The sequence below is a fragment of the Croceicoccus sediminis genome, assembly GCF_007570835.1.
In the GTDB taxonomy this organism is placed as follows: domain Bacteria; phylum Pseudomonadota; class Alphaproteobacteria; order Sphingomonadales; family Sphingomonadaceae; genus Croceicoccus; species Croceicoccus sediminis.
The window spans coordinates 57,672-115,342 of sequence record NZ_SUNC01000003.1 but is presented as its reverse complement, the minus strand read 5'-3'; the positions used below and the strand labels follow the sequence as shown (position 1 = coordinate 115,342).

The window sequence follows — 57,671 nt, the reverse complement described above, 5'->3', positions numbered from 1 at the left end:
CGTTCGGTTAATCATCGCGGCGTCATGCGCGCACCCGCATCGAGATCGAGTGTGGTTGCGTTGAGATACGAATTTTCGGCGATATGACGCACCAGCCCGGCAAATTCGGACGGTTTTCCCATGCGGCTGGGATAGAGGATCATCCGGTCGATGATCGACTGCGACACATTGTCCGGCATACCCGCCACCATCGAGGTATTGAACAGTCCCGGCGAGATCGACACGACGCGGATGCCCAGCGACGCAAGATCGCGGGCCACGGGAAGGGTCAGGCCCATGACGCCCGCCTTGCTGGCCGCATATGCCGCCTGGCCGACCTGTCCCTGGGTCGCCGCACCCGAGGCGGTGTTGATAATGACGCCGCGTTCGCCGCTGTCGCCCTGGGGCTCGTTTCCGCTCATCGCCAGCGCGGCGAAACGGATCACGTTGAACGTGCCGGTCAGGTTGATCGAGATGACCTTGTTCCAGATGGCGAGCGGAAACGGTTCGCCGCGCGACACGGTCTTGGCGACATCGGCAACGCCGGCGCAGTTTACTGCGACATCGACGCTTCCGAACGCGGCGACGGCGGCCGCGATGCCGTCTTTCACGCTGGTCTCGTCCACGACATCGACATTGCGCGTCAGACAAGCCTCGCCCAGTTCATCCTTGAGCGCCTGCAGGCGATCTTCGTCGCGGTCGAATCCGACAATCCGCGCCCCAGCCCCCGCCAGTTCCTTGCACGTCGCGTATCCCAGCCCCGATGCGGCGCCGGTGACGACGGAGACTTTGCCTTGAAGGTCCATGTACGTTCCCCTTGATCCCTATTTTGCGAGGATGGTGACGCAGGCGACCGCTTCCTCGATGCCGACAAGGCCGCCACCGTTTTCCGCGATGGCGACTCGCGCGCCTTCAACCTGGCGCGGCCCGGCCTCGCCGCGCAGCTGCATCGTCAGCTCATAGACCTGTGCAAGGCCCGTCGCGCCGACCGGGTGACCCTTGGATTCGAGCCCGCCCGACGGGTTCACGGGCACGCGGCCGCCGATCGTGGTTTCGCCCCGCTCGCTCACCGGTCCGCCATCGCCGAGTGCGCAAAGGCCGAGGTTTTCGATCTGGATGATCTCTCCCATGGCGGTCGCATCGTGCACTTCGGCGACCGAGACATCTTCCGGGCCGACGCCCGCCATCTCGTAGGCGCGTCTTGCCGCCCGCGCGGTGCAGTGGTTGCCGAAGTCGGTGGGGTCGCGGTCACTGCCGGTCTGGACGACCGAGGCGAGGAGCCGGACCGCGCGCGAAGGATCGATGCCGTGCCGTTTAAGTCCCGCCGCAGTTGCCAGCACGACAGCTGCGCCCCCGTCCGAAACGGGTGAGCACATCGGCAGCGTCAGGGGATAAGTGATCGGCGGCGCTGTCAGCACTTCGTCGATCGAATAGGGCACCCGGTATTGCGCAAGCGGGTTTTCGACCGAGTGCTGGTGGTTCTTGGCCGCGACCGCCGCGATCTGGCGCTGCGTCGTCCCGAACGTCCGCATGTGAAGGCGGGAAAAGGCCGCATAGACGTCCATGAAGACGCTGTAAGGCTTGTCCGAAGTGGTGCCCGGCGGCGGTTCGACACCTTCGCCCAGTTCCATCAGCCGCCGGCTGATCGCTTCGGTGTCGCTGACATCCCATGCGCTGTCGAACGCGCCGAACATCAGCGCGCGGTCCTTGGAAAACATTTTTTCCGCCCCGACGGCAAGAGCGATATCGCCATCCCCCGCCTTCAGGAAATTGACGGCAAGGTTCAGCGCGGAGCTGCCGCTGGCACAGGCGTTTTCGACGTTGACGACCGGGATTTGCCCGATGCCCATGGCGCGCAAGGCGATCTGGCCGCGCACCATGTGCTGCCCTTCCATGTGCCCTTGCGAGGCATTGGCGAAGTAGGCCGCCTCCAGCGCGGATGCCGCGATCCCCGCATCGGCAAGCGCTGCGGAAACCGCTTCGCGGGTCAGCGTCTTCATGTCCTTGTCGAGCATGCGCCCGAAGGGGGTCATGCCAACCCCTGCGACGAAGATTTCCTGCATTGCCTCTCGCTCCAGATCTCGTGTTTTGGGTTGCGCGCGTTGTCGCACCCTTGCCGCTGATTCAGCTCACGGGTCGGCTCAGCAGCCTTTGAACGATGGCTTGCGCTTCTCGGCGAAGGCGGCAAGCCCTTCCTGCAGGTCATGGCTGTGCGTATGGACTTCGGAGACGAGCACCTCGGCCCGCTGAGCCACGTCCTTGGGTTGTTCGAGCCCGTCGTCGACCAGCGCCTTCATCCGGCGCAGGACCAGCGAGCTTTTCGACGCCAGCTTGGCGACAAGCATATCGGCCGCCTCAGCCAGTTTGTCGTCATCGACGACCTCGTTGACGAGACCGCATGCGACAAGCTCTTCAGCCGGTACGAACTCGCCGGTGTACATCAGGTATTTCGCGCGCGTCGGGCCGATCTTTCGCGGCAGGCGCACCGATCCGCCGCCACCCGGCAGCAGTCCGAAATTCGCGTGGGCATCGCCCAGTTTCGCCGATCGCGCGGCGATGACCAGATCGCAGCACAGCACGATTTCCAGCCCGCCCGCCAGCGCCAGCCCGTTGACCGCGGCGATCACCGGGCGCGGACAGCTTTCCAGCCGGTTCATCATGTCGAGAAGGGCATCGAGGAATTTCGCCGTCGCGGCGGAATCGCCCTGCGCGTTTTCGCTGACGTACTTCAGATCGGCCCCGGCGCAGAACGCGCGGCCCGTTCCCGTCAGTACCACGGCCTTGATGTCGGGATCTTCGGCCAGGTCCAGTGCGGCATTCACGCCCGTCACGACATCGGGCGTGATCGCGTTCATCGCATCGGGGCGGTTGATCGTAATCCAAACCGCACCGCCGCGCACCTCTGTCAGAACAGGTTCGTGGGACATGTTTTCTTCCTCTTCCACCGCGGCGTCATTCTTGGCCTAAACGGCCCTGCTAGTTATTTCCCTTGCGGCCCATGGTGCAACAGAATAATTGTCACATCTCAAAATAAATTTCGATCCTTGGGATCGTGTTTCAGGAGAAGATATGCTTGGCAACACGGCCATCGCGCCCGCGCTGCGCGCGAAACTCGCCCTTCCGGTGCTGGCCGGGCCGATGTTCCTGGTTTCGGGGCCGGAGCTTGTCATCGCGTCTTGCAAGGCCGGTATCGGCGGGTCTTTTCCGACACTCAATGCCCGCACGCCGCAGATTCTCGACGAATGGCTGACGCGCATCTCGGCGGAACTGGATGCCGATGCCGCTCCTTATGCGGCAAACCTGATCGTCCACCACACCAATCCCAGGGTCGAGGACGACCTTGCCTTGATCGTGAAGCACGAAGTGCCGCTTGTCATCGCCAGTGTCGGCAATCCGGCGCGGGTCGTCGATGACGTGAAAGGCTATGGCGGACTGGTCTTTGCCGACGTGGCATCGGTCAAACATGCCCGGCGCGCGGCCGAAGCCGGTTTGGACGGACTCATCCTGCTTTGCGCGGGTTCGGGCGGTCACACCGGCTGGCTCAATCCGTTCGCTTTCGTGAACGAAGTGCGCAAGTTCTTTGCCGGTCCCCTGGTTCTCGCCGGGGCGCTGTCGAACGGCCGCGCCATCCATGCGGCCGAAGAAATGGGCGCGGATTTCGCCTATGTCGGGACCCCGCTCATCGCGGCGAGCGAGAGCATGGCCGAAGACGACTATCGCCAGATGCTGATCGAAAGCTGCGCCGACGATATCGAGTTGACCGCCGCGCTCACCGGCATGCCCGCCAACATGCTGCGCAAGAGCATCGAGCGCAGCGGTTTCACGCCAGAGTCGAGCCACAGCGGCGCCTTTCATGCCGAGAAGGGGACCGAGAACCTGCGGGCATGGCGCGATATTTGGAGCGCGGGGCAGGGCGTTGGTGAAATCCAGCGGATCGAGGCGACCCAGGATATCGTCTCGCGCATGGCGCAGGAATATCGCGATGCCCGCAAGGCGAGCCTGGAGCGGCTCTCGCAAGGTTGACGTTGGCGGTCTGATAAAGCCGGCCACGGCGCGCTGAGAATGTCCGAAAGGACGTCCCGGCGGGGTAGGCTGCCCCTGGTATCGCGCCGCCGGTGGCGGCGAGGACCTTACAGGTTTCGGGCGATGATGTGCTTCTGGATGTGGCTCGTGCCTTCATAGATCTTGCAGACACGGGCATCGCGGTAATAGCGCTCTACCGGGAAGTCGGAGAGATAGCCGTAGCCGCCGTGGATCTGGATCGCTTGGGAACATACTTTTTCCGCGATCTCGCTGGCGAACAGCTTGGCGATCGACGCTTCCTTGGCGCAAGGCTGACCAGCTTCGAGCAGGCGCGCGGCGTGGATATAGTATTGGCGGGCCACGTCGACCTGCATCGCCATTTCGGCCAGTTCGAAGGCAACACCCTGTAGTTCGATGATCGGCTTGCCGCCGACTTCCCGTTCACGCGCGAACCTGACTGCGGCGTCGAGCGCTGCCTGCGCGATGCCGACCGATTGGGCCGCGATGGAAATGCGTCCGTCCGACAGGCCGGACATGCCAATGGCATAGCCGCCGTCGACCGAACCGAGTACGTTGGCCGCCGGTACGCGCAGATCGTCAAGCTGGATCTGGGCGACGTGCGCCGTGCGCTGCCCCATCTTTTCCTCGACACGGGCGACGACATAACCGTCTGCGGGAGGTTCGACGAGGAAGGTGGTGAATCCCCGCTTGCCCGCATTGGGATTGGTGCGGGCCAGGACGATAGCCACGCCCGCCTCGTTGCCGTTCGAAATAAACTGCTTGGTGCCGTTGATGATGAAATCGTCGCCGTCGCGCCGCGCCGTCGTGCGAAGCGCCGAGGTATCCGAACCCGCCTGCGGCTCGGTCATCAGGAACGCTCCGATCTTTTCGCCCGCCGCCATGGCCGGCAGCAGCCGCGCCTTTTGTTCGGCGTTGCCGTGCGTCGCGATGATATGGGTCGCGCCCAGCGAGTGGACATGGACGATCGTACCGATGCCGCCATCTGCCGCGGAGATTTCCTCGATCGCGAGGCAATAGGCGAGGAAACCCGTTTCCGATCCGCCGAATTCCTCGGGCACCGTCATGCCCATGAAGCCCTGGGCGGCAAGCACCTTCAGTTCCTCGGTCGGCCATGATGAGGTCCGGTCGCGCTCCGCCGCGGTGGGGGCCAGAACGTCGTTGCCGATCTTCCGCGCCATGTCGCGGATCATGGTTTCCTGGTCGGACAACATCATCATCTATTCCATCGAATTGGGGATGTGCGCGTGCCGTCCGAAACCGGGGCAGGCGGCTTTAAACGGATCGGCGCCGGGCAGCGAAATCGAACGGTAGAGACGTCCGATTTCCGCCACCCGGCGCCGGTCGTGCCTTATGCAGGCTGCTGGGTCAGATTGACCGACAGTTCGCGATGCAGGCCGTCAAAGCGGGTGTTGTAGGCATGCGAACGTGCGGTCGAAAGGTCGCGATAGATACGCTGCATGCGCTGTCCGTCCATCGCGGCGCCGGTGCCTGCCACGCGGTAGAGCAACTGCATCGCTTCCCAGGCCATCTCGATCACTTCGCCGCAGATCACGTTCGAGAGCAGCTCCCGCGGATCGTTGGGATCACGCAGGCCGAGCATCTGGAGACGGGCGTCTTCGGTCCACTTCTCGCAGGCATCGTGATAGGCCGATTCGGCCGTCGTGAGCTTTGCCGCAGCCGCGCCGTACCAACGCTGATAGTCGGTGTTCTCGCCGCGAAGCGTGATCGGCGGGATCACGGTGGTCTTGGTCTGCATGAGCTTGGTGCACTCTTCCAGCGCACCCTTGACCATGCCGATGCAAAGCGCCGCAGGTTCAAGCAGCCAGAGGCTCATCGTGCCGCCGAAATAGAGCGGGTTGTCGAGATCGGTGTCGATCTCGCTCTTGGGCGGCAGGCGGTGGTCGATGATCGACCTGCCCTTGAGGCCCCAGGATGCCGGGATGCGGGCATTTTCCAGCTTGATGCTGTGCGAGCCGCTGCCCTTGAGGCCGAGCGCTGCGCCCCAGTCGTCAAGGCGCGTCCACTGATCGCGCGGGACGATGAAGGTCATCAATTCAGGGTCGCTGCCATCTTCATTGGTGGCGATGGTGTGGCTGAGGAAGTGCGACGAATAGGGAATGCCGGAGCAGTAGTTCCACTCGCCATCAAGCTGCCAGCCGCCATCGGGAAGGCGGATCGCCTTGCCCTGCGGACGCGTCGTGGTCGCGGCAATGAAGGGCTCGTCGATGTCGAACACTTCGCGCTGCGCTTCTTCGCTGTACATGCCGCAAAGCGTTACGGCGTGGGCCGAGCCGAGGCAGAACTGCCAGGCGGTCGACGGACAGCCGGTCGCCAGTTCCATGACGACCCGGTAATAGGTCTTCACGTCGAGATCGAGGCCGCCGAACTTTTCAGGCACCAGGATTCCGTAGAGTCCCGCCTTTTCGAAGGCCCTGTGCGTTTCTTCGGAATAATAGGTGCGCGCCTCGGTCTCCGCCTGGCGGGCTACGAGGTCGGGGATCATATCGTGGGCACGCTGAACCAGCGTGTCCCGAATGTCCTGATCATCCACGGTTTCCGGATGCTGCATAACCGCAATCTGGCTCGACATATTTTTTCGCCTTATCTGAATTGAACCACGGTAAAGTCAGCGGATTTTGACTGGGTCAGAATCGCAGATGACCTTCCATCCTCTCTCTCATTTAATAGGGGTAACAAATTATCGGTCTGGCGTCAAGCTTGTGCGCGCATCCTGGCGACACGCTCTCCGCCTGAAACCGGGCCAGGGGCGAGGACCGCGCGACGCTGCGACGGACCGTTTCCGATCCATTTCCGCTGCGCGATGCCGAAGTCCTCGCCATGGCCATGATCATCCGTTCGGGAAGCGCTTGACGTAGCCGGTCCAGCCCGCGTTGACGTCGCGCACGCGCTCTTTCAAATCCATCGCCGCCTGGGTCAGTTCCATCGGGTAACGCGTCTCGACCATGACCGAGATGAAATCGGTGTACTCGGGATCGAGATTGGCTTGCGCGCGGGCCGCCTCGAAGGGCTTGGCTTCTGGGCCGTGCGCCCCCCAGTTGTTGGTGATGCGGATGCCGCCGTTCGGATCGAAATCGTCCTTCACCGGCCCGCCCGTGACGAGGCTGCTGATTTCGCAGACGGCGTTGCGGTGGAAGCCGGGCAGATGCAGCGTGTTGTCACCCACGACCCAGCGCGGCGGGATGATCATGACGTCGGCATTGCAGCCGCTGACATCGTGCGACGGCGACGCAAGCGCGCAGAAAATCGACGGGTCCGGGTGGTCGACGGTCGACGTACCCATGGAGACGAACTTGCGCATGTCGTATTTATAGGGTGTCAGGCTGCCGCGCCATGCCACGACGTCGAAGGGCGAGTGGTCGATCACGCTTGACCAGAAGCGGCCGGCGAGCTTCTGAATCACCTGCGTCTCGACGTCCAGGTCTTCGAAACTTGCAACCGGCGCCTCGAAATCGATGGCATTGGCGTTCCCGTTCGAACCGATCAGGCCCAGCTCGGGCAGCACCCAGGGATGGCCATAGTTTTCGTAAACAAGGCCGCGAGCGAACGCGCCCTTCAGTTCGACGCGGAATTTCACACCGCGCGGGATCAGGACCATCTCGCACGGCTCGGCCTCGATCACGCCAAATTCGGTCATGATGCGAAGATCGCCCTGTTGCGGCACGATGAGCAGTTCACCGTCGGAGTTGTGGAAGGCGCGGTTTTCCATCGACTTCGTGGCGCGGAAGAAATGGACCGCCACGCCCTCATGCATCATGGGCGAACCGCACGCGCCAAGCGTCAGCAGGCCTTCGAGGAAATCGGCGTCGACACCTTCGTCCTTGCGCTGGGTCCAGTAGACACGGTTGGGCAGCGGCGGCACGTCGAGGGGAGGGGTGCGGAAATCGCCGCCGTCCCAGGGCTCTGCCTCTCCGCCAAAGACGGACGGACGGATGCGGAAGACGTAGCTGCGCCGATTGAGATGCCGCGGGGCATAGAACGAAGCACCGGTTACCAGCTCGCTGTAAAGACCAAGCGGAACTTTCTGCGGGCTGTTCTGACCTTTCGGGAGAGCGCCGGGGACGGCCTCTGTCTCGAACTCGTTCCCGAAGCCGACCTGGTATCGCAGCGCGCCTGACGCCTCGTTCGCAGTCTTGAATTGCTTGGCATCCGCGACGTCGTTCATTGTTCGATCCTCTCGCTTTGGCGTGCCGATCCGGTTTCGCACAGAAGCACAGGATCAGCCGTTTTGGTTTAGCGGGACGCTATCATCAATTTATAGGGCTAGCAAATCATTTGAGATCATGTAAGTGAAGGACGGCATAGGGACGCCAGCGGCACAATCGGTCGTGGCTGGTCCCGGCAGGCGTCGGTCTGCATGACGAAGATATAAATATTCAGGAGGAGCAGGATGGTGGTGGAAAAGGGCAAGTTCGAGATCGAGCGTTCGCTGGTGAGCATCGTGTATAACGACACCCTGGCGACCCGCGATGTCTATGGCTTCAGAAGCGCGGCCGGTAACGTCCAGCTCGACGGTTTCCTGATGCGGCCCAAGGGCAAGCCTTCGAAGACTCTGATCATGTACATGCATCCGGCGTCGATGGTGAACCACCTTCCGCTTCCGTCCGAACTTGTCGGCATGGGCTTTCACGTGCTGACTGCGGGAAGCCGCTACAACCGCAACGAAGCCGCGCTGATTATGGAAAACGTCGTGCGCGACTACGGCGCCTATGTCCGCCACATGAAGGAGGAGATGGGCTACGAAAAGGTCGTCGTGGCCGGATGGTCGGGCGGCGGCTCGCTGACCGCGTTCTACCAGGCAATGGCCGAAAACCCGACGGTCACGCAGACGCCTGCGGGTGACCCGGTCGACCTGTCGGGGCTGATCCCGGGCGATGCGATGATCTTCCACGCCGCGCATCTTTCCCGTGCCGAAATCCTGCGCGATTTCATCGATCCCTCGGTCATTGACGAGCACAATCCCGCGATCCGCGATCACGAGCTCGATCTCTACAGTCCGCGCAATCCCAATCAGCCGCCCTATAGCGCCGATTACCTTGAGTATTTCCGCAAGTCGCAGCTGGCCCGCATGCGCCGCAGGACTGCGCTTGCCAAGGAGACGCTGGACCTGATTCGTACGGGCACGACCGACGAGATCGAGCGGTGCATGGTGACTCACCGGACGCTGGCGAACCCGCTGTTCCTCGATGCGACGATCGATCCCAACGACCGCCGTATCAACTGGTGTTTCATGGGCGATCCCAAGACCGCGAACAGCAGCCCGGCCGGGGTCGGGCGGTTTTCGAACACGCGTGCATGGCTGTCGCAGTGGTCGATCGACGACACCAACGCCCATGCCGAAAAGCATGCTCCCAACATCTCGATCCCGATGCTGGCGATCGAGAATTCGGCCGACGACGCCATCCCCGGCACCCACACGACGCGGTTCTTCAATGCCTATGGCGGCAAGGACAAGACCTACAAGCTGATGAAGGGTGCCAACCACTACTACGTGGGCCAGCCGCAGGAACTGGCCGATGCGCTCGACCTGATCCACGGCTGGCTTGACGAACGCGGCCTCGTAGACTGAGGCTCAGACGCCCTCGGTGATGAAGGCGCGGTAGTCGGCACCCAGGTGCCGGTGCTTGCGGGCCTCGGTGTATTCCGGCGAATTGTACCAGTCCCTGGCAGCTTCCATCGTCGGGAAGGACAGGATCACCGCGCCTTCGATCGGCGGACCTTCCAGCGTTTCGCATTCGCCATAGGCGGCCAGCCGGCCCATTTCGCGTCCCGCGAAGCTGGCCTTGGCGCCAGGCGAGTAGGCCGCCATTTCGGCAGCGTCTCTGGTGCGGTCACGCGTGAAAACAACATAGGCAGTCATCGGGTATCGGATCCTTTCTTGCGCCGCGGGACAGCAGGATTTGCCATCTCGGTGTGGGGCCGGACAAAGCCGGGCGCCGGCATGCGGGCCGGATTCAATTCCGGGCCCCAACGGTAACGATCGCCTATCATTATCTTGACAGGGGGCACAATTGATATGAGTTTCTTTGCAAACAAGATCGACAACGACAATTTCGGGACAGGTGCCAGCATGAACGCACAGATCAAGACCTCCGATCGGGACAGCGCGCATGCTTAGGCCCGGCCAGAACGTTCCGGATATCGCGTTTCCGTCGCTGTCAGGCGGCACCTGGCCGCTGCGTGCCGAGGGCGGGGCGAACCTTCGCCTCGTTTCGTTCTATCGCGGTGCCTTTTGCGGCTACTGCACCCGCTTCATGCAGCAGTTGAGCGGCATGCGCGCCGACTTTGCAGAACTCGGCATCGACCTTGCCGGGATCAGCGTCGATCCGAAGGACGTGGCCGAAAAGTGGGCGCGGGACAACGCGATCGAGGGGATTACCGTCGGCTACGACCTGAGCCGGGAGCAGATCGAGGCTTGCGGCATCTTCGCATCGCACTTCACGCGCGATGGCAAGGAGCTCTACTTTGCCGAACCCGCCCTCTGGCTGGTCCGGCCAAGCGGCGAACTCTACCTCACGATCCAGAGCTCGGTTTCGTGCGGACGCCCCGACCTTGAATCCCTGATGGCCGGGCTCAGGACGCTCTCCGAGCATGGCTTTCCGATGCGTGGCGACGCCTGAGAGACGCAGCCTGCCGTTGACGCCGTGACGACCAGGACACGTCAGGACCAGCAAGGATATCACGCATGAATATCGCCGTGCTTTTGCAGAATTCCGCCCGATCGTTTCCGCATCGACCGGCCATTTCCTCGGGCGAGGATCTCTATGCGACTTACGCGCAGTTCGGTGACCGCGCGGCCCGGTTGGCAGCGGCGATTCGCGGCAGCGGTCTTGTCCGCGGCGACCGGGTCGGCATCGCGATGGGTAATGCGCCCGAATATCTCGAGATCCTGTTCGCCATCTGGCATGCCGGTCTTTGCGCGGTTCCGATGAACGCCAAGCTGCACCCGCGCGAAATCTCCTATGCGCTCGGCAATTCGGGGGCGCGGTGGTTTTTCACTTCGGATCAGCTGGCGGCAAAGCTGTCCTCGCTGATGGATGAAGTGGACACGCTGGAAAGCGTGATGATCGTGGGAAGCGATGACTATCGTGCGCTGCTCGATACGCCGCCGATGGCGATGGTCGATGTCGACGATCCTGATCCGGCTTGGATTTTCTACACCAGCGGCACCACGGGCCGCCCCAAGGGTGCGACCCTGACGCATCGGTCGCTGCGGGGAATGGCGCTTCGCTACCTGTCCGACGTCGATTCGCTGACCGAGCGGGACTGCATGCTGCACGTCGCGCCGCTGTCGCATGCCTCGGGCCTTGAATCATTGCCGCATGTGGGCAGGGCATCGCATCACGTCATTCCCAAGAGCGGCGGCTTCGACGCGGCCGAGATCGCCGAGCTAACCCACCATTACGAGAACATGATGTTCTTTGCGGTGCCGACGATCGTCGGACGGCTGGTCAATGACCCCGCGTTCGCCAGCGCCAGGCTCGATTCGATCAAGACGATTTTCTATGGCGGCGCGCCGATGTATTTTGAGGATCTGAAGGCTGCGCTGGCCAAGTTCGGGCCGAAGCTGGTTGGCGGCTATGGGCAGGGGGAATGCCCCTGTGCGATTACCGTGTTGTCGAAACACCTGCACGCCAATGTCGACGATCCTCGCTATCAGGAGCATCTCACCTCGGTCGGCATCGCCTTTACCGGGACCGAGTTCCGGATCGTCGATGAAGACGGCAACGACCTTCCGAGCGGGGAGATCGGCGAGATCATCGTGCGCAGTGACGTGTGCATGTCCGGATACTGGGAAAATCCCGAGGCGACCGCCAATGCCCTGCGTGACGGCTGGCTCTATACCGGCGACATGGGCTGCATGAGCGATGACGGATATCTCTCGCTCAAGGATCGTTCCAAAGACCTCGTCATTTCCGGCGGCATGAATATCTACCCGCGCGAAATCGAGGAAGTGCTGCTGCAGCATCCGGGTGTGATGGAAGTCTCCGTCGTCGGGCGTCCGCATCCAGAATGGGGCGAAGACGTCGTGGCATTCATCGTCGCAAAGGCCGGGCAGTCACCGACCGAAGCGGAGCTGGATGCCATCTGTCTCGACAATATCGCGCGGTTCAAAAGGCCGAAGAGCTACTTCTTCATCGATGAGCTTCCCAAGAGCGACTACGGGAAGATTCTGAAGAGAGAACTGCGCAAGCGCTTCGAACCCGCGGAATAGGGCCGGCGGCGCATGCCGGTCGCCCGGGGCGGTGAGCCGAAAGGTCAGGTAACGACCGCTTCACAGCGGTCCAGCACCGGGGCATCGCCTTCGTTTACCGCGACCGCGCGAAACCGGATCGTGCCCGGTGCCTTGCCCCAGAATTCGAAACGCAGGACATCGCCCGGCATGACTGGTCGGGTAAAGCGCACGGCCATCGATTTCAGCCGCGCGGCATCGAGATCGCAGAATTCGCGCAGAATGGCGTAACCGGCCATGCCCTTGGTCGCGAGGCCATGGAGCAGCGGGCGCCGCAGGCCAGCGGCATCCGATACGGCCGGGTCGATGTGAATGGGATGCCGGTCGCCCGACAGACGGTAAAGCAGCGGCTGAATTTCGCTGGTCGCCAGTTCAAGCGTTGCATCGGGCGTACTTGTCGGCACCCGCTCCAGCGCGGGCGGCGCTTCTCCCCAATCGCCGCAGCCCCCTTCCTTGCGCGCGATCAGCGAGGTGATGAGCGTGGCCAGAGGTGCCCCGTCTTCGGCCATGGCAATGTCGGTCTGGTAATGCACCATTGCACCGCGCGGCCCCATGTCTCGTATGCCGGTGATCCGGTTGTCGCCAGTGATCCGGGCAGCGGGGGGCAGGGGGCGGTGAAGGGTCATCCTGTGCTCTGCATGAAGCATGTGGACCCAGTCGATCTCGACGCGCGGGTCCTGCATCCATATGCCGGGAAAGCCCAGTACGTTGGCAAAAGTCGGCGCGGTGATCAGCCATTCTTCGTAGAGATAGCGAAGATGCTGCCGGTCGAGCGGCTGGGTCGCGTAGCCGGTTGCCAAGGCATAGATGATGGCATCGCGCTGCGAATAGGACTGCTCGATCCGGTCGAACGTGTAGTGGATCACCTCGTCGACGTTCATGGCGGCCTCCGCGATTTCTGCCGCGGGTACGACAGGTCGATTTCTGGACGGATGACCGGCAAGTTGCGCGCACATCCCGGAAACGACCCATACAGATAGCTTACAGGGGCATCAATTCATCTTCGCGGGCCGTACTGTCCGCGATGCGGTGATGTCCTGGATCGGTCAGGCCGAGTGAGCAGCCGCAACCGGGACGAGCGTTTCGCCCGGTACCGGCTGATCCTGCCCAGTTGGCTTGCCGAACTTCAGCGACATGATGATGGCGCTCAACGCCGAGAGGGTCAGGACGAACAGTTCAAACCAGAGCAAGGTCACGCACGTCGGATCGAAGCTGACCAGGTAGCCCGCGATCGCAGGCCCCGCGACCAGACCGATCCCGCCAAAGATCGTGATCTCGGCAATGACGCCGCCGTCCCTGTCCAGTCGTCCGATCAGCGAAAAGGCGAAGGGGATCACGAAGGACCAGGCAAACTTGATGACGATCAGTCCGCTGAAAAATGCGATTTCGGTATGGAGCAGTAGCGCGGCGGTGCCGGCCAGCAGCAAGATGAAGCCCGGAATGATCGGCACCCGCAAATCGGTCATCCTGCCCATGACGACCGCGAGCAGGGCCCCGGCCACGCCCACGGCTGCCGAAATCGACAGAATCCACGCGACCATGTCGGGCCCGACCATGCTGCCCTGCGCGATCGAACTGGCGAACGTCCAGATCCCGCCCAGACCGACGTAGAACAGCAGGATGGTGGGAATGCGCAGCAACGCCGTGGCGCGGCCCACGCTGACAGGCTGACGCGGGTTTTCCAGGTCCTTGGCGCGCGACTGGCTGGCGATCCAGAAAATGCCGGGTGCCGCGATGGTCAGCAATATGGCGAGCGCGAAGAAGTAGGCCTGAAGCCCATATTGGCTGAACAGCGGCGGCAGCAGCGCCAATCCCACGACGCCCACGGCCAGCTGTCCCATGATGTTGGTGCCGATCGCACGACTGGGATGATGGCTCTCGTTCGCGGTGGCCATGATGACCGTGGCCAGAACGACGCTGCACGATGCCGTCAGGGCGCGCACTACGATCAGCGCCATGAATTCGTCGAGCACGGTATAGGCAACGAGATTGCCGATGACCGTTCCGGCAAGTGTGAGCGCGGCCAGCTTACGCCAGTTCATCCGCGGCAGGATCAGACGGGCCGCGAGTCCGGCCACGATGTAACCGATATATTCGGCGGCGAAGAACCATCCGACCTGTTCGGGGGAATAGGCGAACTCCACCCCGAGCTGCGATGCGATGACCGGGCTGCACAGCAGGCTGGCGTTGGACAGCCCGCCCAGCAGGAAGATGGCAATGAGGCGGATCGCCTCGCCGTTGCCGTTACGAGCGGAAGTTTCAGGTTTCGCGATCATCGCGTATTCGTCCGTCAAACCGGGCAAGATGGCAAGTTAAAAATGTATACAGTGGGCAATATTTGCTGATCTAGGAGGGCGCAGGAAGGGGTGATCGGCAAGACGGCGGTTTCCTTGCCTCGTCCCAGAATCGTTGCGGGGCGACGCAGGGGAAGATTGCCTCCCCCCTGCGCCGCCCCGCTGATTTTCTCTTATCGGAACTTAGCGTGCCGATTTCAGGAATTCGATCGACACTTCGTTGAACCGGTCGGCATGTTCATGCTGGGGCCAGTGGCCGCATTCGTTGAAGATTTCGAGCTGCGAGCCGGGAATATTCTCATGCATCGCCGTCGCTTCGGCAACGCCGCCGAACGGGTTGTTCGTGCCCCAGACGACCAGCGCGGGTGCCTTGATCTTGTTCAGGTCTTCGGGCCGCAGCAGGTTGCGCTGGCGCCGGTCCATTTCCTGAAGCGACAGAAGGTTGGCGATGTTGGCGACGAAATCGGGCTCGTGGTAGATGCGGTGGCGGATTTCGACCAGTTCGTCGCTGACGTTCTTTGCCGGGTCGAACATCAGAAGGTGAAGACGCTGACGGGTCAGGTCGATGTCGTCGGTGGTGACGGCGCGGGTCGTGCTTTCCTTGATCCGCTGCATGATTTCCGGGTTGGCCTTGGTGCCACCTGCCGCGACCAGCTGAACGCTGCGCACGCGATCGGGGTGATTGATGGCGAGCCAGCCGCTCGTCCAACCGCCCAGCGATTCGCCCATCAGGTGCGCCTTTTCGATGCCCTGCGCATCCATGTAGCGCAGGACGTGCTCGCCATACTTGTATATCTCGTAAGGCTCGTCAGGCTTGTCGGTATAGCCGTGGCCAAGTGCGTCGATCGCGTGCATTTTATAGCCCGCGTTCACGTGCGGAACGATATTGCGGGAAAAGGCTTCCAGGTGGCCGCTCGTTCCGTGCATGGCGATGACGTCTTCGCCATCGCCGGCAATAAGCGCGCGGGTCCGCGTGCCGCCGGCATCTACGAAATCGAGCCGGAAGCTGACGCCGATCAGGTCGGTCCAGATAGTCACATTTCTTCTCCTAGTTTGGGTCTGGTTCGATCGATGCGACCGCCATCCCGGTCAGCCATTCGGGCATGTCGGCATGGGCGATCGTTTTTCCGGGAAGGTCGTTCATGGCCGCGGCCATCATCAGCCAGGCGCGGATTTCGTTGCCGCCATTGCCCGCGGCCGCAACCAGGTCGTCCTGGTCGATCTCGGTTGCGAGGCTGGTCAACGTGCCTTCTTCCAGCCGTGCCAGAAACGCCTTGTCGAAATCCGGATTGGTTCTGGGCGGGGCGTTCACGATGATGTCGCGGCGGCGCTTTTCGAACTGTTCCCAGTCGTTGCGGCCGTCTTTCCAGGACTGGGCCAGGAACCGGTCGTCATCGCTTGCCGGGCTGCGCCAGTCGGGAAACGGCAGTTGATGCGACAGGCCGCCCGTGGCGATGATCGCAACGCGTTTGTCCTCGCCGATCCTTGCAACGATATCGCCGATCAGGCGGCCCACCTGGACCGAACGTGACAGGCTGGGAAGGGGCGGCGCGAAGCAGTTGATGACGATCGGCACGATGGGCAGGGCCATCTCCTCGCCCATCACCCATTGGACGGCATGACTGATGCCGTGATCGACGGTCAGTCGGTCGGAAAAGGCCATGTCGACATCCGCTTCGACGAGCGACTGGCAAAGCGCGTGGGCGAAAACCGGATCGGTGGGGAGCGGCCCGGCAGGAGTGCCGTGTTCACCGCTTGAGATGACGTCGCCGACGCCGATGGTGAAGGCGGGCATGAGATCCAGCCAGAAACCACGGAAGTGGTTGGAGCCGATGACGATCGCGACGTCCGGCCGTGCCGCCTTCAGCAGTTCGCGGGCCTGCAGAAGTCCGTCGCGATAGTCGTGCGCGCGTTGCAGGTGGTCCACCTTCGCCCACTGCGTATTCATCAAGGTCGTGTGCGATGCGCCGATGCCAATCACCAAGTCAGACACGTGCGTCCCAATCCCATTCTGGTCGCCCCGCGCTGCGGAACGATTGCAATTAATGTATTCTGTATACATATTGGTGAGGGCGATGTCCATCCCGCGCAAACCGACAGGGACGGGGATGGAAAGCGATACGCGCTTGAGTGGTTTTCCATACCGTATACAAATATAGGCGACAGGTTGGGAGTGATTGTGGACCAGGATCTTGAGAGCGGTACGATAACGGACGGGGGCATTCGCTACATGCTGATGCGCCCCGACGTCCTGATGGGTATCGGGCGAGTCTCGGGTTCGACCACGCAATTCGTGGCCGCGCTTGAAGAGTCCGTCTTCCAGAACGCGCAGGCCTCGTTCGAGGAATATCGCAAGCTTGGCCTTATGGACGGGGACTTTCTCTCCGCCACGGCGACCGCGGCGGCACGGCTCGGCTGGGGCCGTTGGACTGCACGGCAGAGCGATGGCGACGGGGAAGGGTTCATCGTTGAGGTGCAGGACAGCCCCTTCGCCTTCGGGATGGGGGCATGCGATCACGCGGTCTGCGGGCCGATCGTCGGGATTTTGCGTGCGGTGCATCGCGTTGCACGCGGGCAGGGCGTTGCTGTCGTCGAAACGGCCTGCGCCGCCCAGGGCGCACCGTGCTGCACCTTTACGATTGCACCGGAGACCGCGCCGGAACGCTAGGCGCTTCGGCACGGTCGGCGGGCAGGGCTCAACGCCCCCTTCAGGTCAGGTTGATGACGTTCGCCTTGACCTGGCAGTTCTGCAGGACGGCCTCTTCGCCCAGATCATGCCCGATGCCCGAGCTTTTCACCCCGCCGAACGGCATCGCCATGTCGAGGATATTGTGGGTGTTGACCCACACGGTGCCGGCGCGGAACGCTTCGGCAAAGCGGTGCACCTTGTTGACGTCCTGCGTCCAGATGCTGGCGCCAAGGCCATAGACGCTGTCGTTCGCCAGTTCGATGACCTTGTCCTCATCATCGAAACGCATCACCGACAGGACGGGGCCGAAAATCTCGTCGCGGACGACTTCCATGCCGTGATCGACATCGGCAAGGATCGTCGGCCTGACATAGGCCCCTTCGTGGTCGAGCGAGGTTCCGCCGGTGACGAGTTCAGCCCCCGAGGCAACGCCGCGTTCCACGAAGCCCAGAACGCGATCCTGCTGACCCTTTGATGCCAGCGGGCCCATCTGGCTATCGGGGTCGAGCCCGCTGCCCAGAACCATCGATGCCGCAACGTCCGCAATCCCCGCGACGACCTTGTCGTAAATCGAGGAATGGACATAGAGCCGCGAACCGGCACAGCAATTCTGGCCGTGGTTGGCGTAGATTCCCATCGCCGCACCGGGGATCACCTTTGCAAGGTCGGCATCGCCCAGCACGACCATCGGCGATTTTCCGCCCAGTTCCAGCGTCACCTTCTTCATTCCCTCGGCCCCGATCCGCGCGATCTCGCGCCCGACGGCGGTCGAGCCCGTAAAAGAGATCTTGTCGACCATGGGATGCGAGACGAGCGCGGCGCCGGCCGTGCGGCCATTGCCGCTGACCACGTTGACGACGCCCGCCGGAATGCCCGCTTCCAGAGCAAGCTTCGCGAACTGCAAGGCGCCGAGCGGGGTCATTTCGGAGGGCTTGAGCACGACCGTGCAGCCTGCCGCCAGCGCCGGTGCGATTTTCCACGCGGCTTGGCAGAGCGGAACGTTCCACGGCGTGATCGCGGCAACCACGCCGACAGGGGCCAGTTGGGTATAGGCGAAGAACTTCATGCCGGGCGCATAGGGCGCGGTCAGGTCCATGGTCTTGCCCGTCAGCTTCGTCGCCCAGCCCGCCATATAGCGTAGGCATGAGGCCGACAGGTCGCTGTCGAACGCCGCCACCGCGCCCAGGACGCGGCCGCTTTCGACTGATTCGATTTCGGCCAGTAGCATCCGGTCGCGTTCGACCAGGTCGGCGAACTTTAGCATGATCCGTTCGCGCTCTCCCGGCGACATGCGTGGCCAGGGGCCATGGTCGAAAGCCTTCCGCGCGGCGCGGACCGCACGGTCGATTTCGGCATCACCTGCGGCTGGCGCGCTGCCCACAGTCTTGCCGTTGCTGGGATCGAGAACCGCGATCGTTTCACCATTGTCGGCGGCGACTTCTTGCCCGTCGATGACCATCTGGTGGTCGCGGAAGAGGAAATCGTGCGCCGCCGACGACAGGCGCGAATAGTCATTGTTCAATTGCGGCATGGGACATCCTTCTCGACTGATCTCGAATTCCATTATTGTATTCTGTATGCAGTATACGTCAATCCGGTTATGCGAATTGACGCTTTGGAACCGCGCTGCCCGGTTGGCGTTTGGCCACGGGCATAGTGCCAGAGCCTTCGTGGCGGCTTACCGGCTGCCATCGGCTGGCTTTTGATCGCAGCCGAAGCTAGGACGATCCGACGAGCAGGGATTGAGAGAGATATGTCAGCCTACGTGATCAAGAAATCGGCCAGCCTGCGAGAGCAGGTCGTCGGTGCCGTGCTGCATGAACTGCAGGCCGGGGCCATCGCGCCCGGCGAACGGGTGACGGAAGAAGGCCTGGCAAAACGGCTCAACGTATCGCGCACGCCCATCCGCGAGGCGCTGGCACAGCTTAGTCAGCTTGGCGCGATCGCGGTTCGCGAAGGTGGCGGCTATATCGTGCCGTTCCCCTCTGCCGATGAGGTTCGCGACGTCGTTGCCGTCCGCAAGCTGCTCGAACCGGTTGCGATTCGCATGGCCGCCGAAGAGTTCGGCCCGGAACAGGTCGCGGCGATCACTGCCGCGATCGAGCGCGAGGCCGCCGCCGTCAACGTCAAGAGTTCTGCGCGTTTTTCCAAGGCGAACGAAGACTTTCGCGCCGCTATTTTCGATGCGATTGCGAACAAGATGCTGAGCAGTGCGATCAGCCAGTTCGGCACGCACCTGCACTTGCTGCGATCCTCCACCTTGTCCGACATCGGCCTGCGCCGGCAGATCGTGGAGCGGCAGGAGAAGATTCGTGACGCGATCGCGGCGCACGATGCCGCGCTTGGTGAGCGTTTGTGGATCGACTACCTGAACCTTTCCGAAGAGACGCTGATCGCGACGCTGACCGGCTGGGAACGTGATCGCGCGGAAGCCAAGCCCAAGAGAAAAGTCCGCAAGACGCCTTCCTGACGGAGGGACGATTCTCCCATCATTGTCCGCTTCACAGCTGGCGACTTCGCCGGCCGCATCGTCGTGCGCTTGACAGCTTAATGTGCACTGTATACAAAAAATGCACACGAGGAACGGGAGCTGAGGCAGCGTTATGACCGACATGACCGATAAGATTCGGGCGCGGAAATATGATCAGGGCCGCAATTGGGACGCCTGGCCCAATTACGAATCGGCCAAGTCGGGCTTGCTGGATTACTGGTATCCGGTCGCCTGGGCGGCCGAGATCGGCAAGGAGCCCGTGTCGATCCGGGTCTGCGCGATCAACATCATGCTGATGCGAGACGAGAACGGCCATGTCCGCGCGCTGCGCGACCGCTGCCCGCACCGCGGCGTCAAGTTGTCGCAGGGTATTCAGGAATTCCCGAACACCATCAGCTGCCCCTATCACGGGTGGACCTACAACCTGGAAGACGGCGAACTCGTGGCGGTCATCACTGACGGTCCCGACAGCCGGATGTGCGGCGCCGTCGCCGTCCAGACCTTCGCTTGTGAAGAGCGGATCGGCCTGGTCTGGGTCTTTGTCGGTAACGGAGAGGCCTATCCCCTCGACGAGCAATTGCCCGCCGAACTGGTCGATCCGCCGGAATTCGCTGTTGGCGGGCGCATCGAGGAGCGGACCGGCAACTGGCGCTTCTATGCCGAGAACGGCTTTGACGAAGGCCACGCCAAGTATCTGCACCGCACTGCGATCTGGCGCACGTTCAAGATGATGCCGACGTGGAACAAGATCCACATCGAGAAGGAGGGCCGCTGGCTCTACCGTGTCGAGGACGAGCGTTATTGGGAGGCTGAATTTCCCGGCGTCGGCAAATGGACCAACGACCGTTGGTGGAAGATCAAGCCGAAGCAGCAGCAGGGCAAGTTCCTTGGCAACACCGGCGGTTCGGGGCGGAACGACCCCTATATCGAAAGCCAGAACTTCCCCGGCTTTGCCTCCCTGTCGCTTCCGGGCGTGCTGCGCATCGCCTATCCGCAGTTCATTCACTACGAATTCTACGTGCCGATCGACGCGGAAAACACGCGTTACGTGGGCGTCATGGTCCAGTTCAAGACCGGCCTCAAGAAGCTGGCCTTCTACTTCCATTACCTGTCGCGGATCCGCTGGCTTTTCCATGGCCAGTTCTCGGGACAGGACCACTGGATGGTTGCCGAAACCGACGCACCGCCCGAACGGTTGTACCGCCCGGACATTTCGCTGATCGAATGGCGCAAGCTGTTCAACGGATCGCATCCGATCAGCGATGATGCGGCCCGGAAAATGGACGACTGTGCGCAGGCGCCGGCAACCGACAAGACTTCTGAACAGGAAAGCACGGTCAATGACTGATCTTGATCCGGGCCCGGCGCCCGAAGGACGTATGGTAGCCGTCGGCGACCGCGAATTTCACCTTATCGAACTTGGCGAGAACGGGTCGCCCCTGTTCTTCCTGCACGGCGGCGGGCCGGGTTGTACCGCGTGGTCCGACTTCGCCGTCGTATCGCGCATGTTCGCGCGCGACCATCGCTGCATCATGCCCGATCTGCTGCAATATGGCCGCTCTGACAAGAAGGTCATCGAAGGGCCGATGTGGGATCTTCACGCCCGCACGATGGTCGGCCTGATGGATGTCCTCGGCATCGATAGAGCCGATTTTATCTGCAACAGCTGGGGCGGCACGATCGCGCTGTGCCTTGCGGCGAATTACCCCGAACGCGTGCGGTCGCTTACTATCACGGGTTCTATGCCGGTCTTCTATGGCCCGCTTGCGCCCTTGCCTGAAAACGGTTTCCGCGGGCGTGCGGCGCGCGATGTCTATTATGGCGGGGAAGGGCCGACGCTCGACAAGATGCGCCAGCTTATCGGCCGCCTCGAATGGCACGACAAGTCGCTGATCCCCGAAGCGACGGTCCGGATGCGCTATGAACAGAGCCTCGACAAGGACGAGATGGCGCTGGCCGCGCGCACCGACGGGCCGCGCGGGGAATGGCAGGACCTGACGGCCGAACTGCCGAAGGTTGCCGCGCCGACGTTGTTCATGTGGGGGCTGCAGGATGCCTTTCTGACGCCGGACTATCCGATGATGCTTACCCGGATGGTTCAGCGCGGGCAGCTCCACATCCTCGATGCAGCCTCGCATCACCTTCAGGAAGAGCGACCGGATCATTACTACCTGACCGTCAAGGCCTTCATCGACCAGCCGGAGCCGACATCATGAAAGCGATAAAGCGTTTCCTCGTCCATCTTCTGACCAGGACGACCGGGACATGGATCGGATCGCCGGACAAGAACCGCTGATGCTGACCGAAATCCAGCGCGGGCATTACGAAAAGGCCATCGCGCTGGCGACCCCGGACGCGCTGGCCGAGGCGGCGGCGTTCCTCGTCGACATCCCATCGCCAACCGGCGACGAAGCGCCCCTGGCCGAGGCCGTGGCGGCGCGTCTTCGCAATGCCGGGATCGACGGCCAGACGCAGTATCTGGACGAGAGGCAGGCCAACGCCTTTGCCGTTATGCACGGCAGCGGCGGCCGACCCTCGCTCATGCTCTATGCGCCGACCGATACCGTCACGTCGAACAGCGAGGAAGAGGATCTGCCCTGGGCAGGGGCGGAGCTATATCCGGAAATGCGGGCCAAGGCGCATATCGACGGAGACGTCGTTTCGGGCCTTGGTGCGCAGAACCCGAAGGGGCATGGAGCCTGTGCGATGGTCGCTGTCGAGGCGATCCGCCGGGCCGGAGTGCCGCTTGCCGGCGACCTGATGCTCGGCCTTGGCGCGGGCGGCATGCCGACCAACGCCCGGTCCGGCGCGCGCGCCGACAGCGGCCATGGCGTGGGCTGCGATCACATGATGAAGCTTGGCCCGCGGCCCGATTGCGCGATCATCGCGAAATCGGGCTGGGCGGTGTCGTGGGAAGAGGTCGGCCTTGCCTGGTACGAAGTGGAGATCGAGGGCGGCCACACCTACGTCGGCAGTCGTCACCTCATCTCTCCCTTCTCGAACGCCATCGCTAATGCGGCGAAAGTCGTGCTCGACCTCGAAGAGTGGTTTCCCCAGTGGGCGGAGCAGCATCGCTCTGGCCTGGTCGCGCCGCAGGGCGTGGTATCCTTCATAGAGGGCGGATGGGAGCGTATGCCCGCCTTCACGCCGGCTGTCTGCCGTCTGCGTTTCGACCTGCGGCTAAGCCCCCGGACAAGCGCCGCCGAGGCCGATGCCGCGGTCGATGCCATCCTGACGGAGATCGGCGCACGCCACGGCGTGACGACCCGGTGGAAACGGATCGTCACCATCCCCGGCACGACGACCGATCCGGAAGAGCCCATCATCCAGCGTTGTATCGAGGCGTGGGAGTTTCTGGAGGGCCGCGAGCATGTTCCGATGTACGGGATGTCCGGTGCCACCGATGCGAACATCCTGCGCGGCCACGGGGTGCCCACGGCGCGGATCGGCCTGCCCAAGCTGAAGCGCGAGGGTATCGATTTTCAGCAGGGCATGAATATGGTGTCGATCGCGGACATGGTCCGACTGACGCGCCACCTGATCCTTGTCGCGGTGGCGACCTGCTGCGATTGACGCGGCAGGGGTGCCGAAAAGCGCACGCGAGACTTACGAAAACGTGAGGCATGGGGCGGCATTGCGCCGCCCCGTCTATCGCGACCGGCGCCGTTGCGGGCCGGTCCGTACCTCAGCCTTGCGCTTCGGGAACGTGCACCGTCATGCCGTCGAAAGCGTCGGACACGGTGATCTGGCACGCCAGGCGGCTGTTGGGGCGCGGATCGTCTGCGGATTCCAGCATCGCGGCCTCCATTTCAGAGGCTTCGCCAGTCAGCCCCTGCCATTCGGCCGGGACATATACGTGGCAGGTCGCGCAAACGCATGCGCCGCCGCATTCAGCCTCGATACCGGCAATGCCGCCGCGAACGGCGCCTTCCATCAGGCTCAGGCCTGCCTCGATAGCGACCGTGGTGGCCGTGCCGTCATGTTCGATGAAAGTGATATTGCTCATGTCTGGTCCCGTGATGTTGGGCAGGGGGCCTGATCGAAGGCCTGCATGTTGATGATAAAGTATACTGTATACAATAATACCAAAGAATCAAGACTAGCCTGCGATCCGGTTGGAAGCGTGGGATTTCACGATGGAGCAGCAGCGCTTTTGCGCGTTGCGCGTCAGAAGCGGTCGAACCGGTAGGGGGCGGGATCGACGAGAGGCGTCGATCCGGTGGCCAGATCGGCGGCCAGTTGTCCGGCGGCGGGGCCCGTGCCGAAGCCATGCCCGGAAAATCCGGACGCAAGGGTCAATCCCGGAGCCTGCTCCACGTTACAGATCACCGGAAGTGAATCCGGCGTGACATCGATCATTCCGGCCCAGGTCCGCTCTATGCGGGCGGTTTCGAATACCGGCCATGCGCGGCTGGCATTGCGAAGCGCCTCGGCAATCAGGCCGCGGTCGACGCGCGGATCGATGGTGCGGCGGCGTTCGAACGGCGTTTGGTCACCGGCCTGCCAGCGCCGGGCCAGCGGCATGTCGTCAAGCGCCTCGCGCGACAGGGAAATGCGGATGTTCTTCCACTGCGATTTCAAAAGCGGAAGATAGCGGTGCCCGACCAGCATGCTATCCGCGATGAGAGGGACGGAAAGCGCCGCCCGCTGGATGATCGTGTAGCCTCCGGTCACGCCCTTGCGGAACGAGAAGTCGGGGCCGCCCACGGCAATGTCGGTCGGGCCGTCCATCGGCGCGGTGCGGATAACCGATGCAACGACGGGCAAAGTCGGAAAGGAAAGCCCTGCGTTACCGAGGAAACGCCGGGTCATGACCCCGCCGGCCAGGATGACCTGGTCGCATTGCAGTTCGCCGGCTTCGGTCATCACGCCGCTGACCCGGCCGCCCGATTTGACGAGGCTGCGCGCGGCACAATTTTCGACGATCACTGCCCCTTTGGCCATGGCGGCACGGGCAATCGCGCTCGGCGCAAGCGTCGGCTCGGCGCGGCCATCGGAAGGCGTGTAGATGCCCCCAATCCAGGATCCGTTGCCACCGGGGGCCAGTCGGTCGATCTCTTCGGGCGTCAGGAGCCGCGTGTCGAAACCGAAATCGGACACCGAAGAAAACCATTCTTCGTATGAGTCCATCTCCGCCCTGGTGCGTGCGACATACATGATGCCCGACGCGGTATAGCCGACATCGCTGCCGACCCTTTCGGGCATGCCGTGCCAAAGCTGTTCTGCCGCGATGGCGAGCGGCAGGTCGACGGCGTGGCGTATCGTCTTGCGGACCCAGCCCAGGTTGCGCGAAGATTGCTCGCCCGCGATCCGGCCCTTTTCCAGAACGGTAACGGCGATCCCGCGCTCGGCAAGGGTCAGCGCCGCGGAAAGCCCCACGATGCCGCCCCCGATGATGGCCACGCCCGTCCGGCGCGGCATCCGGGCAGAAGTCTTTACCGGCGAGATGGCGATGGCCACGGCGTTTGTCCTTTCGATCGCCCGACCGGATCGTGGGCGGATAATTCCGGTTCAGGCGGGGGCGACGGTCTTCGTGATCGACCCTGACGAAGCACCGCGCCATGCCGTGACCTCGATCTCCACCTTGTATTCGGGCGAGCCCAGCGTGGGGCTGGTCAGGGTCAGCGCCGGATCGATGCCGCGCATGCGAACGGCATAGGCGGCCATGACGGGATCGATATCCTCGGCAAACTGCACGAAGACCCGCGATGCCACCACGTCAGCCAATGTGGCGTCGACCGCGGCAAGAGCGGTCTCGATATTGTCGAGCACCTGGTGGGTTTGCTCGGCCAGGTCGGCGGGAATCAGCTTCGTTGCCGGATTTCGGCCTGCGGTCAGCGATACGAAAATCAGGTCGTTGACCGCGACCAGCCTTGAATAGCTGCCGATATCTTCGAACTTCGATCCGGTTTTGACTTTGACGACGGATGGCATGGCGTTTGTCCAATCATGCAGGGACGGGCGGGAAGGGTGATGACCGGCCTTGCGGGTCAGCGCAGTGCGGGTTCGTCCCAAAGGTTGAGCTTCACGCCGATGCCGTTCTTGATGGCGTTGCGATAAACCATCGTTCCCCAGGCGACGTCCTCGACCGGCATGCCGCCGACGGACAGGATGATTATCTCGTCGTCGCTCTGGCGGCCGGGGGCTGCACCGGCGGTCATCGCGGACAGATCCTCCAGCTGGTCCATGTGCATCGCGCCTTCGGCGATGAGGTCCATGTACTGAATGCCGACCAGCGGCACGAGGTTGTGCACCGGACCGGGCATTTCCTCCATCCACGCCTCGTAAAGCGGGGTGTAGTCCAGCACCTTGCGAACGTCGTCACCCTGCATGCCTTTATCGACGCTGGTTACCGCCGGCATGGAAAGGAACGTGCCGGGATCGACCCATTCACGCTCGATCATCGGATACTGGCTGGGATCGCCGGTCGCGCCCGAATTGCAGAAGGTGACGATATCGCTGCCCCGGACCACTGCCTCGACCGTATCGACCGCTTCGATGTTGGTGATCTGCGGGTAAGTTGAACGCACCCATTCGATGAACAGGTCGACGTTCTTCCGGCCCCGACCCTTGATCTTGACCGTATCGATCTGGGGGCAAACCGCCATAAAGGCAGACAGGGAGGTCCGGGCCATAACGCCGGGGCCCAGGATGCCCACGACCTTCGAATCCTTGCGCGCCAGGTGACGGGCGCCGACGCCCGGAACCGCGCCCGTGCGATAGGCCGAAAGCAGATTTGCCGACATGAATGCCAGCGGGGCACCGGTATCGACATCGTTCAGGATGAAAGTCAGGATCGAGCGCGGCAAACCGAGTTCGCGGTTTGCGATGTTCGATCCGTACCATTTCATTCCCGCAGTCCGAAACCGGCCGCCAAGATAAGCCGGCATGGCCATGTACCGGCGGTCGGGCGTCGGCTTGGGCATGTCGGGAAACGGCGAGTCTTCGGGGAAGAAGATGATCGTGCCGTGCGAACTGTTGCTGCCGCCGCCCATCCGGTAGTCGCCGTGATGAAGCAGGACGAACATCTCCTCCATCGTGTCGACGCATGCGGCCATGTCGGTCACGCCTGCACGGATCATGTCGGGTTCGGAAAGGTAGATGAAGTCGATCTTGGTCGAAGCGGCAGCGCTGTCGGTCATGTGTCTCTCCGGGTCTTGCCCTGCATAATGGGTCGCGCGCGGGCGACGGGTCTGATGGGTACGGGTGACGCACGTCTGCCGCCGGGCGGATCGCGCGCCTGAATTTCGCTGTTGGGGTTCCGGGTGCCGGAAGGTCACCCGGTCATGGGGAGAATGGGATCGACCCGATGACCGGTGACGTCCGGGTGCCCACGGGATGAATTCCATGAGCACCCGGCATTTTCATCAGTACTTGTAGCTGAACGAGACCCCGTAGGTCACAGGGCGACCCGTCCAGTTGACGAATGCGTCCGAGATCCTGGTCTTCGTGACGAAGTAGTACTTGTTGAAGACATTCTCGCCCCAGATGGATGCGCGCCACTGGCCATTGTCGCCTTCGATCCCGGCGCGCAGATCCACGATCGCCCGCGGTGCGATGCGGAACACGTCGAGTTCGCCGAAGCTGCCGTTCGCGCTGGAGCGGTAGTTGACGTTGCCGCCGACGAAGCCCGTCAGATCGTCGCTGATCGGCGTGCGGTAATCGATGGTGGTGTTACCCGACCACTTCGGCGTGTAGGGGAAGGGCTCCCCACCGAAATTGCCCGCGATGCCGTTGCTGGTCCGATCGAAGAAATCGCCGCGGATCTTCGACGAGATCATCGTGATCGACGGCGCGATGGTCAGCCCCTCGAACGGTTCCAGCGTCGCCTCGGCTTCGAAGCCCAGGACGCGCGACTTGGGAATGTTTACCAGCAGTTCGAGGTTGCCGAAGATCGGGAAGACATCGTTACCGCGCGTCTGCTTGTCGGTATAATCGTAGTAGAAACCGGCGACGTTGAAGCTGAACGCGCGGCTGAAACGCAGCTTTGCGCCGACTTCGTAGGCCAGGACGCTTTCCTGCGTAACCGGGGTTGCCTGCGGTTCGAAGGCAAGGCCCAGCAAGGGGAAGCTGCCCGACTTGTAGCCGCGGCTGACGTTCGCATAGAGCAGCTGCTGCGGCGCGAGCTTGTAGTTGAGGCCGACGCGCCAAGACACGTTGTCCTCTTTCAGTTCCTTGAACACTTCGCCGAAGACACCTGCTTCGAGGAAAGTGAGGCAACCGCCGGGCACCGTGCCGGGGAAGATGCCCGAATTGGCGGCCTTGCCGTCGCCGATGTCGCGGGTACAGCTGCGGAACGTGCGTTCGTCATCGGTGTAACGGGCGCCGGCCTGGATGTTGAGCGAGTCGGTGATGTCGAGGTCGAAGTTGCCGTAGACCGCCTTGGTCTTGATCTTCTGACGCCCGTCGTTCTGCGACGTGCCGCCCAGGAAGCTCTGGGTCGATTCACCGTTGTACAGCGTGCTCGTGTCGAACACGTCGTCGTTCTGGTAGTTCGCGCCGACAATCCAGTTGCCGCTGGAACCGATGGTTCCGCTAAGCCGCAGTTCCTGGAAGAAGGATTCGACGTCGCCGCCCAGATAGTTGCGGAAATTCTCGAACGGCGTGCCGTCCTGGTCGACCGGCATATAACGATCGTACTTGTGATACGACGAGATCGACGTGACCGTCAGGCTGTCGCTGATTTCGTAATCGGCGCGGCCCGTGATCTGGTACAGCTTGCTGTCCTGGGCAAAGGAAAGGCCCGGGTCCCAATCGGCGGCGCGAGCGTTCTCGGGCGCGAAGGGGAAGTCGTAGAAAGGCTCGAACTGGAAGTCGGGCAGGCCGCCGATGAACTTGCCGACATGCTGCGGAACCTGCGTATCGGAACGATCGCGCCAGCCGTTGACGTTGAGCGAGATCTTGAGGCTGGGATCGGGCTCCCAATCGACCAGCAGGCGACCGACGAGCTGGTCCGTCTCGCCGATCTTGTCATCGCGCGAATAGCTCTTCTGCCACGGGCCGGAACGGCTGAGGCGAACGGCGGCGCGCGCCCTGAGGGTATCGGACAGCGGGCCGCTGACAAAACCGTTCAGATCGATCGCGTTGAACCGGCCGTACCGGACGTCGCCGCCGAAGGTGAAGTAATCGGTCGGCTTGGCGGCGATGTAGTTGATCGCGCCGCCGGTCGCGTTCTGACCGTAAAGCGTTCCCTGCGGGCCCTTCAGCACTTCGACCCGTTCGAGGTCGAGCGTCGAGCCGAGCGTTTCGATGGAGAAAGGAAGTCCGACTTCATCAACATAGACGCTGACGGTCGGGCTGGCGCCAAGGCTGTTTTCCTGAAAGCCGACGCCGCGAATGGTGTAGACCGGCGTGCCGTAGCTGGTCGTGTTGAAGTTGAAGCCGGGGACGACCTGGGTCAGCTGCTCGACATCGGTGACGCCGCGCGCGGTAAGGTCATCGGACGAGATCGCGGTGATCGACATCCCGACATCCTGGATCGACTGCGACCGCTTTTGCGCCGTGACGATGATCGGGTCGGAATAGGAACCTGCGTCCGCTTCTGCCTCCTGGGCCAGAGCAGACGTCGAACTCATGAGAATAATAGAAGAAGTCCCCAGAAGGGTCGCCTTCAAAGTCTGTGATAAGCCACTGCCACCATTGATAGTCATGATCTTCCCCTAAGTGATAAATATACCGTTTCACATTCAATTTTCTGAATGTGTTGTCCTCAAAGTATATTCATTGATTTTTCTGTATTTATCTGAAATCATTGAATTTTAGCCAGGTCGTCAACGGCCTGGAGCTGAAATTCCTGTGTCTTCTTCGTCGGCTGCTGAAGCAGAAGAATGTCGAGGAACGGGTCCTCTACCGGGCTGGTCACGCCGGCGAGTTCGGCGATGATCGCATGGCCGCAGAACGGCACGTACGCCTCGGAGTATCCGCCCTCGTGGACGATGACCAAGCGATCGTCGCAAAGCTGTGCAGCGGCCGATTTCAGGCGTTTTGTCATCGCGGAGTAAGTGCCCGAATGCAGCATCATGCGGGCCAGCGGATCGACGGCACTGGCATCGAGGCCGCTGGCGACCACGATCAGGTCGGGCTGGTACTTGGCGAGCGCGGGCAGGATGATCTTGTCGAACGCCGCAAGGTAGGTGTCGTGGCCGCTTCCGGGGGGCAGCGGGATGTTGATATTGTATCCCGCGCCGGCGCCGGCACCGCGATCATCTTCGCCGGTGTAACCCGGCGGGAAGCAGTTTTCCTGATGCAGAGAAATGGTCAGCACGTCGTCGCGTTCGTAATAGATGTCCTGCGCGCCGTTGCCGTGATGAACGTCCCAGTCGATGATCGCCACGCGCGGCAAGTCATGCTTTGCACGGGCCGCCGCAATGGCGATGGGAATGTTGGCCAGCAGGCAAAAGCCCATCGACTGATCGGGCAGGCAATGGTGACCGGCCGGGCGGCATAGCGCGTAGGCGTTCTTCGCCTTGCCCGACACGACATCCGACACCGCCTCGATGGCGAGGCCCGCCGAGGCCGCGGCGATTTCGAAACCGCCGACGATGAAAGGGGCATGATCGCCGACATCGCCGCCGCCGCTGTCGCTGACGGCCTTGAAACGATCGATGTAACCGGGCGTGTGAATGCGCAGCATGTCTTCACGCGTCGCGGGGGTGGCTCCTACGATGGGCACGTCATTCGACAGGCCGCTCATCTGCACAAGGTTGAGCAGGCGGCGCTTCGAAGCCGGGGTGTCGGCGCCGTATGTCCCCGCCGGGGGTTCGACCCAGCCACCTGCGGGCACGAACAGGGATTCCAGCCCGGTTGCATGCCAGAAAGTGCATTCGGTCGAATACAGGAAGGTTTTGTGCGCCATATGTCCTCAGATCCCTTGATTGGCGCACATCTTGCCAAGCAGGTGGCGAGCGTGTCATGCATGCCCCTGCCAAAGTTTTGTCTGTCTGAGCGGGCTCGCCGTGGCATCCCACGGGCCGATGCGATGCGATGGGGATTCCCGGGTTAAGGTAATTTCGCCATATGAAACGGACGCTTGACGCCTTCGAGAAGGACCTCAACTCGCTTTACGCGAGCTATTCGCTCGAGCCCAATGGACGCGCGAGTGGCAATTTTGGCACGATTGTATGCAAAAGCCATTATCAGTTCGAGATCGCCGAAATCGAATCCGTCGGCCTTAAAGCGCACCGCTCGCCCCTGCCGGACGAGTTTCAGGACCGTGTTCATCTCGTCCTTTGTCGCAAGGGGCGGATCGGTTTCGGGCAATATGGCCGCAGTGCCGTGCTTCGGCCGGGCGATGCACTGGTGATCGATTCAAAGGCCGAATGCCAGGTAGAGGTTTTTGAGCCCAGCTCGAACTATACGATCGAAATGCGGCGGCAACACCTGATCGGCTGGCGGGTGCCGGTCGCTTCGGCTGCGGGCCGTTGTCTTGGTGCCAACACCGGGCTCGTCAACCAGATGAACGGTTTCGTTTCCAGCATCGCGCACGAAGACCAGAAGATGACGGGGCGCTATGCCGCAGAGCTGCAGGACGTGCTGGCGCACATGCTGTCCCACTGCCTGCCCGATCACGATACGTGGCGCGCGATAGAGCTGCATGAGCGCATTACCAAGTGGGCGCGCAAACAGGTCGGGAAGCGCGAAATCCTGCCGGAGGAAATCGCGCAGCATTTCGGATTGTCGCGGCGCAACCTCTATCGCCACTTCGAACGCATGGGCACGACGCCCGTTCGTTTCCTGCTGGCGCTGAAGGCCGAAAAGGCGCGCGACCTTCTTAGCAGCCCCGAATCCAGCCGCCAGTCGATCAGCACGATTGCCTATATCTGCGGTTTCAGCGACGCGGCCCATTTTTCGCGCGTTTTCAAGAGCCAGTTCGGCCTGTCACCCAAGGAGTGGCGACAGAAAGCGCTTTGAACCGGGCCGGTCCAGCCGCGCCTGATCCTATGGGAATTCCTTGCCGATGGCCTGCGAGACGAGCGTCGTCATCTCGCGGCGCAAGCTGGCCAGCTTTTCAGCGCCGGGCACTCCGCCGATAAAGCTTGCGGACAATCCGCCGATCGTCCGGCCCGCAGGATCGGCGACGGGCACCGCCATGCAGAAGATGTCGTCGCGGATTTCGAAGCGGTCGAACGCGACGCCCTGGGCTCGTACCTCGGCCAGTTCCTTTTCGATCTGGTCCGGTTCGGTCAGCGTATGATCGGTCAGGGCGACGAACGGCCCGCCCGCAAGATAGGCCTCTAGCTCCTTCTTCGGCAGTGCTGACAGCAGGACTTTCCCGATGCCCGAACAATAAGCCTCCAACTGCCTGCGTTCTTCGGTGAACAGTTCGTGTTCGCCGCCGTTCTCTTTCACGAGATAAGTCACCATGGCATCGTCGAGCACGCCGAAGTGCATCAGGACGCGGTGTTTCGCGGCCAGGTTCTTCATCGGGCGACGAAGCCGCACGGCGATGCGATCCTCTGGCCGGGGGATCAGCGGCATGATGCGCGAAAGTTCCAGACCCGGCAGATAGCACCCCTTGCCGTGCCGCTCGATATAGCCTTCGCCCTCCAGCGTCAGGGCCAGCCGATGCGCCGTGGGCAGGGGAATGCCCTGTTCTTTCGCCACCTCGCTCAGGGTCGATCGTCCGCCGTCGACGACGATCGCCTGCAAGAGCCGCAGTCCTTTGGCCAGGGTGGAGGATTGCTTGGTCGCCATGCCGCCTTCTCACCCAGCAACTCTCACTATGCAAGAGATATGGCTGAACCCGATTGGCGCGCCGCGAAAGGACGGAGTAGCTCGCAGGCTCAAGAGGAGCGATGCATGACCACCAATTATGACGAACCCGCGCGCCTGCTGCGTGAGGCCTATAGCGGCGCCGCCGTAGCCCCGCTGCGCGACTGGCTTGATCCGACCGACGCCGCCGGTGCCTATGCCGTGCAGGAAGTGAACACCCGTTTCTGGGAAGCACAGGGCCGCCGCATCGTCGGCCGCAAGGCGGGGCTTACCGCCGAAGCCGTTCAGAAGCAGCTGGGCGTGGACCAGCCCGATTTCGGCGTCCTGTTCGAGGATATGCGCATTGCCGATGGCGGCAATCTCGATCCTGCCAAGTGCCTGCAACCCAAGGCCGAGGCCGAAATCGCCTTCATCCTGGGCGCGGACCTGCCCTCTGCCGATACGAGCGCGGACGACGTGGCCGCCGCCGTCGCCAGCGTGCATGCCGCGATAGAGATCGTGGACAGCCGCATTGCCGACTGGAAGATCACGTTTGCCGACACCGTGGCGGACAACGGCTCTTCCGCCTTTTTCGTGCTGGCCGGCGCTGGCCTGCCGCTCGACGGGCTCGACCTCGAAGGTGCGCCGATGGACATGACCGTCAATGGCGAAGTCGTCTCCACCGGTATCGGCAAGGCCGCGCTCGGCAACCCGCTCAACGCCGCGGCATGGCTTGCCCGGACGCTTGCCGACCGCGGCGAACCGCTGAAGGCGGGCGATATCCTGCTGGCCGGGGCGCTTGGCCCGATGGTCGCGCTGAACCCCGGCGACCGGGTTCAGGCCAATGTCGGCGGCATCGGCGCTTGCGGATTTACCTATGGAGACGCGCAATGAGCGGCAAGAAGACGAAAGTCGCCATCATCGGTTCGGGCAATATCGGTACCGACCTGATGATCAAGATCAAGCGCCTGTCCGACGTGCTGGAAATGGGCGTCATGGTGGGGATCGATCCCGAATCCGACGGCCTTGCCCGCGCAGAACGCATGGGCGCGGCCACTACCCATGAAGGCATCGACGGACTGGTCGCCATGCCCGAATGGGACGATGTCGAGATCGTGTTCGACGCCACCAGCGCAGGCGCGCACAAGCGCCACAGCGAAGTGGTGCTGGGCGCGGGCAAGCGCATGGTCGACCTGACGCCTGCCGCGATCGGCCCCTATGTCATTCCGCCGGTGAACGGTGCGGACGCGCTGGGCGCGCCGAATGTCAACATGGTTACTTGCGGCGGGCAGGCGACGATCCCGATCGTCGCTGCCGTCAACCGCGTGGCGAAGGTCCACTATGGCGAGATCGTCGCCTCCATCGCCTCGAAAAGCGCAGGGCCCGGCACGCGCGCCAATATCGACGAGTTTACCGAAACGACAAGCCAGGCGATCATGGACGTCGGCGGCGCAACGCGCGGCAAGGCGATCATCGTGCTGAACCCCGCAGAACCGCCGCTCATCATGCGCGATACGGTCTATTGCCTGTGCGAGGATGCCGATCAGGACGCGATCCGGCAAAGCATCGAGGACATGGTCGCCGAAGTGCAGAGCTATGTGCCCGGTTACCGCCTGAAGCAGGCCGTGCAGTTCGAACGTATCGGTTCCAACCGCCCGCTTCGCATTCCGGAAATGGACGGCGAATATACCGGCCTGAAAGTCAGCGTGTTCCTCGAGGTCGAGGGTGCGGCGCATTACCTGCCTGCCTATGCCGGCAATCTCGACATCATGACGTCCGCCGCGCTCAAGACCGCCGAGAAGATCGCAGCGAGCATGCATGAAGGAGCCGCAGCATGACCTTTGACCCCGCCCAGACCAAGCTCTACATCCAGGACGTGACCCTGCGTGATGGCATGCACGCCATCCGTCACCAGTATGGCCTCGACCACGTTAAGACGATCGCCAAGGCGCTCGACACCGCGAAAGTCGACGCCATTGAAGTGGCGCACGGCGACGGCCTGCAGGGTTCCAGCTTCAACTACGGCTTTGGCGCGCATACCGACTGGGACTGGATCGGCGCGGTGGCCGACGTGCTGGAACACTCGGTCCTGACCACGCTGCTGCTGCCCGGTATCGGCACGGTGCACGATCTGAAGCACGCCTACGAAATGGGCGTGCGATCGGTCCGCATCGCGACCCACTGCACCGAGGCCGATGTCTCGAAGCAGCATATCGAGGCGGCCCGCAGTCTTGGGATGGATGTATCCGGCTTCCTGATGATGAGCCACATGACCGACCCGGAATCGCTGGCCGGTCAGGCGCTGTTGATGGAAAGCTACGGCGCGCACTGCGTCTACGTGACCGACAGCGGCGGCGCCATGAACATGGACGAATATGCCGCGCGCCTGCAGGCCTATGACCGGGTGCTGAAGCCCGAAACGCAGCGCGGAGTGCACGCGCATCACAACCTGTCGCTGGGTGTCGCGAATTCGATGGTGGCCGTGCAGAACGGGGCCGTCCGCGTCGATGCCAGCCTTGCCGGCATGGGTGCGGGTGCGGGCAATGCGCCGCTGGAAGTGTTCATCGCCGCAGCGGATCGCAATGGCTGGAACCATGGCTGCGACCTCTATGCCTTGATGGACGCTGCAGAGGATCTGGTGCGCCCCTTGCAGGATCGCCCGGTGCGGGTGGACCGCGAAACGCTGACGCTGGGCTATGCCGGGGTCTATTCCAGTTTTCTGCGCCACGCGGAAAAGGCGTCGCAGGACTATGGTCTCGACACCCGTTCGATCCTTGCCGAAGTCGGCCGCCGCAAGATGGTGGGCGGGCAAGAGGACATGATCGTGGACATCGCGCTCGACCTGACCGCTCAGGGCTGAGGCCGCCGCGTAAACTTCCGGGTTATTCGGCCGTGTAGATGGTGCGTCCTTCGAACACGGTGCGAAGAACCCGGGTTTCGCCGATTTCTGCTGCCGCGGCGTCGAACAGGTTGCGGTCCAGCACGATCATGTCGGCCATCTTGCCCACTTCGATCGAGCCGGTGACGTCGGCCCAGCCGGCGACTTCGGCGCCGTTGCGCGTGGCGATGCGGATGGCATCGGCAATCGTGATGGATTCGTCGCCATGGTCCAGCATGCCGCCGATGGCGGGGAACAGGTTGGGCGAGGGCAGGACGACCCAGTCGCTGCCGATGGTCATGGTGACGCCGCGCGACAGCAGGCTGCGGAACGGCCAGGCGCCCTTCAGGCTTTCGGTCAGCGGGCCCTTGATCTGCCAGATCGCGGGCGACATTTCCGTAACGATGCCCAGCGGGGCGAGCCGGTCCATGTCCTCTTCCGAGAAATAGAGGCTGTGCGCGATTTCCGGCTTGATATGCGGCTGGCGGTTGACCTTGCGCATTGCCTCGATGGCATTGACCGCGACGCGGTTTGCGCCGGTGCCGACGGCGTGCATCTTCACCCGCAGGTTCTCTTCCTCGAAACGGGTCAGCGCGGCGGCGATGGTTTCGGGCGTGGTGTAGAGCTTGGCGCGGTCGTAGTGCCCGTGCCCGTCGAGCTGCACGTCGGTATGATGCGGTTGTAGCGGCGATCCGTCGATCAGAAGCTTTACCGCGTCGAGGGAGACCCGCGGCGAGCGCAGTTCGGCACGATGGGCCAGTACCTCTTCGCTCTGGTCTATCGACATCATGGAGACGGCGGGATTGCCCCAGAACACGTGCGCCAGTGTGCGCAAGTTCCATTGTCCTGACACGTCGAGTTCGTGCAATTGCCGCGCCACCGCGTCCGTCACCCCGGCATCCTGGACCGAGGTGATGCCGTATTGCGCACAAAGCGCGGCGGTATCGAGCAGGGCCTTGCGGATCGCCTCGTCCGAAAGCGGCGGCAAGTGCCGGGCGGCAAGGAACGTCGCGCCCGCCAGCAGTTCGCCGCTCGGCTCGCCATCCTCGCGGTGCAGGATCGTGCCGCCGTCGGGATCGGGCGTGTCGCGGTCGATCCCGGCGATCTCCAGCGCCTTGGTGTTCACCAGTGCGTGGTGATACGACCATTCGCGGATATAGACGGGGGTGTCGGGAAACGCCTCGTCCAGGAACTTGCGGTCCGCCTTGCCGCCGGGGAAATTGTCGCCGCGATAGACGTCGGCGATGATCCAGCCGTCGGGCCGCTTTTCTTCGGGACATGCGCGAAGACCCGCGATCAGCGCGTCGATGTCCGCCTCGGGCGAGATCTGGCAATAGATGTTGCGCGCCTGTGCCAGCACCATGTGCTGATGCGCGTCGTGGATACCGGGCATGACCATTCGCCCGTCGAGGTCGGTCACTTCCGTTTCGGGACCGATGAAGACGTCGACGCCCTTGTCGTCACCGACATAGACGAAACGTCCGTCGCGGATCGCAACCGCCTCGGCCCAGGTGGTTTCGGGATCGACCGTATAGATCTTCGCATCGCGATAGACCGCGTCCGCCGGGTCCTGAGCCCATGCGGGTGACGCGGCAAACGCAAGGACGGCGGCTGCGGCACTTAGTGCGCGGCGGAAGGACCCGGTCTTCATCGAAATTACCTCTGGCAGAAAGAAAGCGGCCCCGCCCCACCGGGGAGCGAGGCCGCGATCGTGTGATCAGGGGAGGGTGATCACCATTCGATGCCGACTGCCACGCCATACGTGCGGGGCATGGCGTAACGGGCCTGGATGATCCCGATCGAAGCGAACGAGGGGCCGAGGTAGGTGTAGTTCTTCACGTTGCCGATGTTGTCGACGAACGCACGGACATTCACCCCTTCATCGAAATCGAGCGCAACCGAGGCGTTGTGCTTGAAATAACTGTCCAGCTTCGTGCCCGGATCGTTGAAGTTACCGGCATAGCGCGACGAACGGGCGTTGAAGTTCCAGTCGAGCACCAGTTCACCAAGCGATCCGGCCATCGTCTTGTAGGTCAGCCCGCCGCTGCCGCTCCACTTGGGCGCAAAAGCCATGGAACGGTCCGCGGTAACGATGTCGCCCGAGGGGGTAGCCTTCGACACGTCGTAGATCTTGGTGTTGAGATAGGCGGCAGAGCCATAGGCGGTGAGCCCGTCGGCCAGTTCCGCTTCGATCTCGGTTTCCACGCCGTATGCGCGCGCGTCCTGGTTCGAGATCAGGCCGACGAGACCGAAGTAGTTGAACACCTGATAGTCGGAATAATCGTAGTAGAATATGCTGGTGTTGATGCGCAGGCGGTTGTCCAGCAAGGTTGCCTTTTCGCCGATTTCAAAGGCGTAGAGCGTTTCGTCCTTGTAGGGAATCTGGCTGAGCGAGGTGTTGTCGGGATAGAACCCGTTGTTGAACCCGCCGCCCTTGGTTCCGCGAGAGACGCTGGCATAGAACAGCGTGTCGGCATTGGGCGAATATTCGAGCGCGAGCTTACCCGAGACGAGCAGCTGGTCGTATTCGAGGTCGAAGGGGTTGGCCGTCCCGTCGCCGCCTTCAGAAATCAGGTAGCACGATCCCGGCTGGCCGCTTTCGCAAGTACGGAATGCCGCGTTGTCGGCATCGGCGAAAGTCTTGTCGTCATAAGTAAGACGTGCGCCCGCGATCAGCTTGAGCGTATCCGACAGGTCCTGTTCGAGCTGGCCGAAGACCGACAGCGAATTGGTCCGCATGCGCCAGTCCGCGTTCAGCGCGAAGGGGAAGAATTCGCCATCGTAGATGCCGTCCGCAGTCGGCGGGTCGATGGGGAAATTGAACACGGCCGAAGGCTGGTTGTTGGCAACCGAGTGGAGCCCGTAGACACCCGCGGTCCAGTCCGTCGTGTCGCCGTCGTGGAACAGGCGCAGTTCCTGCGTCACTTCCTTCAGCTGGTAGGGGAAGCTGGCATAGACGATGTCGTTGGGCGTGCCGTCGCTGTCCTCTTCCATCCGGCGCTCGTAGTCCTGATAGCCGGTGACGCTGGTGAAAGTCGTGTCGCCGAATTCCTTTTCGGCGCGGAACAGGGCGGACTTGATCGTCGCCTTGAGCAGCGCGGGGCGGTTGGCCCATGCGGTGTTCTTGGCGGCGGCCGGGCCGTTGCGTTCGGCATAGCCGACGATGTCGGTGATGGAATCGTCTTGCATCACCAGGCCGGTGTCGTTGTCGACATAGCCGGTGATGGTTTCGTAGTAGCTGTGGACCGTGTCGATCCGACCGTACTCACCCTTGAGGTTGAGGTCCCAGCCATCGTCGCCCTGATAACGGATCTGCAGGCGCGCTGCCTGGCTGCCGGCCTGGCCGCCGCGTTCGAGATCGGGGTTGATCTGCTTTTGATAACCGTCGCTGGTCATCGAAAAGCCGGAGAGGCGAACCGAGACGGTATCGCTGATCGGCGCATTGGCCGCCGCCTCGAGCTTGAGCGTGTTGAAGCTGGAATAAGTCGCATTGGCAAAGCCTTCGGCATAGGCGGAGGGCTTGGCCGTGACATAATGGATCAGGCCGCCGGTCGAATTGCGCCCGAACAGCGTGCCCTGCGGGCCGCGCAGGACTTCGACCCGGTCAAGATCGAACAGTGCGAAGTCGACCGCGGGAACGGCGACATAATAGAACTCGTCCACGTAAGTCGTGACCGGCGCTTCGTGTCCTTCGCCGAAGTCGTTCACGCCGATGCCGCGAATAACGACGTTGGCCGAAGTGCCGGGGCCATAGGGCGAGTAGTTTTCCAGGCCCACGATGCGTCCGGCAAGGTCGGCGCTGCTGGTGATGTTCTGGCTTTCGATGCTCTCTGCGGTCACCGCTGTCACGGCGATACCCACACTCTGCAGGTTCTGTTCGCGCTTTTGCGCGGTGACGACGATGGTGTTGAGGCCCGAAGTGCTCTGCTCCGGCGTATCGGTTTCGGCATCTTGCGCCATGGCCGGGCTGGCCAGGACACACGCCGGGATGGCGCACATAAGTGAAAGGCGTGAAGCTTTGATCATCAGAACCCCCTGATACGGTCCGTAGGTTGTTATCGCGATGATGGTCGCTGGATTACGAATTAGAGACAACGACACTCCGAAGCGCTTTTGTTGCAGAGCGCGCAACAACCGCGAGGCCGCAAAAATCCGGGGTTTTTCGGCGAATTTCGGCACTTGCCGCCCGATTGGGCACTGCTGCTGAAAAAGGCGGCAGGGTTTGCCTAAAGAACGGGCAGCTTGCGGATCGCGCGCACCAGTGCGGTTCGCATGTCGAGCGCACCCGGCTCCAGCTTGCGTCCAACCCTGCTGACCAGAAGCAGGCTGATGTCGCGCAGTTCATCGCAGACCAGTTCGCGCGAGACGATTTCGTCCTTGTTGCCTTGTGCGGCGAAGATCGATGGCAGGACGGCAACGCCAAGCCCGCTTTCCACGCCCTTCAGGATGATCTGCATAGAAGAGGACTTGAGCGCGATGTTGAGCGACAGGCCGCGCCCGGAAAAGACCGACTGCACGATTTCGAACACGCGCGAGGACGTGAGCGGGGTCAGCAGCCTGTGCTCTGCCAGCATTTCGGGCGTAATCGCGGTTTCGCTGGCCAGCGGATGGTCGCGCGGCATCAGAGCGACAAAGGGCTGGCGGCTGGCCGCATGGACGCGAAGCCGGGCATCTTCGGGCGAATCCAGCAAGAGGCCGAAATGCGCGGTATCGTTGAGGATCAGGCGGTGGGCTGCGTTGTATTCGGCCGACATCAGTTCGATCGAGGCGTCGGGATGTTTCTCGCTGATCTTCGCGATGGCGGGCAGCAGCGGGGCCGCCATCAGGCCTTCGGCAGCGACGATGCGGATCGTCTGGTTGCGCACGTTGCGCAGCGAGGCGAGCCCGGTCAGCAGCTCTTCGTGTTCGGCCATGCGATTTTCGTAGTAATCGCACAGCATCGTGCCGGCTTCGGTCAGCACCATCTTGTGCGAACCCGGTTCGACCAGCGCGATCGACAGCGCGCGTTCGAGCAACTTGATCTGGCGGCTGATTGTCGACGGTGCGACGTTCAGGTAATCGGCCGCCGCCCGCATCGAACCGTGGCGCGCAGACAGCGAGAGATAGTGCAGGCGGTGATCCTGCACGTTGATCTCATAGGCTCTGCTTACGCCGGGCATCGATCGCTCTCCGTCAGGCCTTGGCCGATTTCTTCCGCGAAGTGCGGGGTGTCCCGGCTCCCTTGCCGCCTACGGCATGGAGGCCGATGGACGTGAAAAGCGGGGAATTCTCGCTGAAGAAGAAGTCGCGCACCACCAGCCAGTCATCGCCGGTCCGTGTCCAGATCATCAGGCCGCGATGGATGTCCATGCCGCCGCCGATAATGGTGTTCCGGTTGGTGAAATTGCCGAACGCGACATCGCCGACCTGGGTGATTTCTTCCAGCTCGATCGTCAGTGAGGAATAGACCTCCCGGGCTTCCTCGAAGATGTGGCGGATCGCGGTCAGCCCCTGTTCGGCCGGCATGTCCCGCCCTTCCATCACCGCTTCGGGGTGATAGAAAGCGCTGGTCATTTCCGACAGGCGGCCCGCGGCGAAATCCTTGCCGAACTGTTCGCACTTGGCGCGGAGACGATCGTAGAGCGTGTCGGTCACGACAGGGCCCCAGCCACGGCCGCCGTGTCCAGGAATTCCTCGAAACCGGTCACCAGTCCGTTTTCCACCTGATAGATATGCACCCAGCGAACACGGTATTCGCGGCCCGTCTTGATCGAACGACTATGCTCGATACCGTTACCATAGACCGTATTGCCGGCAACTTCGAACTTTTCGGGCGCCATCTCGAGGATTTCGATTGTCTCGCCCGCACGGGCGAAGAAATCGCGCACGCCGTCATGGCCCTTGAAAGTCCCGGCAAAGGCGATCCGGTCAGCCGGGCCGTGATAAGTCCACACGATGTCGGGCGACAGGCAGGCGAAAGCGCCGTCCATGTCGCCGGAATTGAAAGCGCCATAGAAGCGTTCGAGGACGGCGGCCTTGTCGGTAGGGGCGGGGCCTGAAGCGGTAGTGTCTGAATCGTCTGCCATGTTCGAAATCCTGTCATGAAATGCCGGCGCGGGTCAAAACCGCGTCAGCGCATAGGGAGCGGGGTTGATGAGCGGCGCGGCACCCGTCGCCAGATCGGCGGCCAGCTGGCCCGCGGCAGGTGCGGTGCCGAAACCGTGGCCCGAAAAGCCGCTGGCCACGACCACGCCGGGCAGTTCGTCCAGCGGCGCGATGACCGGGTGGGCATCGGGGGTAATGTCGATCATGCCTGCCCAGGTGCGCGCGATTTCCGCCTTGCCAAAAGCTGGCCATGCCGCGCGCAAGTTTGCCATCGCTTCGGCATTCAGCTTGTCGTTGACGGGCGGGTTCGTCGTGCGGTGATCCTCAAACGGGGAAGGGCCGGTGGCAGGCCAGCGGCGCTGCATCGACAGATCGTCAAGGAAATGACGGCCCAGCGACAGGCGGATCTGTTTCCATTCCGCGCCCAGCACCGGCAGGAACTTGCGCGCCAAAAGCAAACTGTCGAGCGCGAGCGGCGCGATGAAGCCGCCGCGCTGGGTGATCGTGAAACCGCCGGTGTGGTCCTTGCGAAAGGAAAAGTCGGGGGCGCCCACGGCCATGTCGGTCGGCCCGTCCATGGGTTTCGTGCGCAGGACCGATGCGATCACCGGCAGGGTCGGGAAAGAGACGCCGTGATTGCCGAGGAACCGGCGCGACCATACCCCGCCTGCAAGGATCACCGAATTGCAGCGCACCTCGCCCCGCTCGGTCATCACGCCGCTGAGGCGCCCGCCGCTGAGCGAGAGGGCTCTCACTGCGCAATTCTCGACGATCTTCGCGCCTTTCGCCATCGCGGCGCGGGCGATGGCGCTCGCGGCAAGCTGTGGCTCGGCCTTGCCGTCCGAGGGGGTATGGATGCCGCCGTACCAGTCTTCCTGTCCGCCGGGGACGAGCGCGGCGATCTCCTTGTTGCTGACCAGCCGGGAATCGATACCGTTGCCGACAGACGCCATCCACGCCTCGTGCGGGGCCAGTTGGCCCTCTGTCCGTACGGCGTAGAGGATGCCCGTCCGGCGATAGCCGAGGTCGGCGCCGACGCGGGCGGGCATTTCCTGCCACAGGCGGTCCGATTCGAGGGCTAGCGGCAGGTCGGCCTGTCCGCGTCCCATCTTGCGCACCCAGCCCAGGTTTCGCGACGATTGTTCGCCAGCAAGGCGCCCCTTTTCGATCACGACGACCGGAACGCCCCGTTCGGCCAGGTTCAGCGCCGCGACGAGGCCCACGATACCTGCGCCGATGATCGCGACCTCGCATTCGGCGGGCAGGTCCGGCGACGTCGTTACCGGATCGATGGGCGGTGGAGTCCCGGTCATGCCACGAAAATCCGTCGTGGGGGAAAGGGCAGGCTAGCCGCCAAGGTTCATCTCGTTCACCGGCCCCTTCGACGCGCCGCGATAGGCGGTGACTTCGATCTCCACCTTGAATTCGGGCGATCCCAGCGGCGGGCTGGTCAGTGTCAGCGTCGGTTCGATGCCGCGCATCCGTTCGGCATAGGCGGTCATGACTTCGTCGATATCATCGGGAAACTGGATGAAGACGCGCGCGGCGACCACGTCTTCCAGCACGGCGTCGACCGCGGCCAACGCGCGTTCGATATTGGCCAGGACCTGCATGGTCTGTTCGCGAAGATCGGTCGGGATGAGCTTCGTATCGGGATTGCGCCCTGCGGTGTTGGACACGAAAATGAGGTCGCCCACTGCAACTGCCCGCGAATAGCTGCCCCGCGTTTCGGCGGGCGATCCGGTCTTGAGCTTGGTGATCTGGGTCATCTGGTAATTCCTGAAAATCGGGGTTCAGCGAAGCGCCGGCTGGTCCCAGAGGTTGAGGCTGGTCCCGATCCCGCGCTCGATAGCGTTGCGATAGATGACGGTGCCCCATGCGACGTCTTCGACCGACATGCCGCCGACGGACAGGATGATGATTTCCTCGTCGTTAGTGCGTCCCGGTGCCTCGCCGGCCACGATCTTGCCGAGATCCTCCAGGCTGTCCCGCGCGACGCGGCCTTCCGCGACAAGGTCGAGATACCGCATGCCCACGACCGGCACGGACCGGTGCGCAGGCTTTTCGCATTCTTCGTATCCGGCTTCGTACATCGCCGGATTGTCCAGCACCTTGCGGATATCGGGCGCTTCCATCCCTTCGTCCACGTCGGTCAGCGACGGCATCGAAAGGAACGTGCCGGGGCTGATCCATTCGCGGCGGATCTTGGGATATTGCGACGGATCGCCGATCGCACCCGATTGGCAGAACGTCACGATATCGCTGTCGCGGGCCACGGCCTCGATCGTGTCGACGGTTTCGATCGTGGTGATCTGCGGATAGGTTTCGCGCACCCAGTCGACGAAGGCGGCAAGGCTCTTCTCGCTACGACCCTTTACCTTGACCGTATCGATCGCAGGGCAAGTCGCCATGAAGGCCGAAAGCGAGGTTCGCGCCATAACGCCGGGGCCCAGGATGCCGACAACGCGCGAATCCTTGCGCGCAAGATGCCGCGCGCCCACGCCCGGAACGGCACCGGTGCGATAGGCGGAAAGCAGGTTGGCCGACATGAAGGCCAGCGGCGCGCCGGTATCCACGTCGTTGAGGATGAACATCAGGATCGAACGGGGCAGGCCCTTTTCCCGATTGGCGATGTTCGATCCGTACCACTTCACCCCGGCGGTACGGAAATTGCCGCCAAGATAGGCCGGCATCGCCATGTAGCGCCGGTCCGGCGTAGGCTTGGGCATGTCGGGGAAGGGCGAATTTTCGGGGAAGACGATGATCGCGCCATGCGAATTGTTGCTGGCCCCGGCCATTCGGTAATCGCCGCGGTAAAGCAGGGCGAACATTTCTTCCATCGTATCGACACAGGCCGCCATGTCGGTCACCCCGGCGGCGATCATGTCCGGTTCGGACAGATAGATGAAATCGATCTTGGTCGAACTCACGGTATCCCCATTCATAACTCTACTCCAGCGCCGGACCGCACGCGTTGCAGGCGGCGCAATGCAAATCTTCCCGCTTTCCCGGGCAATTTTACCGGCCGTAATGCTCGGCAATGCGGACCACGTCGTCGTCGGACGGAATGGCGGCGGCAGCGGCGGCCATCAGTTGGCCCTGCCCGTCGTTTTCGTCGTACCCGCGAATGCCGCTGCGGAAATTCGCCAGCTGCAGCGCGATGTAGTCGCTATCCAGGGTGTTGATCGCCGGGCCGCCCATCTGGGCATTGCCCTCGCCGTTCTGTCCGTGGCAGGTCGCGCAGGTCGCCAGCTGTCCGGCAAGGCCTGCCGGTGCCGTGCGCTGGGCAACCTTGGCGGCGGGCGCATCGGGAAGCGCGCCGATATAGCGCACGACCGCCGCCAGGTTTTCGGCATCGCCGATCGCGGTCGCGCGGCCGACCATCGGGAAGCCGTGCGCGTCCTCGATCTTGCCGCGGCGACCCTGGCGGAAGTTTTCCAGCTGCCGCGTGATGTAGACGCTATCCAGCCCGGTCAGGTTGGGGGCGTACATCATGGCGCGCCCCTGTCCGTCATCGCCGTGACAGCCGACGCAAGTGGTGAAAAGCGCCTTGCCGACGCTCTTGTCGATCTTGCCCTCGGCCCGGGCCGGAGTGGCTACCGCTGCCGCGGCGCTCTTGCCGACCGCGACGCTGTCGTCGCCCTGAAAGGCCAGCAGGACCTTGCCGCTGTCGATGAATTCCTCGAACTGGACGATCTTGCCGTCGCGCACCTTGAAGATATGCACGTTGTCCGCGCGGTAACGGATGCCGGTCTTTTTCACCGTGCTTTCTTCGAAGCCGGGGACGATCACCGTGTCGCCATCGACCAGGAACCGGGTCTGGCCCGCGACCGGGTTGTCGAGCGTTTCGGCGACCTTGGCGAAGAAATCGCCCACCCCTTCTGGGCCGCGCCGCACGCCGCCGAAGGGCAGGGCGCTGGGCGGGCCGTAGTAGGTCCACGTGGCGTCGGGCGCGATCAGCGTCTCGATCGCGGCCATGTCGCCTTCCTCGAACGCGGTATAGAGGTCGCGGACGACCTGTTCGGGATCGTCCGTGGCTTCGGCTTGCGCGTTCGCGTTGAGCGACATCCCTGCGACAAGTGCCGCGGCACACGCGGCGAGGGCCGTTCCGTATAGCTTCTTCATGTCATCTGCCTTCGCTGCCTGTGTGTCGCTGCGGCTCAAGCCTGGCCGTAAAAGTCGTGGAAGACGCCAGTGGGGTCCCACTGCTTGCGCAACTGTGCCAGCCGCGCCCATGCCTCGGGCGAGTAGCAGTCGGGCACGTCTTCGGGACGGCCTTCCTGGTCCATCTCGTTGATGTAGCTGCCCCTGGCGATCGGTTTCAGTTTCTTGAAAAGCTCGCGGCTGAACGCGCGCGAAGGCGCCTCGTCGGCCTCTTCGTCCCATTCGAAGTAACAGGCGATGTAGTAAGGGGCGTAACGCGATGCGGCCGCATCGGGCTGGTCCTGTTCGCCGGTGTAGAGCACGAGCGGCGCGGCGCGTGGCGCGGGGCAATCGGGCAGTGCCTCGCCGATGATGCGCATCGCCTCGGTCGGATCGTCGACCCAGATGCTGTCGCCCATCCAGTGCGCCTGCGGAAAGCCGGCCTCGTTGTCGCTGTAATACCGGTCATAGCTGCCCGCCCGGTCGCGGATCGCATCGACGGCAAGGCTGGTGACGGGGTGATTGGTGATCGCGGCGACCTTGCGGCGGCCCTCGGCCTCGTCCTTTGCGAAGGCGTTGACGTCGAGGAAGATCTGGAACCGCTCTTCCGCCGGCAGGTCCTTGGACTTGTCCGGGATCGCGGCCACGGCGTAGAGCACTTCGACACTGCGATCGAGGGTCGGGACGGTGTCGCGCATGAAATCCGTCACTGCCGAAAGCGCGGTATAGGGCAGGACGTAGGTATCGCCCCAGATCACGCCGGGCGCGTCGAAGCATTGCAAGTGGAATTGCGTGACGACGCCGAACAGGCCCGGCCCGCCGCCGCGCGCCGCCCAGAACAGGTCCGGGTTTTCCGTCTCGCTGGCGTGACGCATTTCGCCATCGGGGGTCACGATGTCGATGCCCTTGACGCCAAAGACGCTGAGCCCGTGGGTCCATTCGTTGGCATTGAGGCCGACGCCGCCGCCCAGCAGGTATCCGCTGATCGGCACGGTGCCGCAGTGTGCGCCCGGAAAGGCCAGTCCGTCTTCCAGCAGGCGTTCCGAAAGGCCGCGCGAAAACACGCCGGGTCCGACCTTGGCGGTCTTGGTGGCCTTGTCGACCTCCACCCCGTCGAGATGGCCGATGTCGATCAACATGCCCGTGTCGCGCAGGAAACAGGCCGCCATGCTGTGCCCGCCGCACCGGGTCGTCGCCTTCATGCCGTTCTTCGCTGCATAGCGCACCGCTTCCTGCACGTCGGCGGTGCTGGTCGCCTGGACGATCATGTCGGGCTTGCGATCGGCCTTGGCCAATTGCCAGATCATCGCCTTGCGCCATGCCTCGTACGCGGCATCGCTTTTCACCACGACGGTGCCGCCGATCTTCGCCTGAAGGGCGGCGGCCTTGCTTCCGGCGGTCGGTTTCGAGAATATCGAACAGCCGCCGATTCCCGTCGCCAGCGGCACGCTGGCAATGGCTCCGGCTTTCAGAAGGTGGCGGCGCGACCACCTGGCATTGTTCGGCATGTCAGTCTCCTTGCACGGCCAAACCATGCATCGCCTGCCGCGCCGCTGACAACGCCCCGCCCGATCCAGCTTGTTGCGTAATCGGCAACACATCCATCGAAGCGTAGGATTGATGCGCGCGGCTCTTGCGACGACAAGAAGCGCCGGATCCGCACAGTCACCGGAGTTATCGGGCATTGAATGAGCCAGTGAAACCAGTTCAGGGCAGCGCCGCCAGCGAGGAACGCCTGTCGTCCGGCGTGCTGGGCAGTGTCGATATCACTTTCATGGTGCTGGCCGTGGCCGCGCCCATGGCGATCGTCGTGGCGACGATGCCGCTGGCGTTCGCCTTCGGCAACGGCGTCGGCGTGGCGGGGGCCTACCTGCTTTCCGGCATCGCGATCACGCTGTTCGCGCTGGGCTATGTCAAGATCATCCCGCTGATCCGCAATGCGGGTGCGTTCTATGCAATCGTTTCGGCCAGTTTCGGGAAAGTCGCGGGTCTGGGCAGCGCCTACGTCGCGCTGATTTCCTATGTCGGGCTTTGCAGTGCGACGCTTGGCGCGCTGTCCTATTTCGCGACCGACATCCTGCATTCGCTGGGTATGACATCGGTTCACTGGGGCGTCGTTGCGCTGGTATCGATCGGCGCGCTGGCGCTTCTGTCGTGGTTTCGGATCGATTTTACCGCAAAGCTGCTGGCCATCGCGCTTGGCGCCGAAGTGCTCGCGATCCTGCTGCTCGATTTCGCGATCATCGTGCAGGAAGGTTTCATCGCGCCGTCCATCGTCTTCGCCCCTGCGGCGGTATTCGGGCCGGGGCTGGGGGTTGCGGCGATCTACGCCTTCAATTCCGTGATCGGATTCGAGGCAACGGCGATCTATCAGGAAGAAGCGCGCAACCCGTCGATAACCGTACCGCGCGCCACTTATGCCGCGATCGCCATCGTCAGCACGTTCTACATCTTCACGGCCTATTCCTTCACCGTCGCCGAAGGAACCGCGGTCGGTGCCGCCGCGGCAGAGGATCCGGGCCATTTCGTCTTCGGACTGGCCAGTCGCTATCTTGGCAACTGGGCGGAAATCGCGATCTCGGCGCTTGTCGTGACCAGCGCCTTTGCCGCGATCCTGGGCCTGTTCAATAATAGCAGCCGCTATGTCTATGCCCTGGCGCGCGACCGTATCCTGCCGTCGTCGCTTGCCAGAACGCGTGCCGTAAACGGTGCACCCTTCGCCGCCGGCCTGCCGATCATCGCGATCCTTGTGGTGACGGTAAGCAGTTTTGCGCTGGCCGGGCTCGACCCGTTGTTGTCGCTGACCACCGCGCTGACTGGGTTCGGGTCGGTGGGGCTGATGCTACTGCTCTGCGTGACCAGCTTTGCCATTCCCGTTTTCTTCCTGCACCACAACGCGCGCCTGACCGTACAGACGGCGCTGCCCATCCTGGGCGGGGTGATGCTGGCGGTGGGATCGGGGCTGTCGGTGCTGAACTACCCCTTGCTGACCGGCACCGATTCCGCGTTCATCAACTCGCTGCCGATCCTTTTGCCGATCATCTTTGCGGCCGGTGCCGTGCAGGCGACCTGGCTGAAGCGCAACCGTCCTGAAAGCTACGGCCGCATCGGCCTGTCCCGCCCGGTCGTCTGACCGCTGAAATCTGCCGGAGATACTCCATGACTACCGCCAACGACCTCGCGCTGCTTAGCGACAAGGCGCGAGCCTTTATCCATCGGGACAAGGGCCTGTTCATCGGCGGCGAATGGCGCGCGGCATCGGGGGGCGGAACCATCGGCGTGGTCGACCCGTCGAGCGGTGAGGAAATCACCCGGATCGCCGACGCGAGCAAGGCCGATGTCGATGCCGCAGTCGCTGCCGCGCGCCGCGCGCTTGGCGACAGCGCATGGGCCGATCTCCAGCCTTTCCGGCGCGAGGCGCTGATGCTGAGACTGGCCGACGCGATCGAGGCGGAGACGCGGTCGCTGGCCGAAATCGAAACGCTCAACAGCGGCAAGCTGATCGGCAATACCATGCTGTTCGATGCCGAACTGCCGGTCCACTCGCTGCGCTATGTCGCCGGCTGGGCCAGCCGCCTCAATGGCGAGACGATGGACCTGTCGGTCCCATACCTGCCCGACATGCGGTTCAGCGGGTTTACCCGGCGCTATCCGGTGGGCGTGGTGGCGGCGATCACGCCGTGGAACGTGCCCTTGTGCATGGCGGTATGGAAACTGGCACCGGTGCTGGCGACGGGCTGTACGATCGTGCTCAAACCCGCCGAGCAGACCTCTCTGACCGCGCTGCGCCTTGCGGAGCTTTGCGCCGAAGTCGGCATTCCCGACGGGGTCGTGAACGTGATTACCGGCACCGGCGCGGGCGCGGGACGCATGCTGGTCAATCACCCTGGCATCGACAAGATCAACTTCACCGGTTCGACCGAGGTGGGCCGCGAAATCGCCGTCAGTGCCGCCCGCAATTTCAAGAAATACAACCTGGAACTGGGCGGAAAGTCGCCGCTTGTCATTACTGAGAGCGCGGACCTTGACCAGGCGATACCCGGCGCGGCGTGGGCGATCTTCGGCAATTCGGGGCAGAACTGTTGTGCCGGATCGCGCATGCTGGTCCACGAAAAGCACTACGATGCCGTGCTGGCGGGCGTTCGGGAAATCGCCGGTTCGATCAAGATCGGCCCCGGCCTCGACCCGCAGTCACAAGTCGCCCCGCTTTCCAGCAGGCTGCACCGTGACCGCGTATCGGCCCATGTGGAAGCCGCGCGTGCATCGGGCGCCGATGTCTTTGGCGGAGAATGCCTCGACGGTCCGGGCAGCTATTTCAGCCCCGCCGTGATCGCCGGGCTGGATCATGGCCACAGCACTGCGCAGGAAGAAATCTTCGGCCCCGTCCTCTGCGCGTTTTCCTTCGCCAATGACGACGAGGCGATCGCGCTGGCCAACCAGACGCGCTTCGGCCTTGGGGCCAGCGTCTGGACCAGGGACATCGACTGTGCCGATCGGTATTTCGACGCGTTGGAGGCCGGGACCGTCTGGATCAACACGCACAATATCCTCGACCTTGCGATGCCGTTCGGCGGCGACAAGGAATCGGGGGTAGGTCATGAACTGGCCCGCGAAGGCGTGCTGTCGCACACGCGCCTGCGCAGTGGGATCAAGGCGCGCCCTTCGCGCTAACCGACCGCGCCGCAAGAAACGCCAAAAGGGCGGGCCGATTGTCGTCGGCCCGCCCTTTTTTCAATCGCGCTTAGCGCAGCGCTTTCGCCAGATCGTCGATCCTGCTGCGTACGAAAGCGGTCATTTCCGGTCCGGGCTGCTGCGGGATGAGGACGCCCAGCGTCGGGTCTTCGACCTCGGTACGGTGGCCGGACAGTTCCTCCACGATGGCAAGGCCCAGGAACGGCACCACCGCCTCTGAATAGCCGCCTTCGTGGACGACCACGAGCCTTCCCCCGCACACTTCGTCGGCGATGGCCCGCATGCTTGCCGTCATCGCCCGGAACGTCTCGCTATGGGCCAGCATCCGGGCCATCGGGTCCGCCGCTCCCGCGTCCAGTCCGCTGGCGATGACGATCAGGTCGGGATCGAACGCCTTGAGGGCGGGCAGGACGATCCGGTCCATGGCATGGCGATAACCGTCGTCGCCCGTGCCGGGGGGCAGGGGGATGTTGAGGTTGCAGCCTTCGCCGCTGCCCGTGCCGCGATCTTCCGCCCCGCCATATCCGGGCGGAAAGCAGTTTTCCTGATGCAACGAAATGGTCAGCGTGTCGCCGCGATCGTAATAGATCGCCTGCGTGCCATTGCCGTGGTGCACGTCCCAGTCGACGACGGCGACTTTACCGATGCCATGCGCGGCGCGCGCTGCTTCCAGCGCGATGGGAATATTGGCCAGAAGACAGAACCCCATCGACCGATCGGCAAGGCAGTGATGCCCCGCCGGGCGGCACAGCGCATAAGCATTGTCGACGGCGCCCGACACCACGTCATCCACCGCTTGCCGGGCGAGCCCTGCAGAGATGCGCGCGATGTCGTAGCCGCCCGCCCCGAACGGGGCGAAGTCGCCGATATCGCCGCCGCCCGCCGCGCTTACGTCCTTGAATTCGTCGATATAGCGGGGGGTGTGGACGCGCAGGATCTCCTCTTCCGAAACGGGCCTTGCGCTCCGCACGTCAAGTCGATCGATCAGCCCGCTGGCCTGGACCAGGCCCAGCAAGCGGCGCTTTGAATCGGGCGTATCGGCCCCCGCGACGGATGACGGTGGTTGCACCCAGCCCCCCACCGGCAGGAACAGCGCCTGCATGCCGGTGGTGTGCCAGAACGTGCGTTCGTCGGTATAGAATCCGGTGGTCATCGGCGTATTTCCCTTCGCCTTAGAACTTGAAACGGGCGGAAAGGCCGTAGGACGCAGGTTCGCCATAGATCTGGAGGCGGAAGAAGCTGACGTTGTTGATGTAGGTCAGGTAATCCTCGTTCCAGATGTTCTTGCCCCAGACCGCCAGTTCCCAGCTCTCGTCGCTTGCACCCACGGCCAGCCTCGCGTTCTGGACCCAGTACGAAGGGGCTGCGTCGAATGGCTGGTTGGTGATCGACAGGAACCGCTTGCCCACATAGCGCGCGTCGGTCGTCGCGGTGAGGTTGAGGGTGTCGCTGATCGGCACCGATTTCGACAAGTAGCCCTGGAACGACCACTTCGGCGAATTGATCGGACGCTTGCCTTCGAGCGCGATATTTCCGTTGTAGCTGATCACCTCGGCGTCGGTATCCGAGTATTTCGCATCGAGGTAGGTCGCGCCAAGCCGCATCGTCAGGGTGTCGTCCGGCTGCCAGGTGATGTCGCCTTCCGCACCATATGTCCGCGACTTGCCGATATTGCGCGTGATCTGCACCAGCGGGGAGGCCGGATCGTTCACCGTCGCCTGCACGTCTTTATAATCGTAGTAGAAAGTCGCGAGATTGAGATTGAGCGAGCGGTCGAACAGTCGGGACTTCAAACCGAGTTCATAGGCGGTCAGCTGTTCGGGCGAGAAAGTGGAGATGGTCCCGCCGAAGGGTACCGAATAACCCCCGCTCCTGAACCCGCGCGAGATTGAGGCATAGAGCAGGTTATCGCGGTTGGGCTTGAAGTTCACTTGTCCGCGGAACGACGTCGTATTGTCGGTCCGGCTGTCGTCGATGGAATCGACCGGTATGACTTGAGTGATTGCGCGGTTGCTTTCCGCCGGATCGTCAGCCCCCAGGAAAGTGTCACCATCGATCCTGGTGCGGTCGCTGGTATAGCGCGCGCCCAAGACGACGGACAGCTGATCGCTCAGTTCGATTTCGTTGTTGGTGAACACCGCGAGCGATCGGACCTTCTGTTCGAAGGAGGAGGCAAGTCGCGGCGCAAACGGCGGCAGCAGCACGATCGTGTTTTCGGCCAGGTTCGCGCTTTCGTTGGTGCGGATCCGGTCGTTCTCGTAATATCCGCCAAGCAGCATGCGCAGCGGACCGAAGCTGCCGGTTGCCCGCAGTTCCTGGCTGAACTGGTGGATGTTGCTGTAATAGAGCGAATTCGTCGACGCGAAGATCGAGGAATCGCTGTCCTCCGTCTGGTCACGCGTGAACGTGTCGTATGACGTTATCGAGGTTAGCGTGACCGGCCCGGCTTCGTGTTCGATGCGCGCATATCCGCCCAGCGCACTGTTGTTCGCCTTCCAGGGCTGGTCCGCGGCGAAATTGCGAAAACCGGTCGGTTCGCGCTGGCCTTCGGTGCCGGGGCCGGGGTTCACCGGGAACTTCAGACAGGCATCGTGCTGGTTCAGAATGCGGTTGGTGAACAACTGCGGGCACAGGCTGCCGTCGGCGTTGAAGATGCCGGGCCCCTTGTAGGGTGTCAACTCGCTCTTGTCGCGAAAGCCATAGCCCAGCAGCCGGACGGTCGTGTCGCCGCTTTCCCACTTGGCCTGAAGCCTGCCGGCAAGCTGGTTGGGCGCGCCGAAGTCCTTGCCGGTATAGAGGTTTCGCCAGGGTCCGCCCGCCCCTTGCGCGACGTAATACGATGCGCGCAGCGCCAGTTCGGGCGAGGCGACGATGTTGGCCACGCCCTCTACCCGTGCGCGGCCATGATTGTCGGCCTGAACCGCGAATTCGCCTTCGTTGTAGAAGACGGGTTCGTTGGTGTAGAAATTGACCGATCCGCCGGTCGAGTTGCGCCCGAAAGTCGTCCCTTGCGGGCCTTTCAGCGCCTCTACCCGGCCGATATCGAAGAACGGCACGCTCGCCATGTAGGGTTTCGAGCGATAGACCTCGTCGACGTAAAGAGCGATCGGTGCGTCGAAGTTGGCGGCGAAATCGTTCATGCCGATGCCGCGCACGGTAAAGGCGGGCAGGTTCGAACTGGTCGTCGCGACGACGCCGGGGATCTGCGCCGCGACAGAGGACACGTCGGTGGCCTGCTGCTTCTGAAGTTCGTCGCCCGAAAGCGCGGTGATGGCGATGCCCACGTCCTGCACCGACTGCGACCGTTTCTGCGCGGTGACGAGAATCTCGTTGGTCCCGCCTTCGCTGGCGGTGTCCTGTGCCTGCGCGGAGATCGGCGCGAACGCCCCGATCGAGATGCCGGTGCACAGCAATGCGGCTTTGAAACCCTTCATGTGGTCTGCCCCCTTTTTCAGCTGGTCTTCTCTGATCTGCCGGCGCGCTTGACATGAGGCCGGTCCCTTGCCCGCCGATCTTGCGCGCTGTGTCGGCGCTTTGCTCGGCCATGCGTGCCAGAAACCGGAAGATGCGTGCCAAGGGCGCTATCGTTTCGGCGTTGCTTGATGACGAACGTGAATTGTGACACTTTCGAGTCTCGTTTCCTGCCCGTATCCCCGCAAGGAGAGCGCGACACGATGATCGAAGGCACCTCGGCATATCCCGGCGTCGATGCGTTTCAGCATTCGCTGCGCCAGGCTTACGGCAGGTTCGATGCCATGCCCCTGTCGGAACAGGCGACGGGGCATGCCACTTCGATCGCGTCCAAGGCCTTGCCGTCGCTGGACGTGACGGCCAGCAACGTCATCAGCCGTCGCCCCGCACTGGGGGCCGAATGGGGCGACAATGCCTTTCTGCTGATGATCGTCGAAGGCTCGCTCGTCCTGGATCACTATGGGCGGCAGGCATCGCTCGGGGTGGGCGACATGGCGCTGCTCGATTCGCGCGAGGGATGCCGGATCGAAGTGCCGGACACGGTCAACGCGCTGACGATCGGATTGCCGCGCAGCGACGTGGTCGCAGTCCGGCTCGCGATGGAAAACGTCTTCGGGCTGGCGATGCCCGGCAACCGGCCGATAAATCGCATCGTTTCGGGCACAATCGGTTCCATCCTGCACGAAGATTGCGACGATGTTCACGTGACCGCGATCCGGTCCGCGGTCATGTCCCTGATAGATCAGGCGCTTGGCAGTGATGACCAGATGGGCGGCACTTCGCCGGCGGAACGGGCATTGCTGGGCGAGATGGCCGATTGGGTCCTCAAGAACCCCGAAGCGGTGGAAGAAGGCGTGGAGGCGATGGCCGCCCGGTTCGCGCTTTCACGGCGCAGCCTGTACCGGTTGTTCAGCCGGTTCGGCACGTCGCCAAGCCGGTGGATCGCCGATGTTCGTCTGCGCCATGCCTATCGCATGCTGACCGCCGGTGGAGACGAGAGTGTGAGTGCGGTCGCCTTCGCCTGCGGGTTTTCGGACTGCAGCCACTTCGCCCGCGCATTCCGTCAGCGTTTCGGGGTAAGGCCGAGCGAGCTGCGCAAACGCCAGACGCAGGGCCTTTATCGGACTCCCGGCGGGTCGAGACTGTCCTAGCCGCGCTAGCGGCCGATCGGCCTGCGCCGAAACTTCGCACGAATTTCCAAGAACATTTTGAACCGACTGTGAGTCGATGGCCGGGCCCATGCGGTTTTCGCGGGCTCCGTTCCCGCGCGCCTGGACCGCGCAAATTGACCTCGATCAATAATTGGGTTGCATAATCACGTGAATAATGTTGTATATTCCCTTCCGCGATCAGCCGCGTCGGAGTGAGGGCTACCGGCGGCAGAATTGAAAAGCGGACGACAATCTTCGGGGAGAAGTAAAATGAATGGATCATCGCCGATCAGGGGTTTCGCAGCGCTGCTTTGCTGCACTTTTCTCTGCCAGGCCCCTGCCGCACTCGCGCAGGACGCAACCGATACGCAGGCTCAGGGAAGTTCGGACGGCGTCCTGGGCGAACCGATCATCGTCACCGCGCAAAAGCGCAGCGAGGACGTTCAGGACATTCCCGTTGCCGTCTCCGCCTATGGCGGCGACCAGCTGGAGGCATTGAATATCACGTCGACGACCGCGATCGTCGAACAGGTTCCCGGCCTCAACGTGGCGGCGTTCTCGCCCAATTCGACCTTCTTCAACTTGCGCGGCATTTCGCAAAGCAACTTCACCGACAACCTCGAAGCACCGGTCGCGGTCTATCTCGACGATGCCTACATGGGCTCGATCAACGGGATTTCCGGCCAGCTTTTCGACGTGGAGCGGGTCGAAGTCCTGCGCGGGCCGCAGGGCACCTTGTTCGGGCGTAACGCGACAGGCGGCCTCATCCACTACATCTCGCGCGATGCGAGCGACGATTATTTCAACGGCTACGCCTATGGCCTCGTCGGCAACTACGACCGCCGCGAAGCCGAAGTCGCCGTCGGCGGCGGACTGACCGATGGCATCCGCGCCCGCGTGGCGGGCCGCTACGTCAAGGCGGACGGCTACGTGAAGTCGCGCGATGCGCTTCCCGGCGTGTTCGAAGGTTCGGGCCGCGATCTTGGCGGCGAAGATGGCTTTGCCCTGCGCGGCAATCTCCAGATCGATTTCACCGACAATTTCACCAGCAGCTTCTGGGTCAAGTACAGCGAAGACAACAACGTGCCGACCGGCGGTTACGTCCTTGCCAACTGCAACCCGCTGGCCAACGGATTCTGCGAAACCGATGATGCCGGTCGCGGTGTGGGCCGCAATGGTGTCTTCAACGGCATCACCGGCGAGGACGCGTCGCCCTATGAACATTTCGGCGACTATGCCGGGACATTCGATCGCGACACGACGATCCTTCAGGGCAAACTGGAATACGAATTCGACAGCGGCGTGACGATCACCTCGATCACCAACTGGACCGATCTGAACAAGCTCTACCGCGAAGATGGCGACGGGCTTCCGGTCCCGCTGGTCACTTTCGAAACCCAGGCCGACTACAGCCAGTTTTCGCAGGAACTTCGGATCGCCGGCGAAAGCGGGCGGCTGAACTGGCAGACGGGTCTCTATTACCTCGACATGGACGTGTCGGGTAACCTGCTGACCCAGGGCGCGCCGATTGTCGGTGCGGCGCTTTCGGTGGGCCTGCCGGGTCTCGATCCGCGGCTCGACGAAGATTACGAGGTGAAGTCGGAAAACTTCTCGGTCTTCGGCCAGATCGATTACGAGATCGTCGACGATCTTACCCTGACCGTCGGTGCGCGCTATTCGATGGACGACAAGTCGATCGATTACCTTTCGAACGTCACCGAGGATGGCTCCGTCGTGCAGCTGGCGTCGGACGAGCAGTTTGCGATGGCGATCCCCGGCGTCAACAAGATCGATTACAACGACTGGGCCGGACGGATTGCGTTGGCCTATGACTTTACGCCCGAAACCATGGTCTTCGCTTCGGTGAACCGGGGCATCAAGGGGGGCAACTGGACGCTTTCGGCCAATGTCTCGCCCGACAACTTCCGCCACAAGGAAGAAGTGCTCTACTCTTACGAATTCGGCGTGAAGACCGCGACCGTGGACCGCAAGCTGCGCGTCAACGCGACGGCGTTCTACTACGATTACAAGGACTACCAGGCCTTCGGCATCATCAACTTGGCGCCGCAGGTCGTGAACAGCGATGTCACCGCCTATGGCGGCGAGCTTGAAGTGCTCTGGGCCCCGTCCAGCCATTTTGACGTGGTGCTGGGCGCGACTTACGAACATTCGAAGGTCGACGAAGTCCAGGGCGCGGCAGAAGCGTTCCTTCCCGAACTGTTCCCCGGTGCGCCCAACGACCAGTATTGCGCCAACCAGGGCGACGGTTCGTTCTTCTGCGACTTTCCGCGCGATGTCCTGACCAACACGGAATTGCCGCAGGCACCGAAGTTCAGCCTGAACTACCTGCTGCGCTACAACGTCGATGCGCTTGGCGGAAACGTCGCGCTCCAGGTCGACGGTGCGGTCTATGACGACCAGTATCTGGAAGTGACCAATTCTCCGGCATCGCTGCAGAAGGGTTACAACCTGACCAATGCCTCGGTCAGCTGGGAAAGCGATGCGGGTCTGACCGTGACCGGCTTCGTGAAGAACGTCTTCGAAAAGGAATATGCTGTCTATTCGCTCGACCTGGGCGGACTGGGCACGACGCAGATGTACGGCGCGCCGACGACTTATGGCGTCAGCGTCCGTATCCCCTTCGGCAACTGATCCCTCCTATTGCCGTCGGGTCATTACGCCCGGTCCCTTCGGGGGCCGGGCGTTCTTTTTTGTGATGGGTATCGGGTGAGTGGGTAGTCGGGTTGTTGCTGGCGCTGGGCCGTTGGCGCTGGCTCGCGCCGGTCAGCTTTCGCCCAGATACTCGCGGCAAAG

General features: G+C 62.8%; 49 protein-coding genes (1 of these 49 only partly in view). 17 read left to right on the top strand and 32 right to left on the bottom strand.

Translation table 11 applies throughout. From position 1 onward, the window contains the following. Positions 1–11: 11 nt before the first annotated feature. From FAX90_RS11270 to FAX90_RS11260, 3 genes are all read right to left on the bottom strand, one after another. Positions 12–785 (bottom strand): SDR family NAD(P)-dependent oxidoreductase, encoded by a 774-nt coding sequence (locus FAX90_RS11270; RefSeq protein ID WP_144097521.1) that lies wholly within the window; start codon positions 783–785, stop codon positions 12–14. An 18-nt stretch (positions 786–803) separates the two neighbouring features. Then, entirely contained in the window at positions 804–2,042 is a 1,239-nt protein-coding gene (locus tag FAX90_RS11265) for a thiolase family protein (RefSeq protein ID WP_144097520.1), read from the bottom strand. 78 nt (positions 2,043–2,120) lie between these two features. Further along, positions 2,121–2,906 carry an enoyl-CoA hydratase/isomerase family protein gene (locus FAX90_RS11260; RefSeq protein WP_144097519.1) on the bottom strand — a complete coding sequence of 262 codons (786 nt, stop codon included), beginning with the start codon at positions 2,904–2,906 and terminating at the stop codon, positions 2,121–2,123. A 142-nt stretch (positions 2,907–3,048) separates the two neighbouring features. Between FAX90_RS11260 and FAX90_RS11255 the strand changes: the two genes are divergently transcribed. Further along, a complete protein-coding gene (locus tag FAX90_RS11255; protein WP_144097518.1) occupies positions 3,049–4,002 on the top strand; it encodes an NAD(P)H-dependent flavin oxidoreductase in 954 nt (317 codons plus the stop codon). A gap of 107 nt (positions 4,003–4,109) precedes the next feature. Here FAX90_RS11255 and FAX90_RS11250 read toward each other — a convergent pair whose 3' ends face one another. From FAX90_RS11250 to FAX90_RS11240, 3 genes are all read right to left on the bottom strand, one after another. Continuing rightward, positions 4,110–5,240, bottom strand: a complete 1,131-nt coding sequence (locus tag FAX90_RS11250; RefSeq protein WP_240704872.1) for an acyl-CoA dehydrogenase family protein — start codon at positions 5,238–5,240, stop codon at positions 4,110–4,112. Between the two features lie 131 nt (positions 5,241–5,371). Further along, positions 5,372–6,613 (bottom strand): acyl-CoA dehydrogenase family protein, encoded by a 1,242-nt coding sequence (locus FAX90_RS11245; RefSeq protein WP_144097516.1) that lies wholly within the window; start codon positions 6,611–6,613, stop codon positions 5,372–5,374. Between the two features lie 258 nt (positions 6,614–6,871). Next, positions 6,872–8,206, bottom strand: coding sequence for a homogentisate 1,2-dioxygenase (locus FAX90_RS11240; protein WP_144097515.1), 1,335 nt, complete (start codon positions 8,204–8,206; stop codon positions 6,872–6,874). Positions 8,207–8,431: 225 nt separating this feature from the next. Between FAX90_RS11240 and FAX90_RS11235 the strand changes: the two genes are divergently transcribed. Continuing rightward, positions 8,432–9,610, top strand: a complete 1,179-nt coding sequence (locus tag FAX90_RS11235) for an alpha/beta hydrolase (RefSeq protein WP_240704871.1) — start codon at positions 8,432–8,434, stop codon at positions 9,608–9,610. Positions 9,611–9,613: 3 nt separating this feature from the next. Here FAX90_RS11235 and FAX90_RS11230 read toward each other — a convergent pair whose 3' ends face one another. Beyond that, complete coding sequence (locus FAX90_RS11230; RefSeq protein WP_144097514.1) at positions 9,614–9,901, bottom strand: DUF1330 domain-containing protein; 288 nt, start codon at positions 9,899–9,901, stop codon at positions 9,614–9,616. Between the two features lie 250 nt (positions 9,902–10,151). Here FAX90_RS11230 and FAX90_RS11225 point away from each other — a divergent pair, with 250 nt between their 5' ends. After that, positions 10,152–10,661 (top strand): redoxin domain-containing protein, encoded by a 510-nt coding sequence (locus FAX90_RS11225; protein ID WP_144097513.1) that lies wholly within the window; start codon positions 10,152–10,154, stop codon positions 10,659–10,661. A gap of 65 nt (positions 10,662–10,726) precedes the next feature. Next, positions 10,727–12,256: a class I adenylate-forming enzyme family protein gene (locus FAX90_RS11220; RefSeq protein ID WP_144097512.1), complete on the top strand. Its 1,530-nt coding sequence runs from the start codon at positions 10,727–10,729 to the stop codon at positions 12,254–12,256. A gap of 44 nt (positions 12,257–12,300) precedes the next feature. On the opposite strand, the gene FAX90_RS11215 is transcribed toward FAX90_RS11220, so the two are convergent. From FAX90_RS11215 to FAX90_RS11200, 4 genes are all read right to left on the bottom strand, one after another. Continuing rightward, positions 12,301–13,155, bottom strand: coding sequence for a MaoC/PaaZ C-terminal domain-containing protein (locus tag FAX90_RS11215; RefSeq protein ID WP_170234957.1), 855 nt, complete (start codon positions 13,153–13,155; stop codon positions 12,301–12,303). A 165-nt stretch (positions 13,156–13,320) separates the two neighbouring features. Further along, the gene (locus FAX90_RS11210; protein WP_144097510.1) at positions 13,321–14,550 is read right to left on the bottom strand and encodes an MFS transporter; all 1,230 of its coding nucleotides are present in this window, start codon (positions 14,548–14,550) and stop codon (positions 13,321–13,323) included. A gap of 201 nt (positions 14,551–14,751) precedes the next feature. After that, positions 14,752–15,606, bottom strand: a complete 855-nt coding sequence (locus FAX90_RS11205; protein ID WP_144097509.1) for an alpha/beta fold hydrolase — start codon at positions 15,604–15,606, stop codon at positions 14,752–14,754. Between the two features lie 10 nt (positions 15,607–15,616). Next, positions 15,617–16,561, bottom strand: a complete 945-nt coding sequence (locus FAX90_RS11200) for a DODA-type extradiol aromatic ring-opening family dioxygenase (RefSeq protein WP_144097508.1) — start codon at positions 16,559–16,561, stop codon at positions 15,617–15,619. A gap of 180 nt (positions 16,562–16,741) precedes the next feature. On the opposite strand from FAX90_RS11200, the gene FAX90_RS11195 reads away from it, so the two are divergent. Further along, positions 16,742–17,236 carry a V4R domain-containing protein gene (locus FAX90_RS11195; RefSeq protein WP_205700677.1) on the top strand — a complete coding sequence of 165 codons (495 nt, stop codon included), beginning with the start codon at positions 16,742–16,744 and terminating at the stop codon, positions 17,234–17,236. 40 nt (positions 17,237–17,276) lie between these two features. On the opposite strand, the gene FAX90_RS11190 is transcribed toward FAX90_RS11195, so the two are convergent. Next, positions 17,277–18,788, bottom strand: coding sequence for an aldehyde dehydrogenase family protein (locus FAX90_RS11190; protein WP_144097506.1), 1,512 nt, complete (start codon positions 18,786–18,788; stop codon positions 17,277–17,279). A gap of 222 nt (positions 18,789–19,010) precedes the next feature. Here FAX90_RS11190 and FAX90_RS11185 point away from each other — a divergent pair, with 222 nt between their 5' ends. The 4 genes from FAX90_RS11185 (at position 19,011) to FAX90_RS11170 (ending at position 23,321) form a co-directional block, all read left to right on the top strand. After that, positions 19,011–19,727: a GntR family transcriptional regulator gene (locus tag FAX90_RS11185; protein WP_144097505.1), complete on the top strand. Its 717-nt coding sequence runs from the start codon at positions 19,011–19,013 to the stop codon at positions 19,725–19,727. Between the two features lie 142 nt (positions 19,728–19,869). Continuing rightward, complete coding sequence (locus tag FAX90_RS11180; RefSeq protein ID WP_205700676.1) at positions 19,870–21,096, top strand: Rieske 2Fe-2S domain-containing protein; 1,227 nt, start codon at positions 19,870–19,872, stop codon at positions 21,094–21,096. Further along, a complete protein-coding gene (locus FAX90_RS11175) occupies positions 21,089–21,964 on the top strand; it encodes an alpha/beta fold hydrolase (protein WP_144097503.1) in 876 nt (291 codons plus the stop codon). Before FAX90_RS11180 ends, FAX90_RS11175 begins: the two co-directional genes overlap by 8 nt. Positions 21,965–22,013: 49 nt before the next feature. Then, positions 22,014–23,321 (top strand): M20 family metallopeptidase, encoded by a 1,308-nt coding sequence (locus FAX90_RS11170; RefSeq protein WP_144097502.1) that lies wholly within the window; start codon positions 22,014–22,016, stop codon positions 23,319–23,321. Between the two features lie 112 nt (positions 23,322–23,433). On the opposite strand, the gene FAX90_RS11165 is transcribed toward FAX90_RS11170, so the two are convergent. The 6 genes from FAX90_RS11165 to FAX90_RS11140 all read right to left on the bottom strand — a co-directional run bounded on the left by FAX90_RS11165 (position 23,434) and on the right by FAX90_RS11140 (position 30,603). After that, positions 23,434–23,754 carry a 2Fe-2S iron-sulfur cluster-binding protein gene (locus FAX90_RS11165; protein ID WP_144097501.1) on the bottom strand — a complete coding sequence of 107 codons (321 nt, stop codon included), beginning with the start codon at positions 23,752–23,754 and terminating at the stop codon, positions 23,434–23,436. Between the two features lie 161 nt (positions 23,755–23,915). Further along, positions 23,916–25,208 carry an NAD(P)/FAD-dependent oxidoreductase gene (locus tag FAX90_RS11160; RefSeq protein WP_144097500.1) on the bottom strand — a complete coding sequence of 431 codons (1,293 nt, stop codon included), beginning with the start codon at positions 25,206–25,208 and terminating at the stop codon, positions 23,916–23,918. Between the two features lie 51 nt (positions 25,209–25,259). Next, positions 25,260–25,682: a Rid family hydrolase gene (locus FAX90_RS11155; protein WP_144097499.1), complete on the bottom strand. Its 423-nt coding sequence runs from the start codon at positions 25,680–25,682 to the stop codon at positions 25,260–25,262. Positions 25,683–25,738: 56 nt separating this feature from the next. Beyond that, entirely contained in the window at positions 25,739–26,890 is a 1,152-nt protein-coding gene (locus tag FAX90_RS11150; RefSeq protein WP_144097498.1) for an ornithine cyclodeaminase family protein, read from the bottom strand. Between the two features lie 225 nt (positions 26,891–27,115). Continuing rightward, a complete protein-coding gene (locus FAX90_RS11145; protein WP_170234955.1) occupies positions 27,116–29,323 on the bottom strand; it encodes a TonB-dependent receptor in 2,208 nt (735 codons plus the stop codon). Between the two features lie 173 nt (positions 29,324–29,496). Continuing rightward, a complete protein-coding gene (locus FAX90_RS11140) occupies positions 29,497–30,603 on the bottom strand; it encodes a class II histone deacetylase (protein WP_144097496.1) in 1,107 nt (368 codons plus the stop codon). A gap of 161 nt (positions 30,604–30,764) precedes the next feature. Here FAX90_RS11140 and FAX90_RS11135 point away from each other — a divergent pair, with 161 nt between their 5' ends. Continuing rightward, complete coding sequence (locus tag FAX90_RS11135) at positions 30,765–31,658, top strand: helix-turn-helix domain-containing protein (protein WP_144097495.1); 894 nt, start codon at positions 30,765–30,767, stop codon at positions 31,656–31,658. A 27-nt stretch (positions 31,659–31,685) separates the two neighbouring features. Here the strand turns inward: FAX90_RS11135 and FAX90_RS11130 are convergent, their stop codons facing one another. Beyond that, positions 31,686–32,441 carry an IclR family transcriptional regulator gene (locus FAX90_RS11130; RefSeq protein WP_144097494.1) on the bottom strand — a complete coding sequence of 252 codons (756 nt, stop codon included), beginning with the start codon at positions 32,439–32,441 and terminating at the stop codon, positions 31,686–31,688. Between the two features lie 105 nt (positions 32,442–32,546). On the opposite strand from FAX90_RS11130, the gene FAX90_RS11125 reads away from it, so the two are divergent. Genes FAX90_RS11125 through dmpG form a run of 3 tightly spaced genes read left to right on the top strand, consistent with a single transcriptional unit; the run spans position 32,547 to position 35,298 of the window. Further along, positions 32,547–33,332 (top strand): 2-keto-4-pentenoate hydratase, encoded by a 786-nt coding sequence (locus tag FAX90_RS11125; protein ID WP_144097493.1) that lies wholly within the window; start codon positions 32,547–32,549, stop codon positions 33,330–33,332. Next, positions 33,329–34,276, top strand: coding sequence for an acetaldehyde dehydrogenase (acetylating) (locus FAX90_RS11120; protein ID WP_144097492.1), 948 nt, complete (start codon positions 33,329–33,331; stop codon positions 34,274–34,276). Before FAX90_RS11125 ends, FAX90_RS11120 begins: the two co-directional genes overlap by 4 nt. Continuing rightward, positions 34,273–35,298, top strand: a complete 1,026-nt coding sequence (gene dmpG / locus FAX90_RS11115; protein ID WP_144097491.1) for a 4-hydroxy-2-oxovalerate aldolase — start codon at positions 34,273–34,275, stop codon at positions 35,296–35,298. Before FAX90_RS11120 ends, dmpG begins: the two co-directional genes overlap by 4 nt. Before the next feature lie 22 nt (positions 35,299–35,320). Here the strand turns inward: dmpG and FAX90_RS11110 are convergent, their stop codons facing one another. The 10 genes from FAX90_RS11110 to FAX90_RS11065 all read right to left on the bottom strand — a co-directional run bounded on the left by FAX90_RS11110 (position 35,321) and on the right by FAX90_RS11065 (position 47,051). Further along, complete coding sequence (locus tag FAX90_RS11110; protein ID WP_144097490.1) at positions 35,321–36,967, bottom strand: amidohydrolase; 1,647 nt, start codon at positions 36,965–36,967, stop codon at positions 35,321–35,323. Positions 36,968–37,047: 80 nt separating this feature from the next. Continuing rightward, entirely contained in the window at positions 37,048–39,342 is a 2,295-nt protein-coding gene (locus FAX90_RS11105; protein WP_144097489.1) for a TonB-dependent receptor, read from the bottom strand. A gap of 200 nt (positions 39,343–39,542) precedes the next feature. Then, on the bottom strand, positions 39,543–40,475 hold the full coding sequence (locus tag FAX90_RS11100) for a LysR family transcriptional regulator (protein WP_144097488.1): 933 nt from the start codon (positions 40,473–40,475) through the stop codon (positions 39,543–39,545). Positions 40,476–40,488: 13 nt separating this feature from the next. Then, entirely contained in the window at positions 40,489–40,950 is a 462-nt protein-coding gene (locus FAX90_RS11095; protein ID WP_144097487.1) for a YybH family protein, read from the bottom strand. After that, positions 40,947–41,381, bottom strand: a complete 435-nt coding sequence (locus FAX90_RS11090) for a nuclear transport factor 2 family protein (protein ID WP_144097486.1) — start codon at positions 41,379–41,381, stop codon at positions 40,947–40,949. Before FAX90_RS11090 ends, FAX90_RS11095 begins: the two co-directional genes overlap by 4 nt. Positions 41,382–41,414: 33 nt before the next feature. After that, positions 41,415–42,713 (bottom strand): NAD(P)/FAD-dependent oxidoreductase, encoded by a 1,299-nt coding sequence (locus FAX90_RS11085; RefSeq protein WP_144097485.1) that lies wholly within the window; start codon positions 42,711–42,713, stop codon positions 41,415–41,417. A gap of 33 nt (positions 42,714–42,746) precedes the next feature. Next, entirely contained in the window at positions 42,747–43,169 is a 423-nt protein-coding gene (locus tag FAX90_RS11080; RefSeq protein WP_144097484.1) for a Rid family hydrolase, read from the bottom strand. Between the two features lie 24 nt (positions 43,170–43,193). Then, complete coding sequence (locus FAX90_RS11075; protein ID WP_240704870.1) at positions 43,194–44,330, bottom strand: ornithine cyclodeaminase family protein; 1,137 nt, start codon at positions 44,328–44,330, stop codon at positions 43,194–43,196. A gap of 88 nt (positions 44,331–44,418) precedes the next feature. Next, complete coding sequence (locus tag FAX90_RS11070; RefSeq protein WP_144097482.1) at positions 44,419–45,525, bottom strand: nuclear transport factor 2 family protein; 1,107 nt, start codon at positions 45,523–45,525, stop codon at positions 44,419–44,421. Positions 45,526–45,560: 35 nt separating this feature from the next. Then, positions 45,561–47,051, bottom strand: a complete 1,491-nt coding sequence (locus tag FAX90_RS11065) for an FAD-binding oxidoreductase (RefSeq protein WP_144097481.1) — start codon at positions 47,049–47,051, stop codon at positions 45,561–45,563. A gap of 188 nt (positions 47,052–47,239) precedes the next feature. Here FAX90_RS11065 and FAX90_RS11060 point away from each other — a divergent pair, with 188 nt between their 5' ends. Continuing rightward, positions 47,240–48,676 carry an APC family permease gene (locus FAX90_RS11060; protein WP_240704869.1) on the top strand — a complete coding sequence of 479 codons (1,437 nt, stop codon included), beginning with the start codon at positions 47,240–47,242 and terminating at the stop codon, positions 48,674–48,676. A gap of 26 nt (positions 48,677–48,702) precedes the next feature. Next, a complete protein-coding gene (locus FAX90_RS11055) occupies positions 48,703–50,214 on the top strand; it encodes an aldehyde dehydrogenase family protein (RefSeq protein ID WP_144097480.1) in 1,512 nt (503 codons plus the stop codon). Between the two features lie 70 nt (positions 50,215–50,284). On the opposite strand, the gene FAX90_RS11050 is transcribed toward FAX90_RS11055, so the two are convergent. Both FAX90_RS11050 and FAX90_RS11045 read right to left on the bottom strand, forming a co-directional pair. Further along, on the bottom strand, positions 50,285–51,388 hold the full coding sequence (locus FAX90_RS11050; protein ID WP_144097479.1) for a class II histone deacetylase: 1,104 nt from the start codon (positions 51,386–51,388) through the stop codon (positions 50,285–50,287). A gap of 19 nt (positions 51,389–51,407) precedes the next feature. Further along, positions 51,408–53,669, bottom strand: coding sequence for a TonB-dependent receptor (locus FAX90_RS11045; RefSeq protein ID WP_144097478.1), 2,262 nt, complete (start codon positions 53,667–53,669; stop codon positions 51,408–51,410). A gap of 240 nt (positions 53,670–53,909) precedes the next feature. Between FAX90_RS11045 and FAX90_RS11040 the strand changes: the two genes are divergently transcribed. Continuing rightward, on the top strand, positions 53,910–54,857 hold the full coding sequence (locus FAX90_RS11040; RefSeq protein ID WP_170234954.1) for a helix-turn-helix domain-containing protein: 948 nt from the start codon (positions 53,910–53,912) through the stop codon (positions 54,855–54,857). 270 nt (positions 54,858–55,127) lie between these two features. After that, positions 55,128–57,509: a TonB-dependent receptor gene (locus tag FAX90_RS11035; protein ID WP_144097476.1), complete on the top strand. Its 2,382-nt coding sequence runs from the start codon at positions 55,128–55,130 to the stop codon at positions 57,507–57,509. 132 nt (positions 57,510–57,641) lie between these two features. Here FAX90_RS11035 and FAX90_RS11030 read toward each other — a convergent pair whose 3' ends face one another. Beyond that, positions 57,642–57,671, bottom strand: the 3' end of a protein-coding gene (locus FAX90_RS11030) for a phosphotransferase enzyme family protein (RefSeq protein ID WP_144097475.1). 975 nt of this gene lie beyond the right edge of the window; only the last 30 of its 1,005 coding nucleotides appear in the window; its start codon lies off the right edge, out of view; its stop codon occupies positions 57,642–57,644.

Excerpts from the sequence above, each read along its gene's own strand:
- FAX90_RS11270 (WP_144097521.1), bottom strand. The coding sequence starts at position 785 with ATGGACCTTCAAGGCAAAGTCTCCGTCGTCACCGGCGCCGCATCGGGG.
- FAX90_RS11265 (WP_144097520.1), bottom strand. The coding sequence starts at position 2,042 with ATGCAGGAAATCTTCGTCGCAGGGGTTGGCATGACCCCCTTCGGGCGC.
- FAX90_RS11260 (WP_144097519.1), bottom strand. The coding sequence starts at position 2,906 with ATGTCCCACGAACCTGTTCTGACAGAGGTGCGCGGCGGTGCGGTTTGG.
- FAX90_RS11255 (WP_144097518.1), top strand. The coding sequence starts at position 3,049 with ATGCTTGGCAACACGGCCATCGCGCCCGCGCTGCGCGCGAAACTCGCC.
- FAX90_RS11250 (WP_240704872.1), bottom strand. The coding sequence starts at position 5,240 with ATGATGATGTTGTCCGACCAGGAAACCATGATCCGCGACATGGCGCGG.
- FAX90_RS11245 (WP_144097516.1), bottom strand. The coding sequence starts at position 6,613 with ATGTCGAGCCAGATTGCGGTTATGCAGCATCCGGAAACCGTGGATGAT.
- FAX90_RS11240 (WP_144097515.1), bottom strand. The coding sequence starts at position 8,206 with ATGAACGACGTCGCGGATGCCAAGCAATTCAAGACTGCGAACGAGGCG.
- FAX90_RS11235 (WP_240704871.1), top strand. The coding sequence starts at position 8,432 with ATGGTGGTGGAAAAGGGCAAGTTCGAGATCGAGCGTTCGCTGGTGAGC.
- FAX90_RS11230 (WP_144097514.1), bottom strand. The coding sequence starts at position 9,901 with ATGACTGCCTATGTTGTTTTCACGCGTGACCGCACCAGAGACGCTGCC.
- FAX90_RS11225 (WP_144097513.1), top strand. The coding sequence starts at position 10,152 with ATGCTTAGGCCCGGCCAGAACGTTCCGGATATCGCGTTTCCGTCGCTG.
- FAX90_RS11220 (WP_144097512.1), top strand. The coding sequence starts at position 10,727 with ATGAATATCGCCGTGCTTTTGCAGAATTCCGCCCGATCGTTTCCGCAT.
- FAX90_RS11215 (WP_170234957.1), bottom strand. The coding sequence starts at position 13,155 with ATGAACGTCGACGAGGTGATCCACTACACGTTCGACCGGATCGAGCAG.
- FAX90_RS11210 (WP_144097510.1), bottom strand. The coding sequence starts at position 14,550 with ATGATCGCGAAACCTGAAACTTCCGCTCGTAACGGCAACGGCGAGGCG.
- FAX90_RS11190 (WP_144097506.1), bottom strand. The coding sequence starts at position 18,788 with ATGCCGCAATTGAACAATGACTATTCGCGCCTGTCGTCGGCGGCGCAC.
- FAX90_RS11185 (WP_144097505.1), top strand. The coding sequence starts at position 19,011 with ATGTCAGCCTACGTGATCAAGAAATCGGCCAGCCTGCGAGAGCAGGTC.
- FAX90_RS11180 (WP_205700676.1), top strand. The coding sequence starts at position 19,870 with ATGACCGATAAGATTCGGGCGCGGAAATATGATCAGGGCCGCAATTGG.
- FAX90_RS11175 (WP_144097503.1), top strand. The coding sequence starts at position 21,089 with ATGACTGATCTTGATCCGGGCCCGGCGCCCGAAGGACGTATGGTAGCC.
- FAX90_RS11170 (WP_144097502.1), top strand. The coding sequence starts at position 22,014 with ATGGATCGGATCGCCGGACAAGAACCGCTGATGCTGACCGAAATCCAG.
- FAX90_RS11165 (WP_144097501.1), bottom strand. The coding sequence starts at position 23,754 with ATGAGCAATATCACTTTCATCGAACATGACGGCACGGCCACCACGGTC.
- FAX90_RS11155 (WP_144097499.1), bottom strand. The coding sequence starts at position 25,682 with ATGCCATCCGTCGTCAAAGTCAAAACCGGATCGAAGTTCGAAGATATC.
- FAX90_RS11150 (WP_144097498.1), bottom strand. The coding sequence starts at position 26,890 with ATGACCGACAGCGCTGCCGCTTCGACCAAGATCGACTTCATCTACCTT.
- FAX90_RS11145 (WP_170234955.1), bottom strand. The coding sequence starts at position 29,323 with ATGAGTTCGACGTCTGCTCTGGCCCAGGAGGCAGAAGCGGACGCAGGT.
- FAX90_RS11140 (WP_144097496.1), bottom strand. The coding sequence starts at position 30,603 with ATGGCGCACAAAACCTTCCTGTATTCGACCGAATGCACTTTCTGGCAT.
- FAX90_RS11135 (WP_144097495.1), top strand. The coding sequence starts at position 30,765 with ATGAAACGGACGCTTGACGCCTTCGAGAAGGACCTCAACTCGCTTTAC.
- FAX90_RS11130 (WP_144097494.1), bottom strand. The coding sequence starts at position 32,441 with ATGGCGACCAAGCAATCCTCCACCCTGGCCAAAGGACTGCGGCTCTTG.
- FAX90_RS11125 (WP_144097493.1), top strand. The coding sequence starts at position 32,547 with ATGACCACCAATTATGACGAACCCGCGCGCCTGCTGCGTGAGGCCTAT.
- FAX90_RS11120 (WP_144097492.1), top strand. The coding sequence starts at position 33,329 with ATGAGCGGCAAGAAGACGAAAGTCGCCATCATCGGTTCGGGCAATATC.
- dmpG (WP_144097491.1), top strand. The coding sequence starts at position 34,273 with ATGACCTTTGACCCCGCCCAGACCAAGCTCTACATCCAGGACGTGACC.
- FAX90_RS11110 (WP_144097490.1), bottom strand. The coding sequence starts at position 36,967 with ATGAAGACCGGGTCCTTCCGCCGCGCACTAAGTGCCGCAGCCGCCGTC.
- FAX90_RS11105 (WP_144097489.1), bottom strand. The coding sequence starts at position 39,342 with ATGATCAAAGCTTCACGCCTTTCACTTATGTGCGCCATCCCGGCGTGT.
- FAX90_RS11100 (WP_144097488.1), bottom strand. The coding sequence starts at position 40,475 with ATGCCCGGCGTAAGCAGAGCCTATGAGATCAACGTGCAGGATCACCGC.
- FAX90_RS11090 (WP_144097486.1), bottom strand. The coding sequence starts at position 41,381 with ATGGCAGACGATTCAGACACTACCGCTTCAGGCCCCGCCCCTACCGAC.
- FAX90_RS11085 (WP_144097485.1), bottom strand. The coding sequence starts at position 42,713 with ATGACCGGGACTCCACCGCCCATCGATCCGGTAACGACGTCGCCGGAC.
- FAX90_RS11080 (WP_144097484.1), bottom strand. The coding sequence starts at position 43,169 with ATGACCCAGATCACCAAGCTCAAGACCGGATCGCCCGCCGAAACGCGG.
- FAX90_RS11070 (WP_144097482.1), bottom strand. The coding sequence starts at position 45,525 with ATGAAGAAGCTATACGGAACGGCCCTCGCCGCGTGTGCCGCGGCACTT.
- FAX90_RS11065 (WP_144097481.1), bottom strand. The coding sequence starts at position 47,051 with ATGCCGAACAATGCCAGGTGGTCGCGCCGCCACCTTCTGAAAGCCGGA.
- FAX90_RS11055 (WP_144097480.1), top strand. The coding sequence starts at position 48,703 with ATGACTACCGCCAACGACCTCGCGCTGCTTAGCGACAAGGCGCGAGCC.
- FAX90_RS11050 (WP_144097479.1), bottom strand. The coding sequence starts at position 51,388 with ATGACCACCGGATTCTATACCGACGAACGCACGTTCTGGCACACCACC.
- FAX90_RS11045 (WP_144097478.1), bottom strand. The coding sequence starts at position 53,669 with ATGAAGGGTTTCAAAGCCGCATTGCTGTGCACCGGCATCTCGATCGGG.
- FAX90_RS11040 (WP_170234954.1), top strand. The coding sequence starts at position 53,910 with ATGATCGAAGGCACCTCGGCATATCCCGGCGTCGATGCGTTTCAGCAT.
- FAX90_RS11035 (WP_144097476.1), top strand. The coding sequence starts at position 55,128 with ATGAATGGATCATCGCCGATCAGGGGTTTCGCAGCGCTGCTTTGCTGC.